Source organism: Streptomyces qinglanensis, from assembly GCF_900111245.1.
GTDB classification, from domain to species: Bacteria; Actinomycetota; Actinomycetes; order Streptomycetales; family Streptomycetaceae; genus Streptomyces; species Streptomyces qinglanensis.
The window spans coordinates 567,627-625,297 of the sequence record NZ_FOGO01000002.1 but is presented as its reverse complement, the minus strand read 5'-3'; the positions used below and the strand labels follow the sequence as shown (position 1 = coordinate 625,297).

42 protein-coding genes, 1 pseudogene and 1 riboswitch (2 of these 44 cut by a window edge) are annotated in these 57,671 nt (G+C 73.1%); of the genes and pseudogenes, 26 read left to right on the top strand and 17 right to left on the bottom strand.

All coding sequences use genetic code 11. From position 1 onward, the window contains the following. Together BMX65_RS31965 and BMX65_RS07025 are read right to left on the bottom strand one after the other, a co-directional pair. Positions 1-535, bottom strand: the 5' end (the start) of a protein-coding gene (locus tag BMX65_RS31965) for a BTAD domain-containing putative transcriptional regulator (RefSeq protein WP_074999231.1). Its footprint begins 3,410 nt before the window's first position; 535 of the gene's 3,945 nt are visible here — the first part of the coding sequence; it begins with the start codon at positions 533-535; its stop codon lies beyond the left edge, outside the window. Between the two features lie 394 nt (positions 536-929). After that, positions 930-3,260, bottom strand: a complete 2,331-nt coding sequence (locus tag BMX65_RS07025) for an asparagine synthase-related protein (RefSeq protein WP_074999230.1) — start codon at positions 3,258-3,260, stop codon at positions 930-932. Positions 3,261-4,598: 1,338 nt separating this feature from the next. Between BMX65_RS07025 and BMX65_RS07020 the strand changes: the two genes are divergently transcribed. From BMX65_RS07020 to BMX65_RS06990, 7 genes are all read left to right on the top strand, one after another. Next, positions 4,599-6,161 carry an NsdA family TPR-like regulatory protein gene (locus BMX65_RS07020; protein WP_074999229.1) on the top strand — a complete coding sequence of 521 codons (1,563 nt, stop codon included), beginning with the start codon at positions 4,599-4,601 and terminating at the stop codon, positions 6,159-6,161. 68 nt (positions 6,162-6,229) lie between these two features. Beyond that, positions 6,230-7,477, top strand: coding sequence for an L-2-hydroxyglutarate oxidase (lhgO, locus tag BMX65_RS07015; RefSeq protein ID WP_074999228.1), 1,248 nt, complete (start codon positions 6,230-6,232; stop codon positions 7,475-7,477). 451 nt (positions 7,478-7,928) lie between these two features. Continuing rightward, entirely contained in the window at positions 7,929-8,663 is a 735-nt protein-coding gene (gene trmB / locus BMX65_RS07010; RefSeq protein WP_107437415.1) for a tRNA (guanosine(46)-N7)-methyltransferase TrmB, read from the top strand. Positions 8,664-9,576: 913 nt separating this feature from the next. Next, on the top strand, positions 9,577-10,803 hold the full coding sequence (locus tag BMX65_RS07005; RefSeq protein WP_239502059.1) for a PrsW family intramembrane metalloprotease: 1,227 nt from the start codon (positions 9,577-9,579) through the stop codon (positions 10,801-10,803). A gap of 159 nt (positions 10,804-10,962) precedes the next feature. After that, on the top strand, positions 10,963-11,400 hold the full coding sequence (locus tag BMX65_RS07000; RefSeq protein WP_074999226.1) for a very short patch repair endonuclease: 438 nt from the start codon (positions 10,963-10,965) through the stop codon (positions 11,398-11,400). Between the two features lie 13 nt (positions 11,401-11,413). Beyond that, positions 11,414-12,418 carry a DNA cytosine methyltransferase gene (locus tag BMX65_RS06995; RefSeq protein ID WP_074999225.1) on the top strand — a complete coding sequence of 335 codons (1,005 nt, stop codon included), beginning with the start codon at positions 11,414-11,416 and terminating at the stop codon, positions 12,416-12,418. After that, a complete protein-coding gene (locus BMX65_RS06990) occupies positions 12,415-13,728 on the top strand; it encodes a DNA cytosine methyltransferase (protein WP_074999224.1) in 1,314 nt (437 codons plus the stop codon). Before BMX65_RS06995 ends, BMX65_RS06990 begins: the two co-directional genes overlap by 4 nt. Here the strand turns inward: BMX65_RS06990 and BMX65_RS06985 are convergent. From BMX65_RS06985 to BMX65_RS34115, 3 genes are read right to left on the bottom strand one after another with little or no spacing between them, the layout of a single operon-like run. Further along, positions 13,697-14,584: a DUF6339 family protein gene (locus tag BMX65_RS06985; RefSeq protein ID WP_074999223.1), complete on the bottom strand. Its 888-nt coding sequence runs from the start codon at positions 14,582-14,584 to the stop codon at positions 13,697-13,699. The genes BMX65_RS06990 and BMX65_RS06985 overlap by 32 nt on opposite strands. Then, positions 14,581-15,537: a hypothetical protein gene (locus BMX65_RS06980; RefSeq protein ID WP_239502058.1), complete on the bottom strand. Its 957-nt coding sequence runs from the start codon at positions 15,535-15,537 to the stop codon at positions 14,581-14,583. Before BMX65_RS06980 ends, BMX65_RS06985 begins: the two co-directional genes overlap by 4 nt. 32 nt (positions 15,538-15,569) lie before the next feature. Beyond that, on the bottom strand, positions 15,570-19,166 hold the full coding sequence (locus BMX65_RS34115) for a sigma-70 family RNA polymerase sigma factor (RefSeq protein WP_079171729.1): 3,597 nt from the start codon (positions 19,164-19,166) through the stop codon (positions 15,570-15,572). Positions 19,167-19,316: 150 nt separating this feature from the next. Between BMX65_RS34115 and BMX65_RS06965 the strand changes: the two genes are divergently transcribed. The 5 genes from BMX65_RS06965 to BMX65_RS06945 all read left to right on the top strand — a co-directional run bounded on the left by BMX65_RS06965 (position 19,317) and on the right by BMX65_RS06945 (position 27,752). Beyond that, entirely contained in the window at positions 19,317-20,933 is a 1,617-nt protein-coding gene (locus BMX65_RS06965) for a nuclease-related domain-containing DEAD/DEAH box helicase (RefSeq protein ID WP_074999221.1), read from the top strand. Then, positions 20,930-24,130 (top strand): helicase-related protein, encoded by a 3,201-nt coding sequence (locus BMX65_RS06960; protein WP_074999220.1) that lies wholly within the window; start codon positions 20,930-20,932, stop codon positions 24,128-24,130. The genes BMX65_RS06965 and BMX65_RS06960 overlap by 4 nt, the downstream gene beginning before the upstream one ends. Further along, the gene (drmB, locus tag BMX65_RS06955) at positions 24,103-26,028 is read left to right on the top strand and encodes a DrmB family protein (protein ID WP_107437402.1); all 1,926 of its coding nucleotides are present in this window, start codon (positions 24,103-24,105) and stop codon (positions 26,026-26,028) included. Before BMX65_RS06960 ends, drmB begins: the two co-directional genes overlap by 28 nt. After that, entirely contained in the window at positions 26,025-27,128 is a 1,104-nt protein-coding gene (locus tag BMX65_RS06950) for a DEAD/DEAH box helicase (RefSeq protein ID WP_074999218.1), read from the top strand. Before drmB ends, BMX65_RS06950 begins: the two co-directional genes overlap by 4 nt. A gap of 180 nt (positions 27,129-27,308) precedes the next feature. Further along, positions 27,309-27,752, top strand: coding sequence for a PPOX class F420-dependent oxidoreductase (locus BMX65_RS06945; protein WP_074999217.1), 444 nt, complete (start codon positions 27,309-27,311; stop codon positions 27,750-27,752). A 276-nt stretch (positions 27,753-28,028) separates the two neighbouring features. Here the strand turns inward: BMX65_RS06945 and BMX65_RS06940 are convergent, their stop codons facing one another. The 5 genes from BMX65_RS06940 to BMX65_RS34110 all read right to left on the bottom strand — a co-directional run bounded on the left by BMX65_RS06940 (position 28,029) and on the right by BMX65_RS34110 (position 36,045). Continuing rightward, positions 28,029-28,976, bottom strand: coding sequence for an aldo/keto reductase (locus tag BMX65_RS06940; protein ID WP_074999216.1), 948 nt, complete (start codon positions 28,974-28,976; stop codon positions 28,029-28,031). 208 nt (positions 28,977-29,184) lie between these two features. Continuing rightward, complete coding sequence (locus BMX65_RS06930; protein ID WP_074999214.1) at positions 29,185-30,486, bottom strand: M23 family metallopeptidase; 1,302 nt, start codon at positions 30,484-30,486, stop codon at positions 29,185-29,187. Between the two features lie 12 nt (positions 30,487-30,498). Then, a riboswitch (cyclic di-AMP (ydaO/yuaA leader) is annotated at positions 30,499-30,663 on the bottom strand. A 208-nt stretch (positions 30,664-30,871) separates the two neighbouring features. Then, positions 30,872-32,392: a PP2C family protein-serine/threonine phosphatase gene (locus BMX65_RS33360; RefSeq protein WP_239502057.1), complete on the bottom strand. Its 1,521-nt coding sequence runs from the start codon at positions 32,390-32,392 to the stop codon at positions 30,872-30,874. Positions 32,393-32,943: 551 nt separating this feature from the next. Next, positions 32,944-33,759, bottom strand: a complete 816-nt coding sequence (locus BMX65_RS06920) for a DUF4232 domain-containing protein (RefSeq protein ID WP_079171728.1) — start codon at positions 33,757-33,759, stop codon at positions 32,944-32,946. Between the two features lie 285 nt (positions 33,760-34,044). Beyond that, on the bottom strand, positions 34,045-36,045 hold the full coding sequence (locus BMX65_RS34110; RefSeq protein ID WP_074999212.1) for a serine/threonine-protein kinase: 2,001 nt from the start codon (positions 36,043-36,045) through the stop codon (positions 34,045-34,047). A gap of 18 nt (positions 36,046-36,063) precedes the next feature. Between BMX65_RS34110 and BMX65_RS06910 the strand changes: the two genes are divergently transcribed. Next, a complete protein-coding gene (locus BMX65_RS06910) occupies positions 36,064-36,720 on the top strand; it encodes an RNA polymerase sigma factor (RefSeq protein ID WP_074999211.1) in 657 nt (218 codons plus the stop codon). On the opposite strand, the pseudogene BMX65_RS06905 reads toward BMX65_RS06910, so the two are convergent. After that, positions 36,701-37,036: pseudogene (locus BMX65_RS06905) on the bottom strand (ATP nucleotide 3'-pyrophosphokinase); the annotation flags it as partial. The gene BMX65_RS06910 and the pseudogene BMX65_RS06905 overlap by 20 nt on opposite strands. Positions 37,037-37,266: 230 nt before the next feature. Between BMX65_RS06905 and BMX65_RS33165 the strand changes: the two are divergent. The 4 genes from BMX65_RS33165 to BMX65_RS06885 all read left to right on the top strand — a co-directional run bounded on the left by BMX65_RS33165 (position 37,267) and on the right by BMX65_RS06885 (position 41,580). Then, positions 37,267-38,397, top strand: a complete 1,131-nt coding sequence (locus BMX65_RS33165; RefSeq protein ID WP_074999210.1) for a sigma-70 family RNA polymerase sigma factor — start codon at positions 37,267-37,269, stop codon at positions 38,395-38,397. 278 nt (positions 38,398-38,675) lie between these two features. Continuing rightward, positions 38,676-39,545 carry an SDR family oxidoreductase gene (locus tag BMX65_RS06895; protein WP_079171727.1) on the top strand — a complete coding sequence of 290 codons (870 nt, stop codon included), beginning with the start codon at positions 38,676-38,678 and terminating at the stop codon, positions 39,543-39,545. A gap of 39 nt (positions 39,546-39,584) precedes the next feature. Next, complete coding sequence (locus BMX65_RS06890) at positions 39,585-40,238, top strand: TetR/AcrR family transcriptional regulator (RefSeq protein WP_074999209.1); 654 nt, start codon at positions 39,585-39,587, stop codon at positions 40,236-40,238. Positions 40,239-40,494: 256 nt separating this feature from the next. After that, positions 40,495-41,580 (top strand): NAD-dependent epimerase/dehydratase family protein, encoded by a 1,086-nt coding sequence (locus tag BMX65_RS06885; protein WP_074999208.1) that lies wholly within the window; start codon positions 40,495-40,497, stop codon positions 41,578-41,580. A 187-nt stretch (positions 41,581-41,767) separates the two neighbouring features. Here BMX65_RS06885 and BMX65_RS06880 read toward each other — a convergent pair whose 3' ends face one another. Further along, positions 41,768-42,889: a sensor histidine kinase gene (locus tag BMX65_RS06880; protein ID WP_074999207.1), complete on the bottom strand. Its 1,122-nt coding sequence runs from the start codon at positions 42,887-42,889 to the stop codon at positions 41,768-41,770. 6 nt (positions 42,890-42,895) lie between these two features. Continuing rightward, positions 42,896-43,615: a response regulator transcription factor gene (locus BMX65_RS06875; RefSeq protein ID WP_074999206.1), complete on the bottom strand. Its 720-nt coding sequence runs from the start codon at positions 43,613-43,615 to the stop codon at positions 42,896-42,898. Positions 43,616-43,740: 125 nt separating this feature from the next. Between BMX65_RS06875 and BMX65_RS06870 the strand changes: the two genes are divergently transcribed. Genes BMX65_RS06870 through BMX65_RS06860 form a run of 3 tightly spaced genes read left to right on the top strand, consistent with a single transcriptional unit; the run spans position 43,741 to position 46,030 of the window. Then, positions 43,741-44,457 (top strand): glycosyltransferase family 2 protein, encoded by a 717-nt coding sequence (locus tag BMX65_RS06870; RefSeq protein ID WP_239502056.1) that lies wholly within the window; start codon positions 43,741-43,743, stop codon positions 44,455-44,457. Next, the gene (locus BMX65_RS06865) at positions 44,454-45,278 is read left to right on the top strand and encodes a TIGR04282 family arsenosugar biosynthesis glycosyltransferase (protein ID WP_239502055.1); all 825 of its coding nucleotides are present in this window, start codon (positions 44,454-44,456) and stop codon (positions 45,276-45,278) included. The genes BMX65_RS06870 and BMX65_RS06865 overlap by 4 nt, the downstream gene beginning before the upstream one ends. Further along, positions 45,275-46,030 carry a class I SAM-dependent methyltransferase gene (locus BMX65_RS06860; protein WP_074999204.1) on the top strand — a complete coding sequence of 252 codons (756 nt, stop codon included), beginning with the start codon at positions 45,275-45,277 and terminating at the stop codon, positions 46,028-46,030. The genes BMX65_RS06865 and BMX65_RS06860 overlap by 4 nt, the downstream gene beginning before the upstream one ends. Here the strand turns inward: BMX65_RS06860 and BMX65_RS06855 are convergent. Further along, positions 45,982-46,608 carry a hypothetical protein gene (locus BMX65_RS06855; RefSeq protein ID WP_338068943.1) on the bottom strand — a complete coding sequence of 209 codons (627 nt, stop codon included), beginning with the start codon at positions 46,606-46,608 and terminating at the stop codon, positions 45,982-45,984. The genes BMX65_RS06860 and BMX65_RS06855 overlap by 49 nt on opposite strands. Then, a complete protein-coding gene (locus tag BMX65_RS06850; protein WP_074999203.1) occupies positions 46,605-48,161 on the bottom strand; it encodes a molybdopterin-dependent oxidoreductase in 1,557 nt (518 codons plus the stop codon). The genes BMX65_RS06855 and BMX65_RS06850 overlap by 4 nt, the downstream gene beginning before the upstream one ends. A gap of 112 nt (positions 48,162-48,273) precedes the next feature. Between BMX65_RS06850 and BMX65_RS06845 the strand changes: the two genes are divergently transcribed. Together BMX65_RS06845 and BMX65_RS06840 are read left to right on the top strand one after the other, a co-directional pair. Next, positions 48,274-49,830, top strand: coding sequence for a hypothetical protein (locus tag BMX65_RS06845; RefSeq protein ID WP_074999202.1), 1,557 nt, complete (start codon positions 48,274-48,276; stop codon positions 49,828-49,830). Positions 49,831-49,953: 123 nt separating this feature from the next. Beyond that, entirely contained in the window at positions 49,954-52,383 is a 2,430-nt protein-coding gene (locus BMX65_RS06840) for an ATP-binding cassette domain-containing protein (RefSeq protein ID WP_074999201.1), read from the top strand. A gap of 220 nt (positions 52,384-52,603) precedes the next feature. On the opposite strand, the gene BMX65_RS06835 is transcribed toward BMX65_RS06840, so the two are convergent. Together BMX65_RS06835 and BMX65_RS06830 are read right to left on the bottom strand one after the other, a co-directional pair. Beyond that, positions 52,604-53,365, bottom strand: coding sequence for an SDR family NAD(P)-dependent oxidoreductase (locus BMX65_RS06835; protein ID WP_074999200.1), 762 nt, complete (start codon positions 53,363-53,365; stop codon positions 52,604-52,606). Continuing rightward, positions 53,362-54,003 carry a cupin domain-containing protein gene (locus BMX65_RS06830; RefSeq protein ID WP_074999199.1) on the bottom strand — a complete coding sequence of 214 codons (642 nt, stop codon included), beginning with the start codon at positions 54,001-54,003 and terminating at the stop codon, positions 53,362-53,364. Before BMX65_RS06830 ends, BMX65_RS06835 begins: the two co-directional genes overlap by 4 nt. Positions 54,004-54,390: 387 nt before the next feature. On the opposite strand from BMX65_RS06830, the gene BMX65_RS06825 reads away from it, so the two are divergent. The 4 genes from BMX65_RS06825 to BMX65_RS06810 form a co-directional block, all read left to right on the top strand. Next, positions 54,391-54,759, top strand: coding sequence for an anti-sigma factor antagonist (locus BMX65_RS06825; RefSeq protein WP_074999198.1), 369 nt, complete (start codon positions 54,391-54,393; stop codon positions 54,757-54,759). A 271-nt stretch (positions 54,760-55,030) separates the two neighbouring features. Continuing rightward, positions 55,031-56,014, top strand: coding sequence for a Bug family tripartite tricarboxylate transporter substrate binding protein (locus BMX65_RS06820; protein ID WP_074999307.1), 984 nt, complete (start codon positions 55,031-55,033; stop codon positions 56,012-56,014). Beyond that, the gene (locus tag BMX65_RS06815; RefSeq protein ID WP_079171725.1) at positions 56,011-56,814 is read left to right on the top strand and encodes a tripartite tricarboxylate transporter TctB family protein; all 804 of its coding nucleotides are present in this window, start codon (positions 56,011-56,013) and stop codon (positions 56,812-56,814) included. The genes BMX65_RS06820 and BMX65_RS06815 overlap by 4 nt, the downstream gene beginning before the upstream one ends. A gap of 2 nt (positions 56,815-56,816) precedes the next feature. Continuing rightward, positions 56,817-57,671, top strand: partial view of a tripartite tricarboxylate transporter permease gene (locus tag BMX65_RS06810; RefSeq protein ID WP_074999197.1) — the 5' portion only. Its footprint extends 729 nt past the window's final position; only the first 855 of its 1,584 coding nucleotides appear in the window; it begins with the start codon at positions 56,817-56,819; its stop codon lies beyond the right edge, outside the window.

Below are 57,671 nucleotides of genomic sequence, written 5' to 3'. Positions count from 1 at the left end.
GCTCGGCACGACCCAGGGCGAGGTCGGCCGTGAGGCGGTGCAACAGCGCGGTGTGCCGGAGCGCTTCGGCACGGGCGGCGGCCGACGTCCTGTCGGGCAGGTCCGCCACGGCGGGCCCCCGCCACAGCGCGAGCCCCTCACGGAGCACGGCGGCGGCCCGGTCGGGCTCGCCCGCTGCCAGGGCGCGCTCCCCGTCGGCCACCAACTCCTCGAACCGCACCAGGTCCACGTCGTCCCGCTCCGGGTCGATCCGGATCCGGTAGCCGCCCGGCAGCGTCTCGACGGCGTCCTTGCCGAGGGCCCGGCGCAGCCTGCTGACCAGTGCCTGCAGCGCCGCTGGAGCGTTCTCCGGCCGCGCCTCGGGGGACACGTCCGCCCACACCTCGTCGATCAGCGTCTCCTGGGAGGCGGGGGCGCGGTTGTGGGCGCGCAGTGCGAGAGCGGCGAGCAGCGCACGCAACCGCTGCCCGCCCAGCGGAAGAGGCCGTCCGGCCTCGTCACGCACTTCGCTCGCCCCCAGGATCAGATACCGCACGGCCCCATTGTCCCTGTCGGGGCCGAACCGCCGGAGGTATTTTCCGCGCGGAGCCCCGTCCTTCCGGCGGACCGTCCGGTACCGACGTGCGGTGCGCCGCACCGGATCGTGCGCCGGCCGGAGCCGCTGCGGCCGGGATCCGGGCCGAGAGCCGCTGCGGCCGGGAGCCTGCCGCACACGACAGGTGCCGGACGACGGCACCCCCGCAGTCGCCGGGCGGCGCGTCAACCCCGCGGTGGGCGCGAGAAGTCACCCGCGGTGGGCGCGAGAAGTCACCCGCGGTGGGCGCGAGGAGTCACCCGTCGGTGGACAGGAGGGGATCGGCTCGCAGTGGGGGGGGAGGGGGGCACCCGGCCCGTGGTCAGGAAGGGTCACCCCGCGGTGCGCAGGGGGGTCACCCACCGGTGGGCGGAAGGATCCGCTCGTAGCGGCCGTCCGGATGGACGCCGGCCGCGGCGGCGCGGTGGCGGGGTGCGGCCGATCCGGTCCAGCAGGTGCCGCGCCGGGCCAGCAGTCGGCCCAGCCACAGCTCCATGGAGACCAGGTCCGCGATGCCTTCCACAGGCAACTGCTCGCCCCGCGCGACCCGCTGGACGGCCTGGCGTACGACCCGGGCCTCCACCAGTCCGGCCTCGGCCAGCAGCGGTGCCCGGAAGAGCTCCAGCAGGTGCTCGGCGGCCAGCCGCACCCCCGCGCGCAGGGCGGCGTGGTGCGTGGCGTGGGTGGGGGCGCCCCAGCCGGGCGGGAGTTCGTGCACTCCCGCACCGGCGAGTGCGGCCCGCAGTATGGAACCGCGTGCCTCCGGGCGCACGCGGAGCGCTTCGGGCAGTTCCCGCGCCGCGCGGACAACTTGGTTGTCGAAAAAGGGGGCGTGCAGTCGCTGTCCGCGGATCTCCACTGCCTGCTCGAGGACGCGGTGGTCGGCGGCGGCACGGGTGAGCGCGGCCCGGGCCCGTCGTTCGCCGGGCCGTTCGACGGACGGGCGGGCCTGCGCTGCGCCCTCCAGGCGTAGCGAGACCTCCGCCAGGGCCTCACCGGTGAGCCAGCGCGCTGCCGGTCCGGGGCGGCACCAGGTGAGTGCGGCGACGGAGGCGTCCACGGCGCTCTCGCCGCCCTCGGGGTACGGCGCGAAGGCGGCAGCGGTGAACGCGCTGTCGCGCAGCAGCGCCGCCGCCTCCGTCACCCCGTCGCGGTAGGAGGTGCGGGCCAGCCTGCGTGCGGCGCGGTAGATGGTGACGGGCACCAGCAGGGAGCGGCCCGCGGCCTGCCCGCTGCTCTGCCCCTCGGCACGGGCCAGCGCGGCGACGGGCCGCACCAGATGGCGGCGGCGCCGGTCCAGCAGCAGGTCGGCCAGCCGCGCCGGGTGCGCGTCGACGACCTGGCGGGCGCCGGAGCCGAGGAAGTGGTCCGAACTGCCCGCGGAGAGCCGGCCGCGGTGGCGTTCCGCGGTCACCAGCGAGGGACCCGGCTCGTCGGTGAGGGGGCCGCCGGCCAGGTCCGCGTAGGGCAGTGCCTCCTGGCCGCCGGTCACCACGACGTGCCGCAGCCGGGGGTTCTCCGCGATGCTGTGCGCCCGCTCCAGTTCGGCGAGATGGCTGTCGGCGCCTGCGGTGTCCCGCGGGTCGTCGCTGCGGTGCGCCAGGGTGAGGTCGTTGAAGGTGACGGCCAGCAGCCGCTCTCCCGCTCCGGCCGCGCCCGAGCCCAGGACGGTCCCCGGCGTGCCGGGCAGTCCGGCGGCGAGCAGGGCCAGGGTGCCGGAGGCGGGCCCTCCGGACAGGTCGGCGCCGACTCCGGGTGCCGGGCCGCCGCGTGCCCGCTGCCGGTCGGCGGGGCCCATGCCGGGCACCGGGCCCGGGTCGCGCACGTCGGTGTCGTGTTCGGCGGCGTGGCGGGGTGCGGTGAGCCGGGCGCGTACGGCGTCCACGAGCGCGTCCCGCACGCCTGCGACCGCCGTCTCCGGATCGACGGGCGGGGCGCCGACGACCAGCGAGCCGGAGGTCTCGTAGCCGGCGACCTCGCGGCTGCCGCCGTCCCGGACGATCAGCGCGTGTCCCGGCGGGACCCTGCGCACGCCGCGGAAGGGGGTGCCGTCGCCGAGTGCCTCGGGCGCTTCCGGGCAGGCCAGTTGGACGGCGAGGTGGCCGAAGTCCAGTTCGGCCTCGATCAGGTCGGCGAGCGGGAGGGCGGCCGTCGCGTAGGCGGTCCCTCCGGCCCAGGGCGCGTGGAAGACGGGCCGGGCACCCGCGAGGTCGGCGGCCACCGTGATCCTGCGGCCCACCGAGGCGACGGCGGTGTAGCTGCCCGGCCACGCGGTCAGGTGGCGAAACGCTCCACCGCGCGCGGCGATCAGCCCGAGCCGCAGTTCGTCGTCTCCGGCGCCGCAGCAGCCCAGTACCGCGAGCCGGTTGCCCGGCTCGGCCTCGACGACGCGGATCTCGTCGGGCCGCCAGTCGCCGACGGCCCACAGCGGATCGGGGCCGCCCCAGAGCACATGGGCGCCGATGGGCCGAAGGCCACCGTCCTGTCCGTCGGGTACGTGCGCGGTGTGCGGGTCGGATCCGGCGGAGCCGTACGCGCCGGGGCCGCCGGGACCGTACGGGCCGGGGCCGCCGGAGGAGCCGTACGCGGCGCGGCCGTTGGCGGTGCGGCCGTTGGCGGTGCGGGGGGAACCGCGGCGGCCGTCGGGAGTTGCCGCGGCACTGCTCCACCCCACCAACCAACGCATCGCCGCCCTGCTTTCGCGTCACTCCGCCGTGTGCCCCGCCGCGCGGGCGTCCTCGGCCCACCGCGCGGAGCACCCGGCGCACGGATGCCTTGCGCCGGAGAAACCGCTGCCGTTGCGGCCGGGGCAGCCGCTGCCGTTGCGGCCATGGTGCCATGAGAGCGGCGCGCGAGCGGCGTACGAGGGGCGCAGACCTCGGCGCAGCCGGCCGCGGCTCCGCGCCGCGCAGCATCCTCGGGCCGCCGGGGACCTCCGGGCGGCGGGCGGCATATACCTCCGGCGTGCCCGCCCGGCACCGCACACGCGACCGATGTCATTCGGCCAAATATGAACGGCTACGGCAGTCCGGCGGAACCTTTCCCGACACTCCACCGGGCAACCCCGAACGGACGGCGTACCGAAGACAGCAGGGGCGAGCCCGATAGCCCCACGCGATCCGCACAGGACGTGCGCGCAGGGCGCACGGACCCGTCGCACACGCGGAGCACAGAAGCGAAAGAGGGGGCACACGATCACCGGTGGCCCCGGCCGACCGCGTACCCGGACGGCGACCGTGAGGGGACCGGCCCCCCGCACAACGGTCGGCATCGGGCCTCGCCGGCACCCGGCACCCGGCGGGTGCGCCGGAGCGTCGCGCGGCACCGGCGGACGGGCGCCCGCGGCACCCCGCAGCCGGGGGCCGATCGGGCGCGGCGCACCGCACAGCACGCCGCGGCACCTTTCGGGCAGCACGCACACCTCGGCGGAAAGCCCACGTCCGGGCGGGTGCGAAGGGGCCGCGGCACAGGATCGCGGGGGCGCCGTCCGGTACTGCCGCGTAGCTGCTCCGCGCGTGCGGCCCGGCCGGCTCCCGGTTCCCGAACCCCGCCCCGGAGCCGTCCCGTTGCCGGGCCGGGAAGCGCGTCGCGCGCCTCCCGGCCCGGACCGCCGCCCGCGGGGAATGAGACGGCGGTGTCCCCCAGCCCACTGATTCCTTGTGCAGCGGGCCGACCCACGCGGCTCCTATCGAACCCCTCCCCTTCCGTGCCGGGCAGGCGCATGCATGGGCGCACGGCCACACGCCAGGAGCACAGCATCCGGTGTCCCGCAAGACGGCCGTTTCCCGCACGACGCGCATGATTCCAGCCGCTCCGCGCGGGGCAGTATCGGGATGGCACGTGACCCCTGCACGTACACGCGTACGGACACATATCTCGCCATCCGGCAGGACGCCTCTTAACGGTCGGGATCCGTCGAACTACGCTGTGTTCCCAATGCTTTCCGCGCCGCGCATCCGCGCAGTCGCGGGAGGGGCCCCGCGCCTCAGCCGCGGGGCGGTCGTCGGTGTGGTCAGGGGTGCGCATGTCCAGGGAGTCACGCGGGCCGAATGAGAAGCTCGGCACCGTCCTCGCCCTCGCAGGGATCAGCAACGCCGGACTCGCCCGACGGGTCAACGACCTGGGGGCCCAACGCGGCCTCACGCTTCGGTACGACAAGACGTCGGTGGCCCGCTGGGTGTCGAAGGGGATGGTGCCGCAAGGAGCGGCGCCCCACCTGATCGCCGCTGCCATCGGCAGCAAGCTCGGGCGTCCGGTGCCGCTGCACGAGATCGGACTCGCGGACGCCGATCCGACCCCCGAGGTCGGGCTGGCCTTCCCCCGCGACGTCGGGGCCGCCGTCAAGTCGGCGACCGACCTCTACCGCCTCGATCTGGCGGGGCGGCGCGGCGGTGGCAGCATCTGGCAGTCCCTGGCGGGCTCGTTCGCCGTGAGCGCCTATGCCACTCCGGCGTCGCGTTGGCTCATAACCCCGGCGGACAGCTCGGTGGCGCGCCATCTCGAACTCCTGGAGGGGACGCACCCGTCGAACGACGGCGCCGAGGCCGACTCCGAGGCCCCCTCCGACGGCGGAACCCGGGACGGCCAGGGCGGACAGAGCGGACAGGACGCGCTCGACGGGCAGGAGAGCCGCGAGGGCGGCGGGGACGCGGACGAGGTCGGCACCCCGCTGCGGGTCGGCCACACCGACGTCGCCAAGCTGCGCGAGGCCGCGGACGAGGCGCGCCGCTGGGACTCGAAGTACGGCGGCGGGGACTGGCGTTCGTCGATGGTGCCGGAGTGCCTGCGGGTGGACGCCGCTCCACTGCTGCTGGGTGCCTACACGGACGAGGTGGGCCGCTCGCTCTTCGGCGCGACGGCCGAACTGACCCGGCTCGCCGGGTGGATGGCGTTCGACACCGGGCAGCAGGAGGCCGCGCAGCGCTACTACATCCAGGCGCTGCGGCTGGCCCGCGCCGCCGCCGACGTTCCGCTGGGCGGCTATGTGCTCGCCTCCATGTCGCTCCAGGCGACCTACCGGGGCTTCGCCGACGAGGGCGTCGACCTCGCGCAGGCCGCGCTGGAGCGCAACCGGGGGCTGGCGACGGCCCGGACGATGAGCTTCTTCCAGCTCGTCGAGGCGCGCGCGCACGCCAAGGCGAACGAGGCCCAGGCGTGTGCGGGAGCACTGTCGGCGGCCGAGAGCTGGCTGGAGCGCTCCCGGGAGGGCGACCCCGACCCCTGCTGGCTCGACTTCTACTCCTACGACCGGCTCGCGGCCGACGCCGCCGAGTGCTATCGCGACCTGAAGGCGCCCCGGCAGGTGCGCCGCTTCACGGAGAAGGCGCTCTCCCAGCCGAAGGAGGAGTTCGTCCGCTCGCACGGGCTGCGGCTGGTGGTCTCCGCCGTCGCCGAGCTGGAGTCGGGCAACCTGGACGCGGCCTGCGCCGCCGGGGTCCGGGCCGTGGAGGTCGCGGGACGGATCTCCTCGGCGCGCACCACGGAGTACGTACGCGATCTGCTGCACCGCCTGGAGCCCTACGGGGACGAGCCCCGGGTCGCCGAGCTGCGGGAGCGGGCCCGGCCCCTGCTGGTGGCTCCGGCGTGAGGAGGCTCCGTACGATGAGCGGCATGTGAGGCGGGGAGGCACCTGAGGCGGCGAAGCGGAGGCAGTTCATGATGGGGGGCGTGTCCTCGACGTCCGGAAGACTCGACTGCGACGTACTGGTGATCGGTGCGGGCATCGTCGGCCTGTCCACCGCCTACGCGCTCACCCGTCGGTCGCCCGGCACCCGGGTCGTCGTCCTGGAGAAGGAGCCCGGACCGGCCCGGCACCAGACCGGGCGGAACAGCGGCGTGATCCACAGCGGGATCTACTACCCGCCCGGCTCCCTCAAGGCGCGGTTCGCGCTCCAGGGCGCGGCGGAGATGGTGAAATTCTGCGCAGAGCACGACATTCCGCACCAGGTGACCGGCAAGCTGATCGTCGCCACCGAGCAGCAGGAACTGCCCCGGCTGCACGCCCTCATCCAGCGCGGCAGACAGCACGGCATCCCGGTGCGGGAGCTGGGACCGGCCCAGATCGCGGAGCACGAACCACACGTCAGGGGCCTGGCGGCGATCCACGTCGGGACGACGGGGGTGGCCGACTTCGTCGCCGTCGCCGACCAGCTCGCCCGCTCGGCACAGGACACCGGCGCCGAGGTCCGGTACGGCGCCGCCGGTGAGGTCGAGATGATCGACCGCCGGCCGGGCCGCGGGGTCGCCGTCCGCACGGCGGACGGTGCGGTGGTGCGGGCGCGTGCCCTCGTCAACTGCGCCGGGCTGCACTGCGACGCCATGGCCCGCCTCGCCGGGGACAGCCCGCAGGCCCGCATCCTCCCCTTCCGCGGCGAGTACGCGGAGCTCGCCCCCGAGCGGGAACACCTGGTCCGCGGGCTCGTCTACCCGGTGCCCGACCCGGCGTTCCCCTTCCTGGGCGTGCACCTGACCCGCGGCGTGCACGGCGGCGTGCACCTGGGGCCGAACGCCGTTCCGGCGCTGGCCCGCGAGGGATACGCGTGGCGCACCGTACGCCCCACCGAACTGGCCGGGCTCCTGACCCATCCCGGCGCCTGGCACGTGGCGCGCCGCCACTGGCGCTACGGGGCCGGAGAAGTGCACCGCTCGCTCTCCCGCCCGGCCTTCACCGCCGCGGTACGACGCCTGCTGCCCGAGGTCGAGGCCGCCGACCTGCGCCCGGCACCGGCCGGGGTACGCGCCCAGGCCGTGCTGCGGGACGGCACACTCGTCGACGATTTCCTCTTCGCGGAAGGCCCGCACACCGTCCACGTCCTCAATGCGCCCTCCCCGGCGGCGACCGCCTCGCTGCCCATCGGACGGGAGATCGCCCGGCGAGTGGCCGGGGCGCTGGCCGAGCGCTGAAGGGACGCTTCGCCGCTGTCGTCCCGCGCCCCGTAAAATCGAGACCATCGTGTCCGAAAGCAACAACTTCTCCCAGAGTGACGAACCCGTCCACGACGTGCCCGCGCACACGCCGGGGCCGCAGGCCGGCGGTTCCGTGCCCGACGGCTGCGTGCCCGGCGGCTCCGATTCCGGCGACTTCGATTCCGGCGACTTCGGGTCCGGCGACTTCGGGTCCGACGGCTCGGTGCCCGGCGCCGGGTCCGCGTCGGGCGCCGCGTCCGACTCCGTGTCCGGTTCCGCGTTCGGTGCTGCGTCCGGTGCTGCGTCCGGTCCCGACGGGGAGCCCGGCACCAACGACCGCCCCGGTCCCGGCGGCGAGCAGGGGCAGGGCGGCGAACCCGCTCCCGGCTCCGGACAGGGACAGGGCGGCGGCGGAACCGACCGCGGCGACGAGCAGGCTCCACGGACGATGGCGCGGATGTTCCCGCCCGGTGCCGGCCCCGCGCCCGACCCCGCCGGGTCGCACCACGAGCGCCGCATCCGCAGCTTCCAGCCCCGCCGCAGCCGGGTGACCAAGGGGCAGCGGCTGGCGCTGGAGCGGCTGTGGCCGCACTGGGGCTTCGACGTGGACGGGCTGCGGCAGCTCGACCTCGGCGCGCTCTTCGACGACCCCGAACTGCCGGTCGTACTGGAGATCGGCTTCGGGATGGGCGAGGCCACGGCCCGGATGGCGGCTGCCGACCCGGCCACCGGTGTCCTCGCCGTGGACGTGCACACCCCCGGCCAGGGCAACCTGCTGCGCCTCGCCGACGAGCAGGGCCTCACGAACGTACGGGTGGGCAACGGGGACGCCATCATCCTGCTCCGGGAGATGCTGCCGCCCGACTCGCTCTCCGGGCTGCGGCTCTACTTCCCGGACCCGTGGCCCAAGGCCCGCCACCACAAGCGGCGTCTGCTCCAGCCGGAGTTCCTGGACCTGGCGGCCCGCCCGCTGCGGCCGGGTGCCCTCGTGCACTGCGCGACCGACTGGGAGAACTACGCGGAGCAGATGCTCGACGTGCTCAGCGCCCACCCCGCGTACGAGAACACCCAACCCGACGGGGGGTTCGCGCCCCGCCCCGGGAACCGGCCGCTGACCCGCTTCGAAGGGCAGGGCCTGGACAAGGGCCACAAGGTGCGGGACCTGCTCTTCCGGCGCCGCTGAGCCCGCTCCGGGGCTGCTCGGTCCGTCGACGTCGGTGGCCGACCGACGACCGTCCCGGGGCGGCGGTTGCGGCGGTGCCGCAGCGCGTGTCACCCACACTGGTTACTGTCGATGGGTGCATGACGAGGCAACCGGCGCTCCCAGCGCCCCGTCGAACCCGATGACGCCCGGGCCGCCCGGCGGCCCCGCGCCCATTCCGCCCGCCCGGCCGGCCGCGCCGCAGGGCTCTCCGGGCCCGGACTGGTCCGGGGACGTCTCCGGGGCCGAGGGGTGGGCCGAGGAGCGCATACCGGAGGCAGTGACGGAGCCCGAAGGCGGTGCTTCCGGAGCGCAGGATGTCGCGGATTCACCGACCCGCGCCCTGCGCCCGTCCCTGCCCCCGTCACCACCTCCGGCACCGGCCGCCCCGGGACCGGCCGCCGAAGCGCCGCCCAACGGGGCGCCCTTCGCCGAGCCCCCCTTCATCGGGGCCCCGGCCTCACCGACGTCCTCCGGCGGCGCCTCGGTACCGCCGTACAGACCGGAACCGCAGGACGCATCCGCACCCCTCGGAGCGCCCGGCGCCCCCTTCCCTCCCGCCCCTCCGCCGTACGCCTCCACGCAGCCGCCGTACGGCCCGACGCCTCCTCGCACGCCCGCCGCCGCACCGCAGCCGCCCGGGCCCGGGGTCGGGTCCGGCGTCGGCGGCCCGATCCCGCACGGTGGCGTCCCGCAGGCGGGGCCGCACTATCCGGAGGTGGCCGCGGCGCCGGATCAGCCCCCGTACGGCACCCGCCCTCCCGGGCCCTCCGCGGCAGCCGGTTCCGCCACGCCGCCCCCGACCGCCACGTCCGGCTGGGGAGCCCCGCCGCACGAAGCCGGGCACAGCGGAACGCCGCACAGCGGAACGCCGCACAGCGGAATGGCGCACGCCATGCCGACCCATCCGGTGCCGTCCTGGTGGCAGCGGAACCAGCGCACGCTGCGCGCCACCTCGGTGATCGTGCTGCTCGCCCTGTGCGGACTGATGATCCTGGCGCTGGTCCGCGAGCAGACGGGCACCCGTGGCCTGCTGGTCGGGTTCGGGCTCGCGCTCTTCCCGGTGCCGCTGCTGCTGGCCGCGTTCCGCTGGCTGACCGCGCCGCAGCCCGTTCCCTGGCGCACCCACCTGTTCGCCTTCGCCTGGGGCGCCTGCGCGGCGACGCTCGTGGCGATCCTCGCCAACGGCTTCGCCACCGACTGGCTCGCCTCGTCCGTCGTCGTCGACTCGCCCGATCAGGCCGACACGCTCGGCGCCACCGTCATCGCGCCCGTGGTCGAGGAGACGACCAAGGCCGGCGCCATCCTGCTGATCTTCCTCTTCCGCCGTCGCCACCTCGACAGCGTCATCTCGGGCATCGCCGCGGCCGGCATCACCGCGGCCGGGTTCGCCTTCACGGAGAACATCCTCTATCTCGGCACCGCCTACGGGAAGGACACGGTGCTGGACCCCGACGGCTTCGCCGGTTCGGTGACCGCCGGCACGTTCGTCATCCGCATCGTCTTCGCACCCTTCGCCCATCCCCTGTTCACCTCGATGACGGGGATAGCCCTCGGCATGGTCGCCGCGCTCCCCACGCGCCGGCGCGTACTGCGCTGGACACTGCCCCTGCTGGGCTGGTTCACCGGAGTGCTGCTGCACGCCATCTGGAACGGCTCGGCGTCCTTCGCCAACTACACGTTCCTCGCCGTGTACGGCCTCTTCATGATCCCCGTGTTCGGCGCGCTGACCTGGCTGGCGATCTGGTCCCGCCTGCACGACCTGCGCCTCGTACGGGACACGCTGCCCGCCTACGCGGCCGCCGGGTGGTTCAGCGAGCCGGAGCCCTGGTCCCTCTCCTCGATGCGCGCCCGCTCGATGGCCCGCGCCATGGCACGCCGCAGCCACGGCCCCGAAGCGGCCCGCACCGTCGCCGCCTACCAACACGACGCCGGCGCCCTCGCGGTCCTCCGCGCCCGCGCCGACAACGGCGCCCTCGCCCCGGACTTCGCCTCCCGCGAGCACGCCCTCCTCCAACGCCTGTGGACCAACCGCCCCTTGGCCGGCCCACCCACCACCAGCGCCGCCCTCGCCCTCAGCCGCCCCCCGACCCCCCGCTGGACGGGGTACCCGGTGCGGTGAGCCGCAGGTCCGGACCGATTGCTCGGCCGACGTGCCACCCCCTCGTCCGAGGTGCAGGCCGGCGCACCTTCGCCCCAGGACGGGAGTGGTCCGAGGGGCGACCCGGCATCGTCCTCCGTCCGCGCCCGGTGACGATTCGAGAAGGAGGACAATGGAGGAATGGATGCCGCACCTCCCTCCAGCGACGTCGTCTCGGTCAGGATGAGCCGGCAGGCCAGCCAGGACACGGGCGCCGAACGGGCGGTGCGCCGGCTTCTCCATGCCGCCGGCTACCGCTACCGGACCCACTTTCCGGTACCGGGCATGCGCAGGCGCAAGATCGACATCGCGTTCACCCGGGCGAAGCTGGCCGTGCTCATCGACGGCTGCTTCTGGCACGGCTGCCCGGAGCACGCCACCAGCCCCAAGGCGAACGCGGAATGGTGGCGCCGGAAACTGGCCCGCAATGTCGAGCGGGACCAGGAGACGAACGCGCAGCTGAGGGCCGAGGGCTGGACGGTCATGCGCTTCTGGGAACACGAGTCGCCGGAAGTCGTCATGCGTCTGGTGGCCGGAGCGGTCGAACGGGAGAAGGAAACCAGAAGGAAGCCACGGTGACAGGACGGGACCGATGAGCGGACTCCGATGCGTCGACGTGTGCGCGGGAGCGGGTGGGCTGTCCCTCGGGCTGGAAGCCGCCGGCTTCGAACCCGTACTGCTCCTGGACAACAAACCCGCGGCCTGTGGGACGCTGCGCACGAATCGCCCGGCATGGCACGTCCTGGAAGCGGATCTGCTGGACTTCTCCCCTTCCCGGCATCGAGACATCTACGACGTGGACCTGCTCGCGGCGGGCCTGCCCCGCGTGAAGTCCGCCGCGACCGTGGCGCGCACCGACACCGAGGCCGAACTGCGCCTGCTGGAGGCGACCCTCTACCTGGCACACGCCGTGCGGCCCCGGGCTCTGCTCATCGAGAACGTGCCGGAGCTGGTCGACGCGGCGGACTTCGAGTCCGTCCGCGACTTCGTCCGCAGGGAGCTGGAGCATCTCGGCTACCGCTTCCGATGGTTCGTCCTGAACGCTGCGGACTTCGGGGTGCCGCAGGTCCGGAGACAGGGACTGCTCGTCGCGCTCCGGAAGGAGTACTTCGAGGAGTTCCGTCCGCCGGAGCCGACCGTGCACGAGCATCTGTCGGTGGGCCGCGCGCTGGGCCGCTCGATGGCCACGGGCGGATGGCCGGAAGCCGACCGATGGGCAGCACAGGCGGGCAGCGTGGCCCCGACGCTCGTGGGCGGATCGGACAGACGTGGGGGTGCGGACCTGGGGCCGACAGGGACGAAGAAGGCATGGGCCCGCATGGGGGTCGACGGTGGCACCGTGGCCGACAGCGTCCCCGGTCCGGACTTCCGCTGGGTCCCGGAAGCGGGACGACACGGAATGGTCAGGCTCACCACGGAGCAGGCCGCTCTGCTGCAGGGCTTCCCGTCCGACTGGACGTTCACCGGGAGGAAGACGGCCCGTTATCGCCAGATCGGGCACGCTTCCCCGCCGCCGGTGGGCGAGGCGCTCGGGGCGGCGATCGGAGCCGCACTGAACGCCTCCGGTCCGGCCGACGGATACACTTCGACCCCATGACCAGCCCCGGCGCACAGGACCATCTCGACGGAGTCCGCATTCTGGACCTCTTCGCGGGTCCCGGCGGCCTCGACGTGGCCGCACACTTCCTGGGCTTCAAGAGCGTGGGGATCGAGTGGGACCGGAACGCCTGCGAGACACGGTACGCAGCCGGCCTGCCGACGATCCACGCCGATGTGAGCGTCATGCGCGAGACCCGCTTCCAGGAGATCCCCGCATCGGTCGACGTCCTCGCCGGTGGGCCGCCCTGTCAGTCCTTCTCGGTCGCGGGCAACGGCGCCGGGCGGCGGGCGCTGGACACGGTGAAGGAGTTCATCCACCGCCTCGTGGAGGGGGAGGACGAAGCCGGGATCGACCGGGACCTGCACTCCCTGGGCGATCCCCGTACCGCACTGGTGCTGGAGCCGTTGCGCTGGCTCCTGAAGGCCATCGAGACCGACGGTCGTGATCCCTACAAGGTGATCGTTCTGGAGCAGGTCCCCGAGGTCCTGCCCCTCTGGGAGGTCTACGCGAAACTCCTGCGCGGCGGCGAGGGGAGGCTCAGGGGCGTCAAGTACGAGGCCGAATGCTGGAAGCTGAAGACGGAGCAGTTCGGCGTGCCGCAGACCCGGAAGCGCGCCGTGCTCGTCGCCCGACTGCCCGGTGCCGGAGCCGTCCGACCGCCGAAGGCGACCCACCGGCCCTTCGACGTGCTGCGCGGCAGGCGCACTCTCGCGCAGCCGGACATGCTCCCGACGGAGGCGGCGGTCCCGGGCACCGAGCAGCCCTGGATCTCCATGGGAGAGGCCCTCGACACGGCGAGCCGGGCCGAGGGCTCGCCGGTGGACGTGTCGCGACTCCGCACGGACGACGACATGAAATTCTTCGTCGTCTCCAACTACGGTTCCGGAGGCGATCCCAGGAACCGCGGCCGCCGCTCCTCCGCCGAGCCCGCCTTCACCGTCACGGGGAAGATCTCCCGGAACAAGGTGTACAGGAGCCTCGCGGAGTACGAGGCCGAGAAGTGGGACCGCTTCACCATCCCCGAGTCGGGTGTGCTCCAGACCTTCCCGCACAACTTCCCCTGGTCGGGGAACGACCGGGCCCAGCAGGTCGGCAATGCGGTGCCTCCGCGCCTGGGCATGCACGTGCTCGGTCATGCCTTGCGCGGAGCGGCGCCCTCCGAGGACGAGTTGGCGGCCGCCGGCACCTGGCCCGACGTGCCCCGGACGACCACGGAAGAGCTGCGCCGGCTCGGGTGCGGCGATCGGAGTCAATGCCCTCCCGACTCCCACAGGGTCATTCGTCCTCGTGCGGAGCCCTCCCCCTGACAGGTGCCTCCGCGAAGAGCTCGGCGAAATGACCCACCAGGATCTCGACCGCCTCCGGCTGCGCGGGCTGCTCCTCCGGGCCCTCCGGCAGCTGGTCCCTGGGTGACGGCAGCGCTGATCCGGCTCCCGCGATCCAGTCGCGCAGCGGCTCTCCGTCGCGCTCCGCATCAGGAGCGAGGACGTCGTACATCAAGGTCGCCGCGGCGGCGTTGACCGCGGACGTCAACGCGTTCACCTCCCGCCCGGTGCGGACCGTCCCCCGTTCCAACAGCCCGACCAGGGCCAGTGCCGTGGGACGGTGATCGACGACATCGAGCCGGAGGGCCGAGTTGAGCATGTCCTGGCTTCCGCATGTCGCCACCGCGGGGCGGTAGTCCGAGCCGTCCCGGAAGAGTTCGGCCGCCCACCAGAGTCGGGCGAACGCCTGCTTGTAGTGCGGGCCGACGAACCTGTCGCGCGCCACCCGTGCTCGGGAATCGCTCCTGTGCGGATCCGACAGGTGCCGCCAGACGACGTAGTCCGGGGCCACGCCGACTGCCAGGTACGTCCAGAACTGCTTGTCGGCGGCCTCCTTGCGGGTCATGCGCAGCGTCTCGTGGAGGCGTGGAGCCAACCATGCGTCCGCCGCCGTGGGGCGCTCGCCCCGGAACCGGCTCAGCGCGTCGTCGATCAGGTCCCGGACCCGGTGCAGCCGCCAGCGCGGATCGTCGCTCGGCATCGGTTCGGCGACCTTGTTCAGCGCGATGGACGGGATGTCCTCCCGTCCTTCGAGCACTCCTGCGGTGAGATGTTCGGCGGCATGTACGTCGGAGAGCAGAGCGAGCTGTTCCGGCAGGTGTTCGGGGCGGGAAGTCACGCGGGGGTCTCCTGGTCGAGTCGTGCGATGTCGCGGACGCTGTCGGCCAACTCCTTCGGGACCTCGGCACGGCGGGCGGCAGCGTACTGGATGCGTGGCTGCAGGTCCGTCCAACTCCCCTCGCCGATGCGGCGGCGGTGCACTTCCCGCAGCGCGTCCTCCTCCGACCGCCCGGGAAGGACGTCCGGGAGCATCTCCCTGAGTACGGCACCGCGCCAGTCCGCGGGGAAGAGCGGCGTCCCGTCGTCCTCGATCTCCAGATCCCCGATCGCCGTGTGGAAGACCGCGACCCACGCATCGGCGCACACCTGGGCCATCAACAACCTTCCGAAGACCTTCTCCGTCTTCGTGCCCTCGGCTTCCACGAGCCGCATGAGGCCCTCGAAGTCCGAGTTCAGGCGGACGGCCGGAATGCGCCCCGAGGTGTCCACGACCCATGGCGCGTCCCGGAAGTCGCGCAACCACTCGGCGCCCCGCGCGAAGCTGACCGCGGTGACGTCCAGTTCACGATCCCTGCGGGGAGCATCGGCTGTCATGTCGATCAGCCACTCGCGCTCGGTACAGGCGATGATCCGTCCGGACACCCCACCGACGGTGGCGACCACGTACACGACGAGCGACGCCCGGTCCAGGTGGTCGTCCCGGTCGAGTTCGATCTCCCCGACCCACTCCCCGCTCGCCTCCGCAGCCGGCTGCAGCCTGGACACGGTGCGCGCGTTGGTGGCTCCCTCGGTCAGCACCGCGACGACGGCGACGTCGGACCAGTGGCCCTTCCTGTCGAGCTCACGGACGGGGACGGTCACGCCCAGGGACAGCCGTGCGGTCCGCCAGTCGGCGCGTTCGGCCATGCCGAGCGCCACGACCTGATCGACGACCGAGTGCGCCTTGGAGTCCAACTGCTCGCGGGAGTCCCCGGGACCACGGAGCCGTACCGCTGTGACGCGTGCAGTCACCTCACCGGTGGGTCGAGGGTAGGGATACGCCCTCACGCGATGCTCTCCTTGCTCTCCTGGAGTTCGACGACGAGGCTGGTCAGCGCGGCCCGCGTGGATTGCGTGGACACATCGGTGACCCCTTTGAAGACGGCCCGACGGGCGCCCGGCGTGAAGCGCAGCACCCCGTCGACCACCTCACAGTTGCTGACGGCGACGAGCTCGGCCCACTTGACCACAGGCCGGGGTCCGGATCGGACCTCCAGCTTGGCGACGGGGTTCATGTGCCAGGGCCCGCCGATCGAGGGCACCTTGACCTCGCCGGTGACCTCCCACGCACCGGAGGAGGCGCTGACCGCCTGCAGTTCGTCCAGCTCCGGGGGCGCCGTCGGTCCCTTGGGCTTGACGGTTCGTCGGCCCTTGCCCGAGAGCTTGAGCCGGTTGCCGACCTTCTTCGTGCCGCGCGGCTTCTTCTCCTCGGGGACCGCCACCAGAGCGTGGACGGCCCGGTTCGTCTCGGTCGTCAGGGCGGCGACACGTCGATGCGCCGAGGGCATGTAGCGCAGCCTCAGCTCTTCCGTCTGCCCCCACTTGTTGTGCTCGGGAGGCTCGGAGGACCGCAGGAACTCCTCGGCGGCGGCCGCGAACGGTGCGTCGTCCCCGGCCGCACGTCCGGCGAGGAGCACCGCCTGGAAGGGGTTGGTCCCCACCGGGAGGCCGGGGACCGAACTCGTCTTCACCGTCATCCGGTTGCCGCGCAGCGCGGTCACCTGGTTGATTCTGCCGTCCGCGTCCGACGCCTCCGTCACCAGGAGCACCGCCCGGTGCTCACCCGCCGTTTCCGGAAGACCGTCCCGCGCGGGCAGCTTCAACGGCACGGTCACGCACGCCACCTGTCCCGCCTCCGTGAGGCGCTCCACTGTGCCGCCGCTCAGGAACGCCTCGAGAGCACGTGAGCGGGCGGGTTGGTGACGATGTGGATCGACCCGCTCCTCCGCGATGTGTTCCACGCCGTTGCGCAGCGTCCGCACCGATGCCTCCAGCAGGGGCTGCCGCTCGCCTCCCCCCGTCATCGCGGCCCAGAAGTTGCGGCCCAGCGCCCGGACCAGCCGCTGGTGCATGCGCTCCAGACTGTCCTCGTCGTCACCGACATCGCCCTCCTGGGACCGGCCGGCCTCGAGACTGGCCACGTCGTGCGCTCCGACGATCAGGAAGGACGTGCCGGGAGCAGCGTCCTCGCGGGTGAGATGCAGGTCTGCGACCGTCGTCTCGTCGGCCCACCAGGAGCGGACGACCTCGGGATTCTCCGCCTCGGCGTCCGGCAGCCCCAGCCAGGCGGGCCCGGCGTACCTCCGGCCCGCCACCTCCCGCCACGGCAGATCGAGGCGTCCGATCACCCGGCGCTCCGTCCGTCCCTCGTGCGGTCGGGAGAGCGTGGAGTTCACGAGGACGAGGCCCAGCCGGCTGGTGGCCCACAGCGTGGCCTTTCCGAGACCGTAGGATCCGCCGGCCGACGTGTCCGACTTGCGGCTGTCCAGTTGTCGACGCACCACTGCGGCGAATCGCCCGTCCTCGTAGTCGTCGCCGGTCAGCCCGTTGGCGTTGTAGTCGTCGACGCGAAGCAGTACCAGCCGATCCCGCTCGGTCATGTCGCGCAGGCCGGCGCCGATGACACGTCCGACCTTCTGGTCCTGGGCGGCGGCCGCCTCGAAGTGGGGGCGGAGGTCGGGCCAGCGGATGGCCGTTCGGAACCGGGCCAGTGCTTCGCCGGTGAGTTCATGGAGTGTGTAACGGACGCCGACCGGCCGGTCGTTCGACCTGTCCCGCTCGTCGAGGCTGTTCTGCGTGGCCTCTCGGGCCAGCACCTCCAGATCGGCCTCGAAGGCGAAGGCGGCGGCGTTGCCGAACTCGCGCCCGCCGTCGTCATGTCCGGGACGGTGGTACCAGACAGTCGGCGTCCCGGTGCTTCCGCCCCGTGGCCGAGTATCCGCCGGTGACGTCTGCCCGGCTTCGCCCGTCTCCCCGAACACCTCCCGCAGCGCCGACGCATGTTCTTCCCGGGGCTCGGAGCGATGCGCGAGCCACGCCTCGATCAGAGCGCGCGTCACCCCCAGGCGGCCCGCGAGTGCGACTTCGTCCATCCTGTGCAGCTGCATACGCTCGGCCAACCACTGGCCGAATTCCGTCTCGTTCGAGGCCACCCGCTCTTCTCTCCCGTCGGACCCGTTCGTCGTATCCGGTCTGTGGACCTGACGGCCATCCCCGGACCTGGCGCCACGCGTGGGTCTCCGCCTCCGCGGAAGGCGGTGCGATCCGGACCTCACGACGATCATTTCCCTGCCGCTACGGACGATCTTCACGTCCTGCCGCGGGACACCGCCCTCCTGCGGCTGCTCGTACACACAGGTACGGAGCTGTTCCAGGGCACGCTTCTCCAACTGGCGGATTCTTTCCCGCGTGACTCCGAGCTTTCTGCCGATCTCGTCCAGCGTCCAGCTCTCCCCGTCGACGAAGCCGTGGCGCAGCTTCAGGATCTCGCGAGTGCGCTCCGTGAAATCACAGGCGTCGAAGAGCTGGAACAGTTCTTCGCGGACGAACTCGTGCTGCAGCACCTGTTCCGGTCCCGGTACCCTGCCGTACTCGTCGACGACGAGTTCCCCGAGGGAGATGTTCGCGCCCACCGGTTGATCCAGCGACAGGACCGGCCGGTGCAGCAGGGGAAGGTACCGCTTCACCTTTTCCGGAGCCAGCTCGCACGCCAGGGCCAGATCGTCCACGTCGGGGATCCCGCCCCGTTCCAGTGCGGCCCGCTCCGCCTTTCGCAGCCTGTTCAGGTCTTCCCAGACGTGAACAGGGAAGCGGATGAGAGACCCTTCGTTCGCGACGGCCCGGGAAATCGCCTGCCGGATCCACCAGGTCGCGTAGGTGGAGAACTTGTTGCCCCTGGTGATGTCGAATTTCTCCACGGCCCGGATCAATCCGATCACGCCCCACTGCGCGAGATCTTCGTACATGGAGATCTTGGCCGGATACCCCATGCCGATCAGGGTCTTGTGCACGAGCCGCTGATTGTGGGCGACCATCGCGCTCATGGCCCGATACGCCTCGCCGCCCCGGGGGAGCGTCGCCGCATACCCCTCCGGCAGCGACTCCGAGGCTCCTCTCGATCCCCGGAACAGGAGACAGAGACCCACCTCCTCCTCGGCCTTCAGCACCCGCCCCGGCCGGGCCAGCCTCCGGTCGACCTCCAGCAGGGCACGAGCGGCGCGCCGTGCGCTGTCCGTGGCGTCGAAGTCCGGGACAGTGCGGGAGGAGACGGGACCGGGGAGCTCCGCTTCCGCCTCGGGAAAGTGCGGGTCCGATCGACCGGGCAGCTCTCCGGGTTCCGTCCGCGGATCGCGAGACCTCGCCTCCTCCCGTTCGGAATCCGCCGCCCGGCGACCGTGTTCGTCCGCGACGGAAGCCGCCGCCACGGCTTCGTACAGTGCCTGCGTCCGTCGCTCGTCGAGGCGGGCCGCCCGCATCACCCGACCGACGGCGGTGTGGCGGTCGACTCCTTCGTCGGTGAATCGACGTATGAGCCGTACCAGCAGGTCACGTCCGGCCTCGGTCATCCGCCCCGCGGCCGCGTCACCCGGCTCCGTGCCCATCGATCTCCCGCCCCCGCGCTGCTACTCGGTCCCCGACAAGTCCATCATCGGTGAGCCGTCCCTGCCAGCACTTCCGGCCAGGAACGGCAGCCGGCGACGCGCGGTGTTTGTATTTTTGAGGGGCACGTCGTGTGACCGTGGGGAGAGTGGATGCGCATCATTCCGAGCGAGATCTCGAGCCGGACGAGGAGCAGGGCCGAGCGCGATGTGTTCGCCGCGTTGCAGGCGATCCCTGACGAGCACAGCGTGGCACTGCACACGGTCCACCTCCCCAAGCACCGCAGGAAGCGGGTCGGCGAGATCGACTTCGTGGTCATCACGCCCGACATGCTGCTCTTCATCGAGGTCAAGGGCGGACGAATCGTCCAGCGTGACGGCAAGTGGTACTACGGCCCGCGCGGTCGGGAGAACCGCAAGGAGGAGAGCCCCTGGGAACAGGCCAACGGGGGCATGCACGAGTTCGAGCGCGAGATGAGCGCCCTGGTCGGCGATCTGAGGCGCCAGGGCGTCCTCGGCGGCTATCTGGTCATCACGCCGGATGTGGACATTCCCCGCATGACGCACTTCGAGCCCGAGCAGTACCTGGGGAGCACCGCGTGGGACGGCGGACGCGGCCTGGCCCGGGGTGTCGAGCGGGCCGTCGCCCACTGGCGGTCGGAGAACACATGGGCTCGCCCGCTCTCCGCCTCGCTCCGGAAGAAGATGCTGGACGCCGTTCGGCCGGACTTCGACCGGGTGCCGAACCTCCGGTCCCGGTTGACCGATCTCGACGCCACCTTCGAGCGGCTCACCACCGAGCAGATGGAAAGACTGGACGAGGTCGAGTCCAACAAGCGACTGATCCTGACCGGCGGTGCGGGAACGGGCAAGACGTTCCTCGCCGCCGAGGCGGCACGTCGCCGGGCCGTGCACGGCAGCGTCCTGTTCACCTGTGCCGGCGGCACGTTGGCGACCCACATGGCGCGTGTGCTCGCCGACGAGGCGACAACCGTCCTGCCCTACGACCGGCTGGACGAGGTGAAGGGGCGTGTCTTCGACCAACTGATCGTGGACGAGGCACAGGACCTGATGAACATCGACTCCCTGCTCGGCACCCTGGACCCTCTGCTCTCGGGGGGCCTCTCCGAGGGGCGCTGGCTCTTCATGCTGGACCAGAACAACCAGGTGCTGAACCTGGACGCCTACGAACCCGAGACCTGGGAATGGCTGTCCGACCTCGGCTGCGTCGTCGGTCCGCTGAGGCGCAACTGCCGCAACACCCATCAGATCGTCGATCAGGTCCGCTCCTACACCGGTGCCGACCTGGGCGTAGCGTCGGCCGGCGAGGGCGAGAGAGTGCGCTTCCCCACCGTGCAGGACGCACGGGAGGAGGCCGCGGCTCTCGACGCCTACATCGACGACCTCGTTGCCGAGGGGGTCTCCCCGGAGGAGATCACGCTGCTGTCCGCCTCCGGCGACTGGGAGACCAGCTCTGCCCGGTTCTCCGGGCGCGCCTCCAGAATCCAGCGATTCACCGATGTCGTCGGGACCGAGAACAGGAAGCGACGGCCCCTCTGGTCCTCGGTGGCGGACTTCAAGGGGCACGAGAACCACATCGTCTGTCTGATCGACCTCGAACCCGCCCACCTCGAGGGCCGGCTCGACGCGGTCTATGTCGCCTGGACCAGGGCGCGCTCGCAACTGTGGATCGCCTGCCGGCCCGGTACCCGCGAACGGCTGAAAGAGCTGGGGGTCGCGGTACTGAGGCGGGAGGCACAGTCCGCATGAACGACCTGAGCGACAGGGACGAACTCCTCTCCGAGCACCGGGACGCGTTCGTGTCCTACCTCCGGGACCAATTGGTGGGACCCGCAGGCGGCGAGGACGAGATCCTCGTCGACCCCCCGGACCGCCGCTATCTGATGGGCACGCTGTATCCCCGTGGCGCCTCCCTGCAGGCGCACTCGCAGACGGAGGGCGAGGAGGACTTCCACGAGTCCACCGCCGGAGGCGGTGAGGAGGACAACTTCGCCGACGACCCGGTGGCCGAGGCGAATGCGTGGCTTCCGTCGTCCCTCGGCTTCTCCTTCTTCACCGACGCACGGGAGATCGGGGTGAGGTGCGAGGCGTCGCGCTATCTCACTCACCGCGAGGGCGGACGCCGCAGTTGGCACAGGCAGCCGCGGCTCGTCTCGCACACGACCGTCGAGAAGGACGGCCCGAGTTGGACACCCGTGCTGGAGGGGCACGGGCGTCTGCACGTCCGATGGCGTCCCTACGCTGCGGGACATCTCGTGACGTGCGTGCTGGCGAACGCGCACGACGAGGAGGAGAGCACCCACAAGGACCGCGATCTGATGCTCTTCCAGGCCGGGTTGAGCGCCACGACGGTCGGCGGGAAGGTACTCGAGTATCCGAGCACCCGTCTCAACAGTCGTGACGAGGAGGAGCAGGAGCTCCGCGTCCAGTACCAGCACGTCGTGACCCGGGCCGTGGGGCACGGATGCGCCGTCGAATGGGACGGCGGGGACGGCGGGGACAGCGGGGGTGACGACGTGCCCGCACCGGTCACCTCCGTCCGGGCCCAGGTCATGCCGCGGCAGGTGGTCGCGCACATCAAGCCCGACGGCCCCCGGGGCCTCCCCGTGCTCCGGCTCGCCCACCTGTCGCGAACGGACCTCTCGTCGGAAGCCCTCGGCGCGGAGCTGCGCGCGTTCGCTCACGACTACCGCACCTGGCTCGACGCCCAACGCCGGCAGGCGGCATCCCTCAAACCGTGGGCCGCCGCCCCCGCCGCGCGGATCCTCGACCGCATCGCGCGCGCGGTCGACCGCATCTCGTCCGGTATCGACGCCCTCACCGCGTCGACCCCTGCGGGAGCCGCAGCCCGTGCGGCCTTTCGCCTCGCCAACCGCGCGATGGCGCTCCAGATGCTGCACAGCCGTCCGGAACTGGCGGGCAGCCGACGGACCAGGACGAGCGACCTCGTCGAGCTGACCGAACCGCCGGACGACTACGCCTGGCACCCCTTCCAGCTCGCGTACTTCCTGCTCGTGGTCGAGGGCCTGATGAACCCCGGCCACGAGGACCGGGAGACGGTCGATCTCATCTGGTTCCCGACCGGCGGAGGCAAGACGGAGGCGTATCTCCTCACCGCGTGCTTCGAGATCCTCTGGCGTCGGCTGCGGTTCGGTGCGGAAGGCGGCGGCACCGCCGTACTGAGCCGCTACACCCTGAGTCTGCTCACCACACAACAGTTCCAGCGCACGGCCACCGCCGTCTGCGCGCTGGAGTACATCAGGCTGGGATTCGATGGAGAGCTCTCGCACGACCTGGGGGAGGAGCCCGTCTCCATCGGGCTCTGGGTGGGCCAGCAGACGACGCCGAACCGGATCGCGGACGCACAGGACGAGCTCTCCGCGCTGAAGCAGTCGAACTCGCCCGACGACCGATTCCTGTTGGAACGTTGCCCCTGGTGCGGAACGGAGATCGTGCCGGAGCGCCGGGGCGCGGAGAAGGATTTCGGCATCGTGGCCGACGGCGTCACGACGGGCTTCTTCTGTCCACGCGCCACCTGTGTGTTCCACGAGCGGCTGCCGGTCTCCGTGGTGGACGAGGTGATCTACCGCGAGCCGCCGACCTTCGTGCTCGGCACCGTGGACAAGTTCGCCCGGCTGGCCTGGGAATCGGAAGCCGGAAGCCTGTTCGGACGCAGGGACGGCAGACGGCCGCCCTCGCTCGTGATCCAGGACGAGCTGCATCTGCTGGCCGGCCCGCTGGGGACGACCGTCGGCCTGTACGAATCGGCGATTCTCGAACTGTGCAGCCGCGACGGCGCCACGCCCAAGATCATCGCGTCGACGGCGACCATCCGCCGTTCGGAGGACCAGGTCCGCGGCCTCTACGGGCGCCCGACACAGCTCTTCCCGCCGGCCGGCATCAAGGCCGGCGAGTCGTTCTTCGCCACGCCCGACACGCACAGGCCCGGCCGGCTGTACGTCGGCGTCATGGCACAAGGTCACACGGCCTCGACGTCGACGGTCCATGTGGGTGCCGCGGCCCTGCAGGCCCCGAAGGAGATCGGCGACGACATCACGCGCGACGCCTACTGGACCGCGGTCGCCTACCACAACAGCCTTCGGGAACTGGGGCGGACGGTCACGATCGCACGGGACGACATTCCGGCCCGCCTGGACCATCTGACGAAGGACGACTCCCGACGACGCAAGCTGGACGACGACTCGGTGGTCGAGCTGACCAGCAACATCGCACGGGCCGAGCAGCCACGGCTCCTCGAGCGTCTCGGCAAGAGCTTCGAGGAACGCGGCAGCATCTCGTTCCTCGCCACGACCAACATGCTCTCCGTCGGCGTCGACGTCCCCCGGCTCGGCCTCATGCTCATGAACGGCCAGCCCAAGACCACCTCGGAGTACATCCAGGCGACCAGCCGCGTCGGTCGTCGTCATGTCCCCGGATTGATCGTCACGCTCTTCCGCTCCACCAAACCGCGGGACCGGTCCCATTACGAATCGTTCGGCGTGTACCACAGCTCCCTCTATCGGCACGTCGAACCGACCAGCATCACCCCGTGGTCCATGCCCTCGCGCAACCGGGCTCTGCACGCGGTGCTCACCATCCTCGTACGGCACGGGGTCAAGGGCCTCCATTCCGAGAACAGAGCCGGCGAGATCCTCGACCACCCGGACGAGGTCCGGCGGATACGCGATCTGGTGGTGGACCATGTGCGTCGCGCCGATCCCGACGAGGTCGAGGCCGCGGCCGAACAGCTGGACCGGCTGATCGAAGAATGGCAGCAGCAGGCCGAGATCGCGCGCGGTGACGGAACCCGTCTCTACTACCGGCCCCAGGGACGGTCGTACGAAGCGCTTCTCACCGATTTCGGCAAGCAGGACGGTCTGTGGGAGACACCCCAGTCGATGCGCAACGTCGACCGTGAATGCCTTCTCGTCGTGAGAGGAATGTGACACCGATGAAGGACGTCCGGCACAAAGTCCGCAGATCGCAGACCATCGTCCCGTTCGGTGTCGGCGGGATCATCGACCTGCGCGGCGAATCGTTCGTCGCCGAGGACACCCGGGGTTGGGCGGCGTCGGCCGAAGCGGTGGAAGCACCCCGGCTCGTCGCCAAACTGCGCGTTCCCGGTCTGCGCTCGGCCCCCGCCGTCCCCTCCGGCAAGGCGGCTCACACGACGCGCTCGGGACCGTTGTACGTACGATTTCCCAAATGGTTGTTCTGCCCGCAGTGCAGGAACATGTTGCGGTGGCGTCCCGATTACGAGGTCCGGAACAAGCAACCGACATGCCGGCAGTGCGCCGGAAAGGTGCAATTGGCACCGATGCGTTTCATCCAGGTGTGCCGGGCAGGTCACATGGCCGATTTCGACTGGCGCCGATGGGCCCATTCCCGGAGCGACGACCACGCCCAGCGCCAGTGCCAGGTCAGTCGCCTCCGATTCGTCGCCACTCCGGACTCGTCCGGTCTGGAGGCCCTGCATGTGCGCTGCGCCGTCTGCCGGGCCAGTCGCAGCCTGGCCGGGCTCAGTCGGCAGAACATCCTCGGGAAGTCCGGATTCCGGTGCCCGGGTACACACCCCTGGGAATCGGAGTCCGACGAGGCGGAGGTCTGTGAGGAGACGCCGCAGGCGGTGCAACGCGGCGCCTCGAACGTCTACTTCCCCCTCACACACTCCGCGATCGACATCCCCGCACCCTCCGGCTTCTCCGCGGACGACGAGGCGACCCAGGCCGTCGTCAACGACAAGCACTGGACGATGCTGATGAGCGCCGACAACGGACCCATGGCGCCCTCCTACCGCACTCTGATCGCCATCTCCTGCGGCGTCGACGAAGACTTCGTCGAGTCCCTGGAACGTCGTCATGCCGCCGAGACCGCCCCGGCGCCGTCCACGACCGATGCCGACGACGACCTCAGCATCGCCGAATGGGCAGCGTTCTCCGACCCCGAGTCCGCCGTCGACTCGAAGACCTTCTCGGTGCGCCGGGTCGGCCTCGACGTCGGCGACGGGGATCCCGTCTCGATGCGGGAGTTGGCTGCGCAGCTCTCGACGGTCGTCGTCGCCGACCGGATTCGCGAGGTCCGTGCACTCGAAGGATTCTCCCGGTACGAACCGAGTTCCGGCGAGGGCGAGGCGGGCGAAGGGGGGCGGGTTGTCTCCGTCGACACCCGTGCACGCGCCCAGTGGCTGCCTGCTGTCGAGACCTACGGCGAAGGGATCTTCATCGCGGTCGACGAGGAACGGCTCAGGTCGTGGGAGCGGATCCCCTCGGTCCACGACAGAACACTGTCGATCGGGAGAAATCTCGAAGCCTCGTTCAAGGTGGACTGGCTCAGAGGGAAGACCGGGCCCGATCTGCTGCCCCGGTTCGTCATGCTGCACACCTTGGCGCACCAGTTCATTCGTCAACTCTCCTACGACAGCGGCTACAACGCGGCCTCGCTCCGCGAACGCGTCTACGCGAGAAGCCACCCCCCGGGGAGCGGCCATCCGCCCCAGGCGGGGGTGTTCATCTACACGGCCGCCGGGGACACCGAAGGAACACTGGGCGGACTCGTCCGCCAAGGGCAGCCACCGAATCTCGTCGAGACATTGATCCGACTGCTCGAATCGGCACAGTGGTGCTCCCAGGACCCGCTCTGCGCCGACTCCACCGGCAGGTCACTGGCAAACCTCAACCGGGCCGCCTGCCATGCCTGCACACTTCTCCCCGAGACGAGTTGCGAGATCGACAACTCTCTGTTGGACAGGACCCTCCTGATCGGCGACGGCTCCGTCCCTGGCTTCTTCGGCGACGTCGTCCGTGCGGCGTTGGAGGAATCCGCCGAAGCCGTCGGTCTGTCATGAGGGCGCCTTCCCTGCTCGACCTCGAGACCGAGCAGCACGCGGTCGTCGATCTGCCGTTCCGCGGCAGCCACGTCGTCACCGGCAGTCCCGGCTCGGGAAAGTCCGTACTGGCCGTCTACCGTGCCTGGGCGCTGGCCACGATCGGGCACGAGGTCGTGCTCCTGACCCGCTCCAACGTGCTGCATCAGTACCTCGCGCAGTTGGCCCCCGACCTCACGGAGGCCGTCCGGGTCACCACCTCCTTCCGGTGGATCCGGGACTTCTGGAACGAGCGCTTCGGTTCGGATCCGCCGACGACCGACGAAGAGGGATGGCGGCACTCCTGGGTCGAGATGCAGCAGACCTGCATCGTCCGGGGGGTCACCTCGACGGCGCACCTGGTCGTCGACGAGGGCCAGGGGCTTCCTGTCGACTTCTACCGGTGGTGCCGCGTCCTCGGTGTCGGGATCACCGTCTTCGCGGACGAGAACCAGGAGATCGGGGACGACCAGAGCACCGTCTCCGAGATCCACCGGGAAGTCGTGGCACAGACCCCTCCGCTGGTCCTGCGCGGAAACCGTCGGAACAGTCGGGAGATCGCCATGCTGGCATCCGAGTTCCAGGAGGGACGAGGGGAGCGGATTCCGCTTCCGTCGACGAGCGCGGGTCGCACACCGACGGTCCTGAAGGTTCCTTCCCTGGATCACCTCGTCACAGGTATTTCCCGGTACTTCTCCGCCCACCCCGAGCGGAGCATCGGGATCATCTGTCGGTCGAACCGGCTGCAGCGGGACATTCAGAGTCGACTCACGAACCTCGGACTGGCCGCGCATACCCAGGCATATGTGCACAACGATCGGTATCGGAACGCCGTCGACTTCTCCACCCGTCCCATCCGCATCCTGAACACGAACAGCATGAAAGGGCTGGAGTTCGACAGCGTCTTCGTTCCCGATCTGGACGCGTACACGGAGGACCCGACCGGCGTGGCCGCGCGTCTTCGCTTCTTCGTGCTCTGCACGCGTGCCCGCGAGGACCTCCATCTCGCCCATCGCGGTTCCCGGGAACCCGCGATCCTCTCCGACATCCCGGAATCCCTGCTGGCCCGACATGCCGTCTGACCTGCGGCCCTCGCGACACCCACCCGGACGTCCGCACAGGCCGGTCAGCGGGCTCGGACGGGCGGGATCGCCCGAGCCCGCGGTACACGTCGCCGTGCACCGCACCTCCCCGCGTGTTCGAGCCGAATCCGGAACGATACGACCATTGCCCGCTTCCGTACCGAGACCCCCGGAGATCCCGTGGCCAACACCCCCGACACAGACGTCCGGCTCCTCCGACTCCTCTCCGACCTCGACCGGGGCGTGCTCGTCACGCTGCGGCGGGACGGTCGCCCGCACCTGTCCAACGTCAACCACACCTTCGATCCGGACAAGCGGCAGCTGCGGGTCTCCATCACGGCGACCCGGGTCAAGTCCCGCAATCTGGCGCGGGATCCGCGGGCGAGTTATCACGTGACGAGCAGTGACGGGTGGGCGTGGACGGTGGTGGACGGGACGGCGGAGCTGACGCCCGCCGCGCAGGATCCGCACGATGCGACCGTCGAGGAGTTGATCGAGGTGTACCGGGCGATCCGGGGCGAGCATCCGGACTGGGCGGAGTACCGGGACACCATGGTGGCCGACCAGCGGCAGGTGGTGCGGCTTCCCGTGGAACGGGTGTACGGCCAGCCGCAGCGGCGCTGAGCGGCTGCCGGTGGCGCGTCCCCCGGTGTTCGGGGGCTCTCGTGCCACCGGAGCACGCGTGTGTCTCCGGCTCCCCTCGCCCGGGTGGACGGCGGGGTCCGGAGCCCCGGAACGGCCGTGCCGTCGTGCGGGCGCACCGCCGTGCCGTCGTGGGGGCGCACCGCCGTGCCCTCGTGGGGGCGCACCGCCGTGCCGCCCTGCCTGATGCGCGGCCGGGTGCCGTCGCCGCCGCGCGGGCTGGTGCGGTCACCGGCGTACGGCCCTGCCGGCGAGGCGTTAGGCGGACGCGTCCGTCAGCAGGCGCAGTTCGTCGTTGGTGAGCCGCAGATCGGCGACGGCCAGTAGTGCGGGGAGCTGGTCCACTGCGCGGGCGCTGGCGATGGGGGCCGTCACGGTCGGTTGTGCGGCGAGCCAGGCGAGCGCGACGGTGGCCTCGGACGCCTGGTGCGCGGCGGCGACGGTGTTTAGCGCGGCCAGGACGCGCTGGCCCCGCTCGGTGGCCAGGAGCCGGGCCGCCTTGCCCGCCCGTGCCCCTTCCGGGACGGCCTCGCCCGGACGGTACTTGCCGGTGAGGAACCCGGAGGCCAGCGCGTAGTACGGCAGGACGGCCAGGGACTCACGTCGGGCGAGCTCCTCGAGTTCGCCCTCGTAGGTGTCCCGCGAGACGAGGTTGTAGTGCGGCTGGAGCGCCACGTACCGCGCAGCGCCTTCCCGGTCGCTGAACGCGAGCGACGCGGCGAGACGGGCGGGGGAGATGTTCGAGGCGGCGATCTCGCGGACCTTGCCCTCCCTGACGAGGTCGTCGAGCGCGGAGACGATGTCGGAGACCTCGACCGATTCGTCGTCGAAGTGCGTGTAGTAGAGGTCGATGCGGTCCGTCCGCAGGCGGCGCAGCGAATCCTCGCAGGCGGCCTTGATGGTGGCCGGGGCGAGACCCATGTGAGCGGGGTGGCGGGCCACCTTGGTGGAGACGACGACGCTGTCGCGTACGGCGGGGCCACGCGCGGCGAGCCACTCGCCGATGACGGTCTCCGACTCGCCGCCCCTGTTGCCCTCCACCCAGGCCGAATAGCCGTCGGCCGTGTCGATGACGTTGCCGCCGGCGTCGGTGTAGGCGTCGAGCACGGCGAACGAGGTGGGGGTGTCGGCCGTCCAGCCGAAGACGTTGCCGCCGAGCACGAGCGGCGAGACGGACAGTTGACCGATCTTCCTGTCGGCATTCATCTGCATGCCGCGACGGTAGCGCGGCGTCGGGCGGTCCCGCGTGCGCGCACACCGGGCGTCCCGGACGGCGTGCCCCGGTGCCACCGGGCGTCCCGGATGTCGTCGTGCCCGATGTCGTCGTGCCCGATGTCGTCGTGCCCGATGTCGTCGTGCCCGATGTCGTCGTGCTCCGGCGCGGGTCGGCGCCGGAGCACGACGCGCGGTGGCCTCAGACCTTGACTCCCTTGTCGCGGAGCCACGGCAGCGGGTCCACCGGGTCGCCGCCGTGCGGGCGGACCTCGACGTGCAGATGGGGCCCGGTGGAGTTGCCGGTGGAGCCGACCCGGCCGATGACATCGCCGGTGCCGACCTTGTCGCCCGCCGACCTGGTCATGGAGGAGAGGTGGCAGAACCAGAGTTCCGTCCCGTCCTCCAGCCGCAGCACGACGCGGTAGCCGTACGAACCGGCCCAGCCCGCCTCCTTGACCGTTCCGCTGTGGACGGCCTTGACGGGGGTGCCGTTGGGGGCGGCGAAGTCCTGTCCGGTGTGGTCGCTCTGCCACATGCCGCCTGCCTGGCCGAATCCGGCGCTGAGCTGGAAGGAGGCGAGCGGCGCCGTGTAGCTGCGGGCGAGTTCGGCCCGACGGGCCGCTTCGGCTTTGCGCTTCCGCTCGGCCTCCGCCTTGCGTTCCTGCTCGGCGGCCTCCTCGCGCGCCCGCTCCTGCTTCGCCTCTTCCTTCGCCTCTTCGGCAGCGGCGGCCCGTTCGGCGGCTTCCGCCGCTGCCGCGCTCGCGGCCTGCCGGGCCGCCTTCTCGCGGGCTGCCTCGTCCGCCGCGGAGCGGTGACGTTCAGCCTGTTCGAGGATGCGGGCGCGCAGAGCCTCGCCCGCGTCGGTGCGGCCCGCCGCCCCGTCCTCGTCGGACAGCCCGGCCTGGCTGAGGGGGCCGGCTGACGTGTTCCCGGCGCTGCCGGAGTCCGTCGTGCCTTCGGCGTTCTCGGAGACCAGGCTGCCGATGCCGGGCAGGTCCTCGGCGTCGGGCAGCCGGTCGGAGATGCTGCGGAGCGCGTCGGCGGCGGTGTCCACGTCGGGCACGGATATCGTGCCGGGGTCCCGGTCCTGGGCGGTCGCCATACCGCCGGCGCCGACGGCTGCGATCATGCCGACTCCCAGGACGGTGCCGCCCCGCGCCACGCCTCCGGCACGCTGCTTGGCGACCCGGTGCCGTCCCCGTACCGGAATGGCGGAGTCCTCCGAGGGGTTCCAGTCCTCCCACGACTCGTCATCGGCGGCATCAGTGGGACGAACAGCAGGCGTGTCACCGGTGTCCCGCCCGTCATGGCGCGGCGGCACGGGGCCGGGGCCGGCGGAGACGGCGGAGACGGCATACGTAGACCGTCCCGGCCGTCCTGGGACGGGGCCCTGGGACGCGGCCTGGCCGTAGGGTGCTGCCGGTCCGGCGTGGTCGGCGGGTGGGGCGTACGCGTCCGCCTGGGACGCGTGGCCGACGAAGCCCTGGGATCTGGAGGCCACGGGGGCGCTCTCCTTTCCTTCCTTCTCGCCTACCGGGTTAGCTGACGGGTTCGGAGCAGGAAGGTCTCCTACGGGCGTCCTCTCGCAAGGGCGTCCGATTCACCCCGTCCCCCTCGTCCGGCTGACGAGGAGGGGTGGTTCCCCGGTTCCCACGGTGCTGTGCGGCCGATCGGGTGCTGCTGTTGCACCGCGTGCGGGATTCGGCGACGGCGCACGGTGCCGTCTTCCGTGACGGCAGTGACGACCGTGCTGCGTTATCGGACGTTAATAGAACTGCGGCCGGGATTCCAAGCCGTTCCCCGTAATTGACGTGAGTCCCGCCTGGCTCCGCGCCCCCCGTACCGCTGCCTGGCCCGCGAGGCATTCGGCCGGTCGGCGCACAGGGTCAGGGGCTGCGCGGGGTGTCGTGAGAGGCGTCGTCCGGGGCGCTGTCCGGGGCGGCGTCCGAGGCGTCGCGGGAGGGCTCGCGAGAGGTGTCGCGGGCGACGGCGAGCAGGGCCATGTCGTCCGCCGACTGGCCACCGGTGTGCGCCGCGACGTCGGCCAGGATCGTCGCCAGCAACTCCTCCGGATCGGCGAAGCAGGCGCGGGACAGTCGCTGGGCCGGCTGGTAGAAGTCGCCCTCCGGGTTGCGGGCCTCGGACAGGCCGTCGGTGTAGAGGAGGAGCTGGGCGCCGGGTGGGAAGGCGAACTCGTCGACCTGCTGATGCCATACGCCCAGGTCGGTCATGCCAAGCGGGAGTGCGGGGATGGTCGGCTCCAGCAGTGTCGCCCGGCCGCGGTGCAGCAGCACCGGAGCCGGGTGGCCCCGGTTGACGACGCGCAGGAGGACATCGTCGCCCGCCGTGCGGTCCATCGCCGCGCCATCGTCCCCGGCGTCCGGTCCGCCCGGTGGACCGGGGGTGCCGCCGGGTGGGCCCGGCTCGCCCGGTGCGGCGTTCCCCGGCGCCTCCGCGCTCCGGGCCAGGGGATCACCGGCCCGGGAGGCCGAGGAGTCCAGGGGCGAGGAGGAGGGCGGTACATCCGAAGCTCCCGAGCCGGCCGGGACCGCCAGGACGTCAGGGGCGGGCGGGGCGGCAGAGGATCGCGAGTCGGCAGAGTCTTCCGGAGTGGTCGAGGAAGCACCGGAAGCGGGAGGAGCCGGGTGCTGCGGACACGCATCGACGATCTCGACCAGCACCGCCGTGCTGAAGTCCTCCAGCCGGGCCGCGCCCTGAAGGCGATGGGCGTCCCGCTGGAGGGCACGATCGAGCCGGGCCGCCACACCGGGGAGGGTCGCCTCCTGCTCGGCCGCCTCCCGGAACACCCCGACCAGGAGGACGACGGAGGCCACCGCGTCGAGCCCTTTGCCCCGTACGTCACCCAGCAGCAGTCGTACGCCGTACGGGGTCTCCTCCGCCGCATAGAAGTCCCCGCCGATCCGGGCCTCTGCCTGCGCCGCGCGGTACCGGGTCGCCACGGTCAGCGCACCGACGCGGGAGGGCGGTGCGGGGAGCACGGCGTACTGCACCGCCTCGGCGATGCTGCGCGCCGAGGCCAGTCTGCTGCCACTGCGGACCAGGACATAGTTCACGCCGATGGCGAGGACGGACACCGTCACGATGGTGATGGACCGGGCCTCGGCCTCCAAGGCGTTGGCGGAGTCGTGGAAGGCGGAGAAGAGGATGGTCGCCCCGGAGGAGAACATTCCGGTGAGCACGGTGCCGCGGAGGGTCAGGAAGGCCGCGGCAGCCAGCGGGGCGGCGGCGAACGGCGCCGAGACGGTCACGTCCCGGGGGGTCGCGAAGTCCAGGGCGACCCCCAGCGCGCACAGCGCGGCGGGCAGCCATCGCGCCAAGCGCCACAGCCGCCCCAGGTTGCCGCCGTACCCGATCACCGGCTGTGCCCCGGCCGCCCATTCCCGCACGGTTCCAATCTGACCCGGCCCCGGGCTTCGGGCCAGTCAGGAGGGGTCGAAGGAGGAAGAGAAGGAGCAAGGGGGAGCAGGGGGGAGCAAGGGAAGGAGAAGGGGCCTGTCGCGGGCCGGGCCCTCGCAGACCCCGGGGCGGTCGGGGCGGAGGTGTGCCGTCTCCGCTACCACGGAAAGGCCGGCGCCGCCTGTCGAAGGACCGGGCGCCGCGCATCGCGGGCCCCGGCACCGCATGCCGCGGGACCGGGCGCCGCACGTCGCAGGACCCGGTGCCGCACGTCGCAGGACCCGGTGCCGCACGTCGCAGGACCCGGCGAAGGAGCGAGCCGTCGGCGGTCCGATCAGCACCCGGACTCGGACGGCGCCCCTGCCCACCCCGGACGGCACCGCCTCCCCCTCCCGGTGGGAGGCGTCCGCATGCCGCCGGCCCAGGGGCGGCCGTACGGCGCAGATCCCGCACCGCGGAGGCCCCGGCCCCGGCCCCGGAAAGCCCGCTCGGCGCCACGAGCCGGGAGCCGGGAGGAGGCCCGGGGCCTCCGGGCCGGGCCTCAGCCGCCGGTGCCCGGGGACAGCGGGCCGATCTTGGGCACGGACGCCTTGCCGGTGTTGGTGACCGGCCCGCCGGACCAGTTCACCCGGAGGGAACCCCGCTCGTCGGGCGGGGTGACCTTGGCCGCGCTCGGGGTGACCGTGGTGACGTTCGTCATCTTCGGATTGGTGAAGGAGAGCGGGGCCCAGGCGCTCTTCCCGGGCGACAGCTCGACGGTCCGGACCTTCCCTCCGGTGCGCTGCGGGTCGAAGGAGACCTGCTCACCGTCGTCGTTGACGAAGGCGAGGCCGGGGTAGCCGCGCACCGTGCAGGTGTCGTCGGACCGGTTGGTCAGCACCAGCGCGAAGTTCTCCTGCCCGGCGCCCGGGTGGTTGTCGCCGAACGACGCCTTCAAGTCGCCCGTGCCGCACCGGGAACCGGAGGACGAGCCCGACCCGCTCTTGCTGCTCGACGAGTCCGCGGAGGACGAACCCGACGCCTTGGAGTCCGACGCGGAGTCCGAGCCGCTCCCGTCGCCGTCCTTGCCGCCGGTGTCCTCGCTGCCGTTCTTGCTGTCCCCGCCCGTGGAGTCGCCGGACTTGTCGCTCCCGGCCGGGGCGGCGTCACCGCCGACCTTCTCCGGAGCCGGTTCGGGGTCCTTGCCGCATCCGACCACCAACGCGCCCGCCGCCAGTACCGCGGTCGCGGCGGCGGCGACCCGCGTCACCCGGCGCCGCCTGCGGTGGAGGGCGCGCGGTGCGCCGGGGGCCGGGGCTCCGGCCCCGGACGGGGTCGTCGAGAGCTGCGCGGTTGTCGAGTCCTGGCGCTTCGTCATGGCTGCCGTCACTCCCTGGTCCTGCTGTCGCGCGGTCGTTCGGCCTCCCCGCGGCCTCGTGTGCGTGCCGGTTCTCGTCTCCAGCGTGCCTCGGGGCTTTCGCGCCGTACACAGCATTCGATGGCCGGTACCGCAGGAAAGTTCACGGCCGCCCGTGATTTTTTCGCGGTCGGTCGCAACGGGAGGGTCCGGACCGGAACGCGTGCGCCGCATGAGGTGGAGGTGACGTACGGGAGGAAACCCGGCGCGGCAGCGGGCCTCTGCCGCCCCTGCCGGGCACCCGCCCTACGAGGCGTCGGCGCTGACGCGCAGACTGTCCAGCACCTTGTCCGTCTTGTCCGAACAATCCTCCTCACAGCGGATCTGCACGTACACCGGAGACGTACCCTGCTTCGTCGCCTTCAGGCCGATCTCCTCCAGCGAGTACCCGGAGGCGCAGGACGACCACGTCCGGATGCGCCCGCTCCACCCTCCGCCGCTGAAGTTCCGGCTTCCCGCGTAGTCGCACTCCGAGTGCTTGATTTCGGCCACCTTGTCGGGCAGTCCCTCCGCGGCACTGTCCGCGCTCTCGTCGCTCTTCCCGCTCTTCCCGTCCGCGGACCCGAGGCCGACGAAGACGCCGCTGGTCTTCGAGGTGAGGTCCTGCCAACTGTGCACGTCCTCCGCGACGAGCAGTCCGGGTGCGTGGTCGGCCGACAACCCCAGCGAGGAGGGGTTCCAGCCCGAGTCGGTGAACTCCCGCGCCCATGTGCCCGGCACCCGCACGCTGATCCGCCCGCTGGTGTCGCGCACCTTCACGGTCGAGGGCGTCCGCTGGGGTTCCGGCGCCAGTGCCGTGGCGGCCACGCCCACCCCGGCCAGCACGACAACGGCCGTCCCGAAGGCGAGCGCCCGCGTCCGGCGGCGGCGCGCGGGCCGCACGGGCGCCGTGCCGCCCGGCGAGGGGCGCCCCGGGGCGGGCTCGGACGCCCGCGAGTCGGATGCCCCGGCTCCGGACGTCCCGGGCGCGGCCCCCTCGGAAGAGGAACCCCCCGAAGAGGAACCCCCGGCAGGCGGCCCCTCCGGCAGGGCGTTCTGCGGAGCACGCCCTGCGGATGCGCGCGAGCGCCCCTCGGAAACGGGCTCTCCCGTGGCCGACTCCGACGAGCCGGGCGCCGCACGGTCCGGCTCCGCACCGGACGCCCGACGGTCCGGCTCCGCCGTGCCGGACCCAGCCCCGGACCCGGACCCGACCCCGACCCCGGACCCGGACCCGGACCCGGCGGAGGACGCGTCCGGCGCGGCCGGACGGCCGCCACCCGCTCCTGACGTCCGGGAGGGCGGCTCGGTCGCCGCAGTCGCCGGCTGAGCGGCCCCCTGGGAGGTCGGGCGCACCGTGGACGGCATACCGCTCGGGGACGCCCAGGACGGCGTGCCGGTGCCGTCCTGGCCCGCCGCGTCCGCGGCGGACTCCGCCGCACCGGTCGCGGCCGGGTCGTCCTCGGCGCGCTCCAGCGTCCCCGCGATCCGGTCCAACTCCTGCGCCAGCGCCGCCGCGGTCGGCCAGCGGTGCTCGCGGTCGGGTTCCATCGCGCGCCCGACAGCGGCCCCCACCGCGGGCGGCAGCCCGGGGCGCAGTTCGTCGAGCGGCATCACCCGGTCCGGCGTTCCGGGCGTCGCGCCCGAGACCAGGTGGTAGAGCACGGCCCCGAGGCTGTAGACGTCCGCGCGGGCGTCGATGCCCTCGAAGGGTTCGGCCTGTTCCGGCGCCATGTAGCCGACCGACCCGGCGACCACCGTCAGCCCCGACGCGTGGGCGAGGTTCTTGGCCAGGCCCAGATCGGCCACCAGCACCCGTTCCCGGCCCTGCACCCCTCCGCTGGTCAACAGCACATTGGATGGCTTGATATCGCGGTGCACCACCCCGGCCTCGTGCAGGGCCTCCGCGCCGCGCGCCGCCTCAGCGGTGAGCCGGACCGCCTCGGACACCGGCAGCGGGCCCAGCGTCATCCGGTCGGCGACGGTGCCCCGGTCCGCGTACTCCATGACGAAATAGGGGCGTTCGTCGTCCAGTTCTCCCACGTCGAAGACCTGGACCACACCGCCCGAGGACGCCTTGCGCAGCAGCCGGGCCTCGGCCAGGAAACGGTCCCGGATATCCATTCTGTGCGCCCAGTTGTCGGCCATCACCTTGACGGCGACAGGTGCCTCCAGACGGTCGTCGTGTGCGAGCCACACGACCGCGAAGGCGCCGGAGCCGAGACGACGGTCGACCCGGTAGCGGCCGATCTGATCAGGTGAAGGCATGCCCCTTATGATGCCTGGATGTGCCCACCGTCCTCCTCCCACGCCGTGAACCAGCCATCCGGGCGGCCTGAGCCGACCGGCACCGGAGCGACACCGGAGCCCGTCGACCCGTCGGCGCCCGCCGACACCGAAGCCCTCGCGGCCCGCGCGGCGACCGGGGACAGTGCGGCCCTCGACGCGCTGCTGCGCACCATCCGGCCCGACGTGGTGCGGCACTGCGGCCGGTTCCTCCTCTTCCGCGAGGACGCCGAGGAGGCCGCGCAGGACGTACTGCTGCAGGTTTCCCGGCACATCGAGCGCTTCCAGGGCCGCAGCCGCTTCAGCACCTGGCTGCACACGATCGTGGCCAACTGCTCCCGCCAGAAGTACCGCGAACTCAAGCGCCGCGCCGTCGAGCAGCCGACGCTCCCGCACCAGACGAGCGCCCCGGAGCAGCGCCCGGACCCGCGGACGACGAGTGTGATCGCGGGCTCCCGGGTGGACCTCCTGGAGGCGCTGGAGCGGCTGGAGCAGGAGAGCCCGCATCTGGTGGCTCCCCTGGTCTACCGCGACGTGTGCCAGATGGACTACGCCGAGATCGTCGACCGCCTCGGCATCCCGCTGGGCACCGTCAAGTCCCGGCTGCACCACGCCCGCCGCCAGATCCGGCCCTGGCTCACCTCACAGGAGCTGTGACCTCCGCGCCGCGGCCGGGCACCGTCGCTCCCGGCCGCGCGACCACCTCGGTCGGCGGCTGGAGGGCCGCGGCGCCCTCGGGGACGGGAACGGCGGCGAAGATCCGGTCCTGTTCGCGCTGCAGTTCCTGCGCCCTGGCCGGAGAGGTGCTGGGGAGCCGCTGCTCCTCGTAGAGCTTGTGCGTCCGCAACTGGGCCTGCTTTCCGCCCGGCGTGTGGAACTGGACCTCGAGGACATGGCCCGACCGCGGCGCCGTCCACGCCGAGTTGACGGCCTTGTAGCCCTTCTCGCGGCCCCAGGTGTTGGACCACTTCACCGGCGCCCGCTGGGCTAACGCGCCCGGCCTCGGATCGTCACGGGGCCGGAGAAGGCATGGGGCGGGAGACTCCGCGGAGGCCGGAGGCGTCCACGGGAGCGTCCACGAGGGCGTCCACGAGGGCGTCCGGGGACCTCGGCGAAGCCCGGAGGGGCCCCGGGCACCTCGGCGGGGGTGGCTGCGGTTTCGGTCGGCCGCGTGGTCCACTGGGCCGCGTGGTGGACGCGGCGATGGAGTTCGAGGCGCATCGGGCGCGGCTCTTCGGGATCGCCTACCGGATGCTGGGCTCGGCGTCCGAGGCGGAGGACCTCGTGCAGGAGGCGTATCTGCGCTGGGAGCGCACCGACCGGGACACGGTGACGGCCCCGGGCGCCTGGCTGGCCAAGGTCGTCACCAATCTCAGCCTCAACGAGCTGGCCTCCGCCCGGATGCGCCGCGAGCGGTACGTGGGCCAATGGCTGCCCGAGCCGGTGCTGACGACGGCGAGCGGCACGGTCGGCGCGGTGGCGGGCACCAGCGGCGCCGGGCCCCGGACCGCACCGCCGCCGCTCGGCCCGCTGGAGACGGTCGAGCAGCGCGACTCGGTCTCGTTCGCGCTGCTGGTCCTGCTGGAGCGGCTCACGCCGCCGGAGCGGGCGGTGTTCGTGCTGCGCGAGGCGTTCGGCTACCCGCACCGGGACATCGCGGAGCTGCTGGAGACTTCGGAGGCCAACTCGCGCCAGCTCCACCGACGGGCCAAGCAGGCGATCGGCCGCGGTGCGCCCGCCCCGCGTACCGGAGAGACCTGCACGAAAGACGCGACGGGCACAGCAGGCGCGACGGACGGGACGGTCACAGCGGTCGCGACGGACGCGACGGGCACAGCGGTCGCGACGGACGCGACGGATACGACGGGCACAGCGGTCGCGGCGGGCACAACGGATACGACGGACGCCACGGGCACGGTCGGCGGGACCGGCGTCGGCGCACCCGTGCGGCAGCGCTGGACGGGGCTGGTGGAGTCCTTCGTCGCAGCCGCCCGCGAGGGCGATCTCCGGCGGCTGGAGCGGCTGCTGACCGAGGACGTCGTCTCGTACGCGGACGGCGGCGGGCGGATCAGCGCCGCACGGCGCCCGATCCTGGGCCGAGCGAAGGTGGCGCGGTACCTGGCGGGCGGTCTGGCCCGGTTCGCGGCAGCAGCCGTTCTGGTGCCGTGCGAGGTGAACGGCGGGCCCGCGCTGCTCGCGCTCGCGGAGGACGGGCTGCTGGGCGTGGTCACGCTGGAGGTGGCCCAGGAGCGGATATCCGCGCTGCGGATCTGCGTCAGCCCGGACAAGATCGCCTATGCGGCACGGCAGTTCGCTGCGTACCCGTCGAGCTGACCTCCGCGCCGGATCGAGCGGGACTGCGGCTCCTGTGCGCGTACCTCGCGGCCGAGCGCGTACCGCGGCCGGTCCGCGCCGGTCCGCGCCGGTCCGCGCCGGCCCGCGGTTCAGATCCGGGGCCGGGGCCGGGGCCGGGCCCGGAGCCCGGTCCGGAGCCGGGTTCGGTTCGGGTTCGGCGTGGGAGCGGCAGGCACGCGGGGCGGGTCGTCACGTTCGGGGCCGCTGTCCGGTCTCCAGGGGAACGGCACACTCCCGACCCCGGAGGAACGAGTCCCATGGCCCCTTCGCCGAACCCGACCGGCCACGCTTCCGGCACCCCGCACGCCGCCGGGCCCGTACTGGTGACCGGTGGCACCGGAACCCTCGGCCGTCCGCTGGTGGACACGCTGCTGGCGGACGGTACGACGGTGCGTGTGATGAGCAGGCGCCCCCGCCGCGCGGACGACGACCGGCCCTGCGAGTGGGCGGTCTGCGACCTGGTCAAGGGCATCGGGCTGGCGGCGGCCGTCTCCGGCGCACGGGCGATCGTGCACTGTGCCACCGATCCGTGGCGGGAGGTGAAGGTGCTCTCGCGGCTGGTCGAGGCGGCGCGCGAGGCAGGCGTGCACCACCTGGTCTACATCTCCATCGTGGGCGTGGACCGGATTCCCTTCCCGTACTACAAGGCCAAGTTCGCGGCCGAGCGGCTGCTGGAGCGGTCGGGGGTGCCGTGGACGATCCAGCGGGCGACCCAGTTCCACGACCTCGTGGCCTCGCTGACCACGGCGCAGCGGCGGCTGCCGGGCGTCGTCGCACCGGCCGGATTCCGGTTCCAGCCGGTGGAGGTCACCGAGGTGGCCCACCGGCTCGCCGCGGCGGTTCGCGGTGAGCCCGCCGGCCGGGTGCCGGACATGGGAGGGCCGCGGGTGCACACCGCGCACGAACTCGCCGAACTCACCCTCCGGTCGGCCGGGCGCACCCGCCGTGTGCTGGACCTCCCCCTTCCCGGACGTACGGCCCGCGCGTTCCGCCGGGGCGACAACCTGGCCCCGGATCTGGCCACCGGCACCGTCACCTTCGCCGCGTTCCTGGCGGCGCGGGAGGCCCGGGAGGCGGGGCGGCAGCGCACCGGCGGACGGGACTCCGGCTCTGTCGAGGCCCAGTAAAGTGGCCCGTGCGAGCCGTAAGGGAACTGGAGACCCGTTGTGACACCTGAACCGGGGGCCCGGCGGAGGACGACCGGCCCGGGAGCCGCCGCCTCACCCGGCACCGTACGGCCCGGGGGACGCACGGCGCGGGTGCGCGAGGCGGTGCTGCGCGCCGCCGGGGACGCCCTCGCGGAGCACGGTTTCGCCCACCTCGACCTCGCCGAGGTGGCCCGCCGCGCGGAAGTGGGCAAGACGACGGTCTACCGGCGCTGGGGGACGATCACCGCGCTGCTGGCGGATCTGCTCGACGACATGGCCGAGCAGTCCGAACCCCGCACCGAGACGGGCGCGCTCCTCGACGACCTGGCGGCCAACGCCGCACTGGTGCGCCGCACCCTGACGGATCCCCGGCAGGGCGCGCTGTTCAAGGCAGTCATCGCCGCGGCGACGTGCGACGCGCCCGCAGCCGAGGCCCTGCACCGGTTCTACGCGTCGCGGATCGCGGAGTGGGCACCCTGCGTGCGGCAGGCGGCCGAGCGGGGGGAGGTACCGTCCGACACGGACCCCGAGGAGGTCATCCGCGCCGTCTCCGCACCGCTGTACTACCAACTGCTGACCACCGGCGCCCCCCTGGACCGGGCGGCCGCCGACCGGGCCGCGCTGGCGGCGTACGAGGCGGCCCGCGCGGGTGCGTTCCGGACCGTCCGCTGAGCCGGAGGGCGCCCGTCCCCGAGCCGAAGGCGACGCGCCGCACCCGCAGTGCCGGACGCGAAGTTCCCGCGTCCGGCGTGCCGTCCACGCCCCCGGAGTCCGACGGGGCCTGCACGGCCCCGCGGTGAGCGCACGGTAGGACAATCCGCACGGACCAGGCGCTCATGGCGGTGCCGGCGGGGATCGGGTTCTTACGGAGCGATGACACGGTGCCGCGTACCGTTGCGCGACGCCCGCGCGCCTCTAGCGTGGCTGTATGCGCGTTCTTGTCACCGGCGGTGCCGGATTCATCGGTTCCCACGTCGTGGAGGCCCTGACCGACGCGGGCCACGAGGCGGTCGTCCTGGACGCCCTGCTCCCGTCGGCGCACGGAGAGGGCGCCGCGTCCCCGGCCGCCGCGCCGGGGGTGCGGTGGCTGCGCGGCGACGTGCGCGACCAGGACGCCGTCGCCGAGGCGCTGCACGGTGTGGACGCGGTGTGCCACCAGGCGGCGATGGTCGGGCTGGGCAAGGACTTCTCCGACGCCCCGGAGTACGTCAGTTGCAACGACCTCGGCACGGCGGTGCTGCTGACGGCGATGGAGCGGGCCGGGGTGCGCGCGCTGGTGCTGGCCGGTTCGATGGTCGTCTACGGGGAGGGCCGCTACGCGTGCCCGCAGCACGGGGTCGTCCGGCCGGGGCCGCGTGCCGTGCCGGACCTCCGTGCCGGGCGGTTCGATCCGCCGTGCCCCGACTGCGGAGCCGCGCTGCGTCCCGGACTGGTCGGCGAGGACGCGCCGCTGGACCCGCGCAACACCTACGCGACCACCAAGCTCGCCCAGGAGCACCTGGCGGCGGCCTGGGCCCGCGCGGTCGGCGGGGCCGCGGTCTCGCTGCGCTACCACAACGTCTACGGGCCCGGCATGCCCTGCGACACGCCGTACGCGGGGGTGGCCTCGTTCTTCCGCTCGGCGCTCGCCCGCGGGATGGCCCCCACCGTCTACGAGGACGGGGCGCAGCGCCGGGACTTCGTCCATGTGCGGGACATCGCGGCCGCCAACGTCACCGCGCTGGAGGCGCTGCGCATGCCGGGCGCGGACCGGGCGCCGGGCTCCTTCGCCGCGTACAACACCGGGAGCGGCGACCCGCACACCATCGGCGAGACGGCGAGCGCGCTGGCCGAGTTCCACGGCGGGCCCGACCCGGTGGTGACGGGCGAGTTCCGGCTGGGCGACGTACGGCACATCACGGCGTCCTCCGAACGGGCCGCGCGGGAGCTGGGATGGCGCGCGCAGATCGGCTTCGCGGAGGGCATGAAGGAGTTCGCGGCGTCCGACATGAGGGCGCCGTCGGGGCGGGCGTAGCGGACCGTTGCGCCACCGTGCCCGCTCCTGCGCCGCCGGCTGCGACCGGCCCACCGGGAGCAACCGACCCGCCCGCACCGGGCCGCCCACCGAGACCGGCCCGCCCACCGGTACCAGGCCGCCGCCCACCGGGAGCAAGCGGACCACCGGGTGCAGTCGCCCCGGTGGTGGACCGCTCGGTGTGCGCTCAGCCCGGTCCGGCGGTCGGCAGGGTGAGTTCGAAGCAGCAGCCGCCGGTCACGTTGCGGACGGCTGCGGTGCCCCGGTGGGCCTCGACGATGCCGCGGACGATGGCCAGCCCCAGGCCCGCGCCCGGGGGCGTGCGGGCGTGGGTGCCGCGCCAGCCGGTGTCGAAGACGCGGGGCAGGTCCTCCTCGGGTATGCCGCCGCAGCCGTCCGTGACGGAGAGGACGACCTGCTCCTCGACGCTGCGCACATGCACCGCGACGGTGCCGTCGGCCGGAGTGCGCCGGATGGCGTTCACGAGCAGGTTCCCCAGCACCCTGGTCATCTCGCGCGGGTCCACCTCCACCGGCACGTCGGTCAGCGCGTCGCCCACCAGCCGGACCCCGCTCTGCCGGGCCAGCGGGTCGGCGCCCGCCAGCGCCTCCTCCACGAGTTCGGCGGAGGTCACCCGGTGGGTGGTCAGGGCGAGCGCGCCCGCATGGATCCGGGAGAGCTCGAACAGGTCGCCGACCATGGAGTTGAGCCGTTCGACCTCGGTGCGGATCTGCCGCAGGCAGCGGCCGGTGTCCTCCACCATGCCGTCCTCCAGCGCCTCGGACATGGCACGCAGTCCGGCCAGCGGGGTGCGCAGGTCGTGCGAGATCCAGGCGACCAGTTCCCGCCGGGAGCTCTCCAGTGCCCGCTCGCGGTCCCGGGAGGCGGCCAGTTTCTCGCTGGTGGCGGCCAGCTCCCGGGTGAGTGCCGCGAACTCGGCCGGATCGTCCGCCTCGGCCGCGCCGGGAGCCGGGAAGCTGCCGCCGTCCCCGAAGGACCGGGCCGCGCGGGTGAGGGCGTGGCTGCGGGACGCCACCCAGCGGCCCAGCAGCAGCGCGGTCGCCAGCGAGACGACGGCCGCCATCGCGACGACCGTGGTGATGACGAACAGGTCGTGCCGGGAGAGGAACATGGCCCAGGCGACGGCCAGCGTCCCGGAGAGCATGGCGGTCACGGCGACGGTGGAGACGACCGTCAGCGAGACGGCGAGCGAGCGGTGCCGCAGGGCGCGCAGCGCCAGGGCGCCCAGCAGTCCGGCCGCGGCGGCTCCCAGAAAGGCGAACAGGGCGATGAGCAGCATGTCGTGCACGGTGGTTCAGTCCTCCTGCGCGTCGGCGCCCGGGTCGAACCGGTAGCCGACACCCCACACGGTCTGGATCAGCCGGGGCTGCGCGGGATCGTCCTCGATCTTGGCGCGCAGCCGGCGTACGTGGACGGTGACCGTCGAGAGGTCGCCGAAGGCCCAGCCCCACACCTCGCGCATCAGCTCCTCGCGGGAGAACGCGCGGGCGGGGTGCCGCAGCAGGTGGGCCAGCAGGTCGAACTCCCGCACGGTGAGCGAGAGCTCGGTGCCGTCCCGGGCGGCGCGCCGGGCGAGGGGATCGACGGCCAGCCCTCCGGCGCGCAGCACCGCGGCGGGCCGCGGGGCCTCTTCGGCATGGCGGCTGCGGCGCAGCACGGACTCGACGCGCAGCACCAGCTCGCGGGGGCTGAACGGCTTGGTGACGTAGTCGTCGGCGCCGACCTCCAGGCCCAGCACCCGGTCGCCCTCGTCGCCGAGTGCGGTGAGCATGATGACGGGCACGGGTCCCCGGCCGCGGAGTTGGCGGCAGACCTCCAGGCCGTCCATGCCGGGCAGCATCAGGTCGAGCACGACCAGGTCCGGCCACCGCGCCGCGGCGTGTTCCAGCGCGTCGGGGCCGGTCTCCGCGCGGTCGACGGCGTATCCGGCGCGCTGGAGGTATCCGGTGACGACCTCGGCGACGGTGGGGTCGTCGTCGACGACCAGGACACGCCCGGCGGGTGGTGGCTGCATGGCCTCAGGGTCGCACCGGATGCCGGAGCGCGGGAGCCGGGCCGGCGGCAGCCGGGGCGATGTCCGTGTTTCGTAAGAACGCGAAGTCTGGAATGTCGCTTTTGGCTCCGTAGGGTGTGCGGAGCGTGATCGAACCTCGTCCGAAGGAGGCCGTGCCCGTGCCCGGTGTCGATGTCGTACTCCCCTGCCTCGACGAGGAAGAGGCGCTGCCCTGGGTGCTGGAGCGGATCCCCCCGGGCTGGCGCGCGATCGTCGTCGACAACGGCTCCACGGACGACTCGGCGGCCACGGCACGCGGACTGGGCGCGACCGTCGTCTCCGAGTCCCGGCGCGGCTTCGGCGCCGCCTGCCACGCGGGGCTGACGGCGGCCGAGGCGGACATCGTCTGCTTCTGCGACTGCGACGCCTCGCTCGACCCGGCCCTCCTGGTGCCGTTCGTGGAGGCGGTGCGGGAGGGCCGCAGCAACCTCGTCCTGGGCCGCAGGCGCCCGCAGACGCGCGGCGCGTGGCCCGCACACGCCCGCGCGGGCAACCTCGCGCTCTCCCGGATGCTGCACGCGCGCACCGGTGTGCGGCTGCACGATCTGGGCCCGCTGCGCGCGGCCCGCCGCGAAGCGCTGCTGGGGCTCGGACTCACCGACCGGCGCAGCGGATACCCGCTCCAGATGGTCGTGCGGGCGGCGGACGCCGGGTGGCGCATCGAGGAGCGCGACGTGCCCTACCGCCCGCGCACCGGCAAGTCCAAGGTGACCGGCACCTGGCGGGGCACCTGGCACGCGGTACGCGACATGCGGGCGGTGCTCCAGGAGCCGCCCGTCACCGAACAGGAGGCTGCCCGATGACGACGCCGTCCCGTCCTGCCGAGGGAACCCCGGAGGGCACCGCCCCGGAGGGACCTGCCCCTGACGGAACCACTGCACCGGAGGGAGCCACCACACCGGAGGGAACCAGCGTCCCGGAGGGGACCACCACGCTGCTCGTCATCGCCAAGGAGCCGCTGCCCGGGCGGGCCAAGACGCGGCTGTGCCCGCCGTGCACCCCGCAGCAGGCGGCCGGGCTGGCGGCGGCCGCGCTGCACGACACCCTCCAGGCCGTGCGCGCCATGCCCGCCGCGCGCCGGGTGCTGGTGCTGTCCGGACAGCCCGGCGCGTGGTTGCCGCCCGGCTTCGACGTCGTACCGCAGTGCTCCGGCGGCCTGGACGAGCGGCTGGCCGCGGCGTTCGCCGCTGCGGGCACCGGTCCGGCGCTGCTCGTGGGGATGGACACCCCGCAGGTGACACCCGCGCTGCTGGAACCCGCGCTCGGTCCCGACGGCTGGCAGGAGTGCGACGCCTGGTTCGGGCCGGCGCTGGACGGCGGCTTCTGGGCCCTGGGACTGGCCCGCCCGGATCCCGCACTGCTGCGCGGGGTTCCGATGTCCACCGCCACGACCGGGCAGGCGCAACTCGACCGGCTCACCCGGGAGGGGCTGCGGGTGCGCCGACTGCCCGCGCTGCGCGACGTGGACACCGCCGAGGACGCGGTCCGGGTCGCCGCCGAGGCCCCGGGCAGCCGGTTCGCGGCCGCAGTGGCGGCGGTACCGGAGCTGCGGCCCTACCGCCCCGGCATCCCCGCGGGCCGGTCCCCGGAGGACGCCGCGCCGCACCGGACGGCCGCCCCATGACCGCCACCACCCGCGCCACGCCCCCGCACCAGGCGGCACCCGCGGACGCGGCGGCCCCGGCGGGCACCGCAGCCGCGGCTCCCGAGAAGGACACTCCGGCCACCCCGTGGGGCGCCGACCCGTACGCGGACGCGCTCCGCAGCGGCCGCGGCCCGCTCTTCCTGCGGCGCAGCGACGGCTGGCTGCTGCCTCTGGAGGTGGAGCGCTGGTGTGCGAGCGCGGACTCCGCCGACATGTCCGTACTGCGCCGCTGCGAGGGCGCGGTGCTGGACGTGGGGTGCGGGCCCGGCAGGCTGGTGGCGGCCCTGTCCTCGCTCGGCCACCGGGTCCTGGGCATCGACGTGAGCCCGGAGGCCGTCGCCCGCACCGTCGGCCTCGGCGGTACCGCGCTGCACCGTTCGGTCTTCGAACCGCTGCCCGGTGAGGGCCGGTGGGGCAGCGTGCTGCTGATGGACGGCAACCTCGGCATCGGCGGCGCCCCCGAGGCACTCCTGGAGCGCTGCGCCCGGCTCCTGGCGCCGGACGGCCTGCTGCTGGCCGAGACCTCGCCCCTGGACGTGGACGAGCGGGCCCAGGTGCGCATCGACGACGGGCGCAGCGTGCACCATCCGCCCCCTGGCAGCGGCCGGCCCTTCCCCTGGGCCCGGCTGGGCACCGCGGCGCTGCTGCGGTACGCGGCGCCCGCCGGGTGGACGACCGCGGGTCAGTGGGAGTCCGGCGGACGCTCGTTCGTCGCGCTGCGGCGCCCCTGAGGGGCCGGCCGCCGGTCCCGGCGGCCGCGCAGGGTCCGTACGGCCAGCCACAGTCCGGAGACGGCGAACAGGCCGACGGTCAGCCACAGCCAGTGCAGCGCGTAGCCGTTGTTGCCGCCCGGCCGTCCGGTGAGTCCCGCGTACCGGTCGGCCGGTCCGGTGATCAGCGGGAACCAGACCAGCAGCAGGAGGGAGAGCAGGGCCGGGATCCGCAGGTGGTTGACGTACCGCCCGGCGAGCCGGGGCACCCGGTCGGCCAGCGAGTACAGCGGCACCAGCACCAGGTCGTGCAGCAGCGCCGCGCCCACGAACCACACCGCGACCCCGAGCCAGTCGTCCGCCAGGAAGCGCACGCCCGCGTATCCGGCGAGCACGAACGAGGCCAGCAGCAGGACGATCTGGAACGGGCTCCCCAGCAGTCGGCGCAGCCCGGCGGCTCCCGGCTCCCGAGCAGCTCCTGGCTCCCGAGCAGCTCCTGGCTCCCGGGCAGCTCCCGGCTCCCGGGCGGACTCCGCCCCGGCGCCCGCCCGGTCGTCCGCCGCGCCGCCCGCGGCGGCCTCCTCCGGGCCGCCGCTCATCGGTCCGCTCCGAACGCCAGGCGCTGCACCCACTTGGTGTTGTGCACCCCGGGCGCAGCCGGAACGATGACGCGCGCCGGATAGCCGTGGTCGAGGGAGAGATCCTCACCGCCCACCCGCAGCGCCAGCAGGGACCGCGGATCGCGCACCTGGTTGTCCCGCAGTGCCGCGTGCCGGAAGGCGCCGGAGCGCTGCAGGGAGGCGACGAACACCCCGGGCAGCCCGTCTCTGGGGTCGAACCCGGCCAACTCCGCCAGGTCGCTCAGCCGCACACCGCTCCAGTGCTGGTCGGAGGTCGACCAGCCCTCCACGCAGGCGATCGGCAGCGCGGCGGAGTGCTGCGGCATGGCCAGCAGGTCGGCCCGCGAGAGGCGCTGCGTGCGCCCGCCGGGACGCTCCAGGGTCAGCCGCCAGCCCGCTCCGGTCTCCGCGTCGGTGACGCCGACGGCGGCAGCCGTCTTGTTGATCTGGAAGGCGTTCGCGCCGGTCCCCGGTTCCGGCCCGCCGTGCGGCGCCAGCAGGGCGGTGCGGCGGGGCAGTCCGTCGAAGTTCTGGCCGACGGTCACCGCCAGCAGCAGCACGGAGCCGCCGCCCACCGCGCCGAGCGCGCCGCGCCGGGTCAGGGTGGGCGCTGCCGGACGGGGTGCGACCAGCCCGGTCTCCAGGTCCGGCTCGCGTGCTCCCTCGTGGGCGCGCTCGGGCGCGCCGCCCGCGGCCCGCGCGCCGGGCCGGTCGTCCTCCTCGGCGCCGTCGTGCTCCCCGCCCTCGTCGTACTCCCCGGCCGCGGACCGCTCCTCCTGCCCGCCGGACACGGCGGACTCCCCCGCGGCGGCACCCTCCCCGGCCTCGCCCGTCTCGGTCTCCCCGGTACCGGCCCGCTCGGCGGCCGCTTCGTACCGGCGTGCCGCGCGCTCCTCGCGCCTGGCGTCTGCGGTGCCGCCGGAGGCGAAGTCGCGCGGTGCCCCGTTCCGCAGCGCCTGGAGGGCCTTCGGCAGCCGCAGGACGACGTGCACCACGAAGGCGGAGATGAACACCCAGGCACCGTAGAAGTGCAGCGGGTAGAACGAGCCGGGGAACAGGTAGTCGAGCTGGACGTTCAGCAGCCCGGTGACGAACTCGAACAGGACGCCCCCCACGAGCAGCAGCAGCGAGATCCGCTCCAGCGCGTGCGCCGCCGACCGCGCGGGCGGCAGGGTGAACAGCTTGGGGACGACCGACCAGAGCTTCGCCAGCAGCACCGGGACGAGCACCACACCGAGTGTGACGTGCAGTCCCTGGGTGAGCCGGTAGAGCCAGTACGGATCCGTCGGCCAGGCGAACAGGTAGAACCCGAGCAGCCCGCGGTCCGGTGTCCGGTCGTTGGGAGCGGCCAGGTCCGGGTTGTACGCCGCGTACGACAGCAGCCCGGTGACGAACAGCACGGTGATGCCGAGCAGCAGCACGACACCGAGCAGCGCCGTCAGCCACGGGCCGCGCAGCGGGCTGCGCCAGAAGCCGGGATCGGTGGGGAGCCGGGGGAACGGGGGTCGCGGAAGGATGCGGTGGTCGCCCATGCGGCGACCGTATGCGCCCGGACCGCCCCGCGGAGGCCGGGAACCCATGACGAAACGCTGACATCCTCCCCTGGTGGCCCCCGCACGGCCCCGCGCGGCCTAACGTGCCCGTGTGGCTGCCGAACCCTCCCCTCCGCCCTCCACCCGCCCCGACAGCGCCGAGGCCGGATCCGCACCCGACACCCGGGACGCACCCTCCGGGGCCCGGACCCCGCAGCAGCGCGGGACCGGCACCGCCCCGCGCACTCGGACCCGGTGGCGCGGCCCCGGGGCGTGGCCGCGCGGTCTGCGTCCCGACCTGGCGGTCGTGGCGGCGGCCGGGGCGCTGGTGACCGCGGCCGTCGTCATCGGCGGCGCCATCGAGCGGGAACACGGCACCCTGCGAGTCCACTGGCCCCCGTACTACGCCCACCTGGAGCCGCATCTGGGCCCGGGCACGCCCGCCGCGCTGCTGGTGGCCGGGGCCGTGCTGGGCTACGGTCCCGCGCTGGCCGCGCGGCTGCGGTGGCGGCGGCTGCTGCCCGCGGTCTGGCTCGCCTCCATGGCGTGGATCTGGTCGCTGGCGATGGTGGACGGCTGGCACCGGGGCGTGGAGAACCAGTTGACGTCCGCCTACGAGTACCTCCAGGAGATCGACCGGTTCGCGGACGCCGGTGCCGCGCTGCGCACCTTCACCGACCACATCCTGCTGCACTCCCCGGACAACTGGGTGCCCCATGTGGCGGGCCACCCGCCCGCCGCGGTGCTCACCTTCGTCGGGCTCGACCGGGTGGGGCTCGGCGGCGGGCCGTGGGCCTCCGCCTGGGTCATCACCGTCGGCGCGTCGGCGGCCGCAGCCGTGCTGGTCGCCCTGCGCGCGCTCACCGACGAGGAGCACGCCCGCAGGGCGGCACCGTTCCTCGTCCTGGCGCCCACCGCCGTGTGGGTGGGGGTCTCGGCTGACGGCTACTTCACCGCGGTCGCCGCCTGGGCGCTGGCCCTCCTCGCGCTGGCCGCCCGGTCCGGTACCGGCGCGGTCCGCGCGCCGCGCGCCGTCGCGTTCGCCGCCGGGCTGCTGTTCGGGCTGACCTGCTACCTGTCGTACGGGCTGACCCTGTGCGCGCTGCTCGGCCTCACCGTGCTCGCACTGTCCCGCACCCTGCGGCCCCTGCCGTGGGTGCTGGCCGGGGTGGCCGTGGTGGCGGCCGGCTTCACCCTCGCGGGCTTCAACTGGTGGGAGGGCTACCGGCTGCTGACCGAGCGCTACTACGAAGGGGCCGCGCGCATCCGGCCGTACAGCTACTGGGTGTGGGGCAATGTCGCCTGCGCCGTGACCGCCGCCGGACCCGCTGCGGTCGCCGGGGCGCGGCGCGCGCTGGTGTCCGCCGCGCGGACCGGGCGGCAGGCTGCCGTACGGCTGCGGGCCCGGCAGCCGGGCGGCGAGCTCGCCGCGGCCGGGCCGGACAGCCGCGCACGGCTCGCGGCGGTGGTGGCCGCGGCGGTGCTGACGATCGCCGTCGCCGATCTGTCCGGCATGAGCAAGGCCGAGACCGAGCGGATCTGGCTGCCCTTCCTCACCTGGCTGCTGCCCGCGGCGGCGCTGCTGCCGCGGCGGGGAGCGCGGTACTGGCTGGCGGCCCAGGCAGCGACCGCGCTGGCGGTCAACCACCTGCTGCTGACCGGCTGGTGAGCACGCGGCTGACCGGCCGGCGAGCCGCACCGATTGTCACACCCGTTCCCTAGGCTGGCGGATCGAGCACTTCCGTTGCGCCGACCGGCGCGGGACGCCGGTCGGGAACCTAGGAGAAGCAGGATGCCGGCCCAGAACACGCCGCTGACGCCCGCCGACAGCCACTCAGTCATCGAAGTGCGCGGAGCGCGCGAGAACAACCTCGCCGATGTCTCCCTCGACCTGCCCAAGCGCAGGCTGACGGTCTTCACCGGAGTCTCGGGGTCGGGCAAGTCCTCGCTCGTCTTCGGCACGGTCGCGGCGGAGTCGCAGCGGCTGATCAACGAGACGTACACGACGTTCGTCCAGTCGTTCATGCCGAGCCTGGGCCGCCCCGACGTGGACAGCCTGCGCAACCTGAGCGCGGCGATCGTCGTCGACCAGGAGCGGATGGGCGCCAACTCCCGCTCCACCGTGGGCACCGCCACCGACGCCTACACGATGCTGCGGATCCTCTTCAGCCGCCTGGGCACGCCCTACGTCGGCCCCTCGACCGCGTTCAGCTTCAACAGCACCGAGGGCATGTGCGCCGAGTGCGAGGGACTGGGCCGCACCACGACCGTCGACACCGGCAGGATCGTCGACACCGGACGGTCCGTACGCGAAGGGGCGATCATCGCACCGGGGTTCGCGGTGGAGAGCTGGTTCTGGCAGGTGGTCGTCAACTCCGGCTTCTTCGACCCGGACAAGAAGGTGCGCGACTTCACCCCGGAGGAGTGGGACGCGCTGCTGTACAAGCCGATGACGAAGGTCAAGGTCGGCACCTCCAATCTCACCTACGAGGGCGTGGTCGCCCGCATCCGGCGCACCTACCTGTCCAAGGACCGGGAGGCGCTGCAGTCCCACATACGGGAGTTCGTCGACCGGGCCGTCGTCTACACCGACTGCCCGGCGTGCGGCGGCAGCCGGCTCAGCCAGGCGGCACTCTCCTCCAGGATCGACGGGCGGAACATCGCCGACTGCGCCGCGCTGCAGATCAGCGACCTCGCCCCGTTCGTGCGCGGGCTGGCCGACACCGCCCCGGACTCCCGGCCGCCCTCCGGGGATGGCCGGGAGTCCGGGGACTCCGGGGACCGGGACTCCGGGGACTGGGGCTCCGGGGACTCCGGGGGCGGGGAGCTGCATGCGTCGGGCGGAGCGCAGGCCAATGTGACGCCGCTGCGCGACGCGCTCTGCCAGACGCTCGACTCCCTGGTCGACATCGGGCTGGGCTACCTGAGTCTGGACCGCCCCGCCGGGACCCTCTCCGGAGGCGAGGCGCAGCGCGTCAAGATGGTGCGGCACCTCGGCTCCAGCCTCACCGACGTCACCTACGTCTTCGACGAGCCCACCATCGGCCTGCACCCGCACGACATCCAGCGGATGAACGAACTGCTGCTGCTCCTGCGCGACAAGGGCAACACCGTCCTGGTGGTCGAGCACAAGCCGGAAGTCGTCGCCATCGCCGACCACGTGGTCGACCTCGGCCCCGGCGCGGGCACCGAGGGCGGCCGGATCTGCTACGAGGGCGACGTGCCCGGGCTGCGCGCCTCCCCTACGCTCACCGGCCGCCATCTCCACCACCGCGCCCGCCTGCGCGAGACGGTCCGGGAGCCCAAGGGCGCCGTCCGGATCACCGGAGCGGACCTGCACAACCTCAAGAACGTCGAGGTGGACATCCCGCTGGGCGTCCTCACCGTCGTCACGGGCGTCGCGGGGTCCGGGAAGAGCTCCCTGATCCACGGCTACCTGTCCGGACGGGACGGCGTACGGGTGGCCGACCAGTCCCCCATCCGCGGCTCCCGCCGCAGCAATCCGGCCACCTACACCGGACTGCTCGGGCCCATCCGCACGGCCTTCGCCAAGGCCAACGGCGTCAAACCGGCGCTGTTCTCGGCCAACTCGGCGGGCGCCTGCCCGAACTGCAACGGCATCGGCCTCGTCTGGACCGATCTGGCGATGATGGCCGGCGTCTCCTCGGTGTGCGAGAAGTGCGAGGGCAAGCGCTTCACCCCGGCGGTGCTGGAGTACACCCTGCGCGGCAAGAACATCAGCGAAGTGCTGGGCATGTCGGTGGCCGAGGCTGCCGCGTTCTTCCCCACCGGGCAGGCCGCCACGATCCTGGGCCGTCTCGGGGACGTCGGCCTGAGCTACCTGCGGCTGGGGCAGCCGCTCAACACGCTGTCCGGCGGCGAGCGCCAGCGGCTGAAGCTGGCCATCCACATGGCGGAGAAGGCCGCGACCTACGTCCTGGACGAGCCGACGACCGGACTGCACTTGGCCGACGTCGACCAACTGCTGGCGCTGCTGGACCGGCTGGTCGAGGACGGCAACTCGGTCGTCGTCATCGAGCACCACCAGGCGGTGATGGCCCACGCGGACTGGATCATCGACCTCGGTCCGGGCGGCGGACACGACGGCGGGGAAGTGCTGTTCACCGGCCCGCCGGCGGCACTCGTCACCAGTTCCCGAACCCTGACGGCGCAGTACCTGCGCAGCTATGTGGGCGCCGAGGCCGGGCAGCCCGTCGGCTGAGCCGGTGGCGTCACCGGGCGCTTCGCGCCTGTACGGGGGCGTCACCGGGCGCTCCGCGCCTGCACGGGGGCGTCACCGGGCGCTCCGCGTCCGAGCAGGGCGTCCCGGGGGGCTCCACGTCCGTGCGGGGGTCGGCCCGGTCACCCGTGGGGCCGCATCCGTGCAGGGCGTCGGCCGGTACCCCCGGGGGGGGCCGCTTCCGTGCAGGGCGTCGGCCCGGTCACCACGAGGGCCGGGCCGACACCCCGCCGTCCAGCACGAGATCGTGCCCGTTGATCCAGCGGGCCCGCGGCGAGGCGAGGAACACACACGCGTCCCCCACGTCCTCCGCGGTGCCCAGCCGCCCGTCCGGCGCTGCCGCGCGCCAGCGCCGGACGCCCTCGGGCCACTGCTCCTCGATGCCGTCCCGGGCCACCAGCCCGGGTGAGACGGTGTTCACCCGCACCCCGTGCGGCCCGTACTCCGACGCGGCGGCCCGGGCGTGCGCGACGATCGCGGCCTTGGACGCGGCGTAGTGCGCGTGGCCCGGCGCGGGCTGGGCCGCCTCGACAGAGGCGACGTGCGTGATGCTGCCGCCGCCGCCCTCCGCCAGCAGCGGGACCGCGGCCTGGGTGCAGCAGAAGACGCTGGAGAGGTTGGTGTCGACGACCGCGCGCCACTCCTGGACGGTCATCCCCGCCAGCTCCCGCACGGGCTGCACCCCCGCGTTGTTGACCAGCGCGCCGAGCCCCGCATCGCGCCACCCGGCCGCCTCGGCGACCACGGCCCGGCAGCCCTCCCCGGTGGCCAGTTCACCGTGCAGGGCCAGCGCGTCGCCACCTCCCCGCTCGATCGCGGCGACGGTCTCGCGGGCCCCGGCCGGATCCCCGCGGTAGTGCACCGCCACCGGCGCGCCCGCCGCGGCGAACCGGAGGGCGATGCCGCGACCGATGCCGCCGGAGGCGCCCGTCACCAGCACCGTGCGCGGCGCCGCCGCACTCATCGGGCCAGCTCCCGGATGAGCCGCGCGTGCTCGGGGTACGCACGGACGAGCGCCTCCGCTTCGCCGTGCTCGTAGCCGGCGTCGGTGTAGCCGGGGGCCATCGTGCAGCCGAACAGCGTCCACGCGCCCGCCCCGCCCTGCGGCTCGCCGGGCCCCGGCCCGCCCGGCCCCGGCTCACCCGCTCCCGGTCCCGGTCTGCCCGCTCCCGGTCCCGGTCTGCCCGGTCCCGGTCCGCCGGGCCCCGGTCCACCCGCCGCGTGTGGGGCTACCCGGGCGCCCATCCAGGTACCGGCGGGCACCGTGAGCTGCACGTGGTGCCCCGCACCCAGCACGTCGGGCCCGAGCACCGGCGTCCTCGCCCCCGTGCTCTCGGGGCCGAGCAGCAACAACTCCAGCGGGGAGCCGAGGTAGTGGTGCCACACCTCGTCCGACGGCAGCCGGTGCAGCGCGCAGTAGTCGTCCGGGGCGTCCGTCAACAGCATCACGATCGCGGAGCCCTCCGGCCGGCCGTCGCCGCGGTCGGGTCCCGCCCACAGCCGCCGGAACCGGCCGCCCTCGCGTGGCAGCGGCTCCAACCCGTAGTGCGCTGCCAGTGCCTCCGCTGTCGCGCGTGCCTCGTCTCCCGCCTCGCGTCGCATTCCTCAGCCCTGCCCCGGCGGTACACACGCCATGCGCCCTCCATGCGCCCCTCCCGGCTCCGCAGCGCTCTACTGTCACTCGGACGAGTGAGATCGACGCACTGAGGGGTTCGGTGTCCGCACTCGTGCCTCAGCGGCCCCAGGACATGCATAAAGTGCACGTGTTCGGCCCCGGAGTCGCAGCCGAACGGCCGAACGGCCGGCCCGCCGGACGCGCGGCACCCGCGCGGTCCGATCGGCGGCACGCGCCGCTCCACCATGCCTCTCGCCCCCGTTGCTCCCTCGCCCCCTCGCCCCCTCGCCCCCATGTCCCACCGCCGCACCACCCGCTCGACCCGCCCAGCCCGCCCAGCCCTCCGTACCGCCCGTCAGTGGAAGGGGTCTCCGATGGTCGCCGTCCCGCGCTCCGACACCCCGGGCTCCGCCCGGTTCCGGACCGTACGCGCGAGAGGCGAACTGGACATCGCGACGCTGCCCGAGCTGGAGAGCGACCTGGTCCGGGCCCTCTCGGACACCGCACCGCCCCGGGTCGTCCTGGACATGCGGGACGTGACGTTCCTGGACTGCTCGGTGCTCCGGGTCCTGCTGCGGGCCCGGTCGACCGCGCTCGCCCGGGAGGGCTGGCTGGTGCTGCTCTGCGGGCAGATGCCGGTGGGCAGGCTGCTGCGACGGCTGGAACTGGGCCGTTCCCTGCCCCGGTACCCCTCCGTCGACGCCCTCGACGCGGCCCTGCCTCCCGCCGAAGACCTGCGCTGAGCCCGCGCGTCCGCCCGCGACTGCGGCAGCGGGCCGGAAGAGCCCCCGGTCGCGCGGTATCCAGCACGCGCCACCGCCGCACCGCCGCACCCCGCTGTCCCGTACCCGGGCGGCGCGCCGCTCCGGCCGCGCCCGGAGGCGGGACCACAAGGACCACAACGACCAATACTTTTCTTGCTGTACGAGGGCAGACACCGCCCCGCCGCCCGGGCAGCATGTGGGCCTCCTCCCCCTCCTGTCCCCCGGACTGCCCGGAAAGGCGGTGTTGCGCGTGCGCTCGCGCGCCCTGCTCTCCCCCCCGGCCGCCGCGGCGGTCGTGCTGCTCGTACCCCCGCTGATCACCTCCGGCAGCGGCACCTCGGGCGGCACGAACATCCCCGGCCTGCGCTTCATGGTGCCCAACACCCCCGGCGGCGGCTACGACATCACCGCGCGTACGGCGGCCAAGAACGCCGAGGACGCCGGCCTCAACCACAACATCGAGGTCTACAACCTGCCCGGCGCCGGCGGCACCGTCGGTCTCAGCCGGCTCGTCAACGAGCGCGGCAACGGCAAGCTGACGATGTCCATGGGCCTCGGAGTGGTCGGTGCCGTCCACACCAACCACGCGCCCTCCACTCTCGCCGACGCGACGCCCGTCGCCCGGCTCACGGAGGAGCCCGACATCGTGGTCGTCGCAAAGAACTCCAAGTACAAGACGTTCCGGCAGCTCCTGGCCGACTGGAAGAAGCATCCCGGTGCCATGCCGGTCGGCGGCGGATCCTCGCCGGGCGGCCCCGACCATCTCGCACCGATGCTGATGGCCCGCGCCGCGGGGATCAGGACCACGGCGGTCAACTACGTGCCGTTCGACGGCGGCGGTGAGCTGCTGGCCTCGGTGCTGGGCGGCAAGGTCGCCTTCGGGGTCTCCGGCCTGGGCGAGTACCGCGACCAGATCGAGTCCGGCGAGCTGCGGCTGCTCGCCGTCACCGGCCCGAAACGGGCCGAGGGCTTCGACGCGCCCACCCTCAAGGAGAGCGGTGTCGACGTGGAGTTCACCAACTGGCGCGGCATGATGGCGCCGCCCGGACTCTCCGAAGCCCAACGGGACAAGCTGGTCCGCTTCCTGCGCGAGTTGCGGCGCTCCGAGCAGTGGCGCACCTCGCTGCGGACCAACGGCTGGGAGGACGCCTGGCTGCCCGGTGACAAGTACGGCCGCTTCCTCGAGCGCGAGGACAAGCGCGTGAACTCCGTCCTGAAGGAGCTGGGGCAGTGAGCAACGCGAACGGCACCCGATCCCCCCGCCTCCCGCGAAGGCCGCGGGCCGACCGGCCGGGCGGGGCAGCACGGACCGGCTCCGGGGCCGCACGGCGCCGCGGCTACTCCGAACTCGGCCTGTGCGCCCTGCTGCTGGCCGTCGGCATCCTCGTGCTGAGCGATGCGCTCACCATGGAGACGGTCGCCTCGGCACGCGGCCCGGTCGGCCCCCGCACGGTCCCCCTCGTCGTCGGGACGGCGCTGCTGGTCGTCTCCGTCGTGCTCACCGTCGACGTCCTGCGCGGCGCGACCGGGGACGGTACGTCCGGGAGCGATACGGCCGGGAGCGATACGTCCGGGAGCGATACGTCCGGGAGCGATACGTCCGGGGACGGCGGAGCCGGACCCCGGGAGGCAGGGGGTGGGACGACGCTCCCGGAGCCCAGGAACGCGGAGACCCGGCTCCCGGAGCCCAGGGACGCGAAGGCCCCGCAAGAAGCCGCGCGCCCGGAGCCGGTGAGCGCACGAGCCGCGCAGCCGGACGCGGAAGGCGCGGAGGAGAGCGAAGCAGGCGACTGGCGTACCGTCGCACTCCTCGCCGGAGTCTTCCTCGCCTTCGCCGCGCTGATCGAACCTCTCGGCTTCCCCCTCGCCGGCGCCCTGCTCTTCTGGGGCTCGGCCTTCACGCTGGGCAGCCGCCGGCACGCCGTCACCCGCGATCCGCTGATCGCGGCCGGGCTCTCCCTGCTCACCTACACCGTCTTCCACCTCCTCCTCGGCGTCCATCTGCCGGGCGGACCACTGATGGGAGTGATGTGACCATGGATTCCGTCAACTCCCTGATCGACGGCTTCGGCACCGCGCTGACCCCGCTCAACCTGCTGTGGGCCGCCGTGGGCGTGCTGCTGGGCACCGCCATCGGCGTCCTGCCGGGCATCGGTCCCGCGATGGCCGTCGCGCTGCTGCTGCCCGTCACCTACGGCCTCGACCCGACCGCCGCGTTCATCATGTTCGCCGGGATCTACTACGGCGGGATGTTCGGCGGCTCGACGACCTCCATCCTGCTCAACACCCCCGGGGAGAGCGCGGCGGTGATCGCCGCCATCGAAGGCAACCCGATGGCCAAGGCCGGACGCGGCTCCCAGGCCCTCGCCGCCGCGGCCGTCGGACACTTCGCGGGCGGCATGATCGGCACCGTCCTGCTCGTCCTCCTCGCCCCGACCGTGGCGAGCCTGGCGGTGGACATCGGCGCCCCCGACTACTTCGCCATCATGGTGCTGGCCTTCATCGCCGTCACCTCCGTCCTCGGCTCCTCCCGCGTCCGCGGCTTCGCCTCCCTGCTGATCGGCCTGACCCTGGGACTGGTCGGCCTGGACCAGATGACCGGCCAGCAGCGGCTGACCTTCGGCAGCCTGCAGCTCTCGGACGGCATCGACGTCGTGATCGTCGCGGTCGGCCTCTTCGCCATCGGCGAGGCCCTGTGGGTCGCCGCGCACCTGCGGCGCGACCCCGGTCCCTCCCTCCCGGTGGGCCGCCCGTGGCTGGGCCGCGACGAACTGCGGCGCACCTGGAAGCCGTGGCTGCGCGGACCGCTCATCGGCTTCCCCTTCGGGGCGATCCCGGCAGGCGGCGCGGAGATCCCCACGTTCCTCTCCTACATCACCGAGAAGCGGCTC

What these genes read in the sequence shown, in the direction of transcription:
- BMX65_RS06850 (WP_074999203.1), bottom strand. Translation starts at nt 48,161, where the DNA reads ATGGGCGACCACCGCATCCTTCCGCGACCCCCGTTCCCCCGGCTCCCC.
- BMX65_RS33165 (WP_074999210.1), top strand. Translation starts at nt 37,267, where the DNA reads ATGGAGTTCGAGGCGCATCGGGCGCGGCTCTTCGGGATCGCCTACCGG.
- BMX65_RS06835 (WP_074999200.1), bottom strand. Translation starts at nt 53,365, where the DNA reads ATGAGTGCGGCGGCGCCGCGCACGGTGCTGGTGACGGGCGCCTCCGGC.
- BMX65_RS07025 (WP_074999230.1), bottom strand. Translation starts at nt 3,260, where the DNA reads ATGCGTTGGTTGGTGGGGTGGAGCAGTGCCGCGGCAACTCCCGACGGC.
- BMX65_RS06910 (WP_074999211.1), top strand. Translation starts at nt 36,064, where the DNA reads ATGTGCCCACCGTCCTCCTCCCACGCCGTGAACCAGCCATCCGGGCGG.
- BMX65_RS06990 (WP_074999224.1), top strand. Translation starts at nt 12,415, where the DNA reads ATGACCAGCCCCGGCGCACAGGACCATCTCGACGGAGTCCGCATTCTG.
- BMX65_RS07020 (WP_074999229.1), top strand. Translation starts at nt 4,599, where the DNA reads ATGTCCAGGGAGTCACGCGGGCCGAATGAGAAGCTCGGCACCGTCCTC.
- lhgO (WP_074999228.1), top strand. Translation starts at nt 6,230, where the DNA reads ATGATGGGGGGCGTGTCCTCGACGTCCGGAAGACTCGACTGCGACGTA.
- BMX65_RS07005 (WP_239502059.1), top strand. Translation starts at nt 9,577, where the DNA reads ATGCCGACCCATCCGGTGCCGTCCTGGTGGCAGCGGAACCAGCGCACG.
- BMX65_RS07000 (WP_074999226.1), top strand. Translation starts at nt 10,963, where the DNA reads ATGGATGCCGCACCTCCCTCCAGCGACGTCGTCTCGGTCAGGATGAGC.
- BMX65_RS06855 (WP_338068943.1), bottom strand. Translation starts at nt 46,608, where the DNA reads ATGAGCGGCGGCCCGGAGGAGGCCGCCGCGGGCGGCGCGGCGGACGAC.
- BMX65_RS06865 (WP_239502055.1), top strand. Translation starts at nt 44,454, where the DNA reads ATGACGACGCCGTCCCGTCCTGCCGAGGGAACCCCGGAGGGCACCGCC.
- BMX65_RS06960 (WP_074999220.1), top strand. Translation starts at nt 20,930, where the DNA reads ATGAACGACCTGAGCGACAGGGACGAACTCCTCTCCGAGCACCGGGAC.
- BMX65_RS34115 (WP_079171729.1), bottom strand. Translation starts at nt 19,166, where the DNA reads ATGGGCACGGAGCCGGGTGACGCGGCCGCGGGGCGGATGACCGAGGCC.
- BMX65_RS06840 (WP_074999201.1), top strand. Translation starts at nt 49,954, where the DNA reads ATGCCGGCCCAGAACACGCCGCTGACGCCCGCCGACAGCCACTCAGTC.
- BMX65_RS06830 (WP_074999199.1), bottom strand. Translation starts at nt 54,003, where the DNA reads ATGCGACGCGAGGCGGGAGACGAGGCACGCGCGACAGCGGAGGCACTG.
- BMX65_RS06875 (WP_074999206.1), bottom strand. Translation starts at nt 43,615, where the DNA reads ATGCAGCCACCACCCGCCGGGCGTGTCCTGGTCGTCGACGACGACCCC.
- BMX65_RS06940 (WP_074999216.1), bottom strand. Translation starts at nt 28,976, where the DNA reads ATGAATGCCGACAGGAAGATCGGTCAACTGTCCGTCTCGCCGCTCGTG.
- BMX65_RS06965 (WP_074999221.1), top strand. Translation starts at nt 19,317, where the DNA reads ATGCGCATCATTCCGAGCGAGATCTCGAGCCGGACGAGGAGCAGGGCC.
- BMX65_RS06885 (WP_074999208.1), top strand. Translation starts at nt 40,495, where the DNA reads ATGCGCGTTCTTGTCACCGGCGGTGCCGGATTCATCGGTTCCCACGTC.
- BMX65_RS06995 (WP_074999225.1), top strand. Translation starts at nt 11,414, where the DNA reads ATGAGCGGACTCCGATGCGTCGACGTGTGCGCGGGAGCGGGTGGGCTG.
- trmB (WP_107437415.1), top strand. Translation starts at nt 7,929, where the DNA reads ATGGCGCGGATGTTCCCGCCCGGTGCCGGCCCCGCGCCCGACCCCGCC.
- BMX65_RS06950 (WP_074999218.1), top strand. Translation starts at nt 26,025, where the DNA reads ATGAGGGCGCCTTCCCTGCTCGACCTCGAGACCGAGCAGCACGCGGTC.
- BMX65_RS06920 (WP_079171728.1), bottom strand. Translation starts at nt 33,759, where the DNA reads ATGACGAAGCGCCAGGACTCGACAACCGCGCAGCTCTCGACGACCCCG.
- drmB (WP_107437402.1), top strand. Translation starts at nt 24,103, where the DNA reads ATGCCTTCTCGTCGTGAGAGGAATGTGACACCGATGAAGGACGTCCGG.
- BMX65_RS06895 (WP_079171727.1), top strand. Translation starts at nt 38,676, where the DNA reads ATGGCCCCTTCGCCGAACCCGACCGGCCACGCTTCCGGCACCCCGCAC.
- BMX65_RS34110 (WP_074999212.1), bottom strand. Translation starts at nt 36,045, where the DNA reads ATGCCTTCACCTGATCAGATCGGCCGCTACCGGGTCGACCGTCGTCTC.
- BMX65_RS06860 (WP_074999204.1), top strand. Translation starts at nt 45,275, where the DNA reads ATGACCGCCACCACCCGCGCCACGCCCCCGCACCAGGCGGCACCCGCG.
- BMX65_RS06825 (WP_074999198.1), top strand. Translation starts at nt 54,391, where the DNA reads ATGGTCGCCGTCCCGCGCTCCGACACCCCGGGCTCCGCCCGGTTCCGG.